This is a genomic window from Mycobacterium sp. NGS29 (assembly GCF_059812965.1).
This window is the reverse complement of record NZ_JCALDR010000006.1, coordinates 1-56,515: the sequence shown is the minus strand read 5'-3', so window position 1 is coordinate 56,515 and position 56,515 is coordinate 1. Positions and strand designations below refer to the sequence as shown.

The window sequence follows — 56,515 nt, the reverse complement described above, 5'->3', positions numbered from 1 at the left end:
CCGGTCCGGCCGGCTACACCGCGGCCCTCTACACCGCCCGAGCGCAGCTCAAGCCGTTGGTCTTCGAGGGCACCTCGTTCGGCGGCGCGCTGATGACCACCACCGAGGTGGAGAATTTCCCCGGTTTCCGCGACGGCATCACCGGCCCCGAGCTGATGGACCAGATGCGCGAGCAGGCGCTGCGCTTCGGCGCCGACCTACGCATGGAAGACGTCGAGTCGGTGGCGCTGGACGGGCCGGTCAAATCCGTGGTGACCGCCGAGGGCGAGACGTTCCGGGCTCGCGCGGTCATCCTGGCGATGGGCGCCGCCGCGCGTTACCTGCAGGTTCCCGGTGAACAGGAACTGCTGGGCCGTGGCGTGAGCTCCTGCGCCACCTGTGACGGGTTCTTCTTCCGCGATCAGGACATCGCCGTGATCGGCGGTGGCGACTCGGCGATGGAGGAAGCGACTTTCCTCACCCGGTTCGCGCGCAGCGTGACCCTGGTGCACCGGCGCGAGGAGTTCCGGGCGTCCAAGATCATGCTCAACCGGGCTATGGCGAACGAGAAGATCACCGTCCTGACCAACAAGGCGGTACTCGGCGTCGAAGGCGACAGCACGGTCACCGGGTTGCGGATTCGCGACAACGTCACCGGTGCCGAAACCACGCTGCCGGTGACCGGGGTGTTCGTCGCCATCGGCCACGAGCCCCGCTCGGCGCTGGTCCGCGGCGCGGTCGACCTCGACCCGGACGGGTACGTCCTGGTCCGGGGACGCACCACCAGCACCTCGTTGGACGGTGTGTTCGCGGCCGGGGACCTGGTGGACCGCACCTACCGACAGGCCATCACCGCGGCCGGCAGCGGTTGCTCGGCCGCGATCGACGCCGAGCGCTGGCTCGCCGAACACGAATCAGCCGGACACGCCGACAGTACCGACACTCTGATTGGAGCCAAGCGATGAGCAATCCGGAGCAGTCCGCCACCATCGAGGTGTCCGACGCGACCTTCCCCACCGCGGTGCTCTCCAGCAGTAAGCCTGTGCTGGTTGACTTTTGGGCGACCTGGTGCGGCCCGTGCAAGATGGTGGCGCCGGTCCTGGAAGAAATCGCCGCCGAACGTTCGGCCGAGCTGACCGTGGCCAAACTGGACGTGGACGCCAATCCGCAGACCGCCGTCGACTTCGATGTGGTGTCCATCCCCACGCTGATTCTGTTCAAGAACGGTGAACCGGTGAAGCGGATCGTCGGCGCCAAGGGGAAGGCGGCGCTGCTGCGCGAGCTGTCCGAGGCGGTGCCCGGGCTCAGCTGAGAGTCGGATCGCCGGACGAAACGGGTCCCCGATTGGCCTGGGGTTTTCCCGATATCGGCGAGGATCTGCGACAATACCGGTTAACTGCGCTGCCTATTGGCAGTGGTGACAATTAGTTCCGGAGGACCCTTGGTATGCCGAGTCCGCGCCGCGAAGACGGCGACGCGCTGCGCTGTGGTGACCGCGGCGCCGCTGTCACCGAAATCCGGGCCGCGCTGGCCGCACTGGGAATGCTGGACAATTTTGACGAAGATCTGAACACCGGCAGCCACGTCGCGGTCGACGTCTTCGACGGCGAGTTGGACCACGCAGTGCGGGCATTCCAGCAGCACCGCGGGCTGCTGGTGGACGGTGTTGTCGGCGAGGCCACCTACCGGGCGTTGAAGGAAGCTTCCTACCGTCTCGGCGCCCGCACGCTGTATCACCAATTCGGGGCTCCGCTCTATGGTGACGATGTCGCGACCCTGCAGGCGCGTCTGCAGGACCTCGGCTTCTACACCGGTCTGGTGGACGGCCACTTCGGTCTGCAGACCCACAATGCGCTGATGTCCTACCAACGGGAATACGGCATGTCCGCCGACGGCATCTGCGGCCCAGAAACGTTGCGGTCCCTGTACTTTCTCAGTTCCCGGGTCAGCGGCGGTTCGCCACACGCGATCCGGGAAGAGGAACTCGTCCGACGGTCCGGACCCAAGCTGTCCGGCAAGCGGATCATCATCGACCCGGGCCGCGGCGGCAACGACCACGGCCTGATCAGCTACGGTCCGGACGGTCCGATCAGCGAAGCAGACGTGTTGTGGGACTTGGCAAGTCGGCTCGAAGGCCGGATGACCGCGATCGGCATGGAGACGTTCCGCTCCAGACCACACGACCACAGCCCGTCGGACGCCGAGCGTGCGGCCATCGCGAATTCCGTTGGGGCAGACCTGATGATCAGTCTGCGGTGTGAAACCCAAACCAGCCCGTCGGCCACCGGCGTGGCATCGTTCCACTTCGGCAACTCGCATGGATCGGTGTCCACCATCGGCCGCAACCTGGCCGACTTCATCCAGCGAGAAGTGGTTGCCCGCACCGGCTTACGGGACTGTCGCGTCCACGGCCGAACCTGGGATCTGTTGCGGCTCACCAGAATGCCCACCGTTCAGGTCGATGTCGGTTACATCACCAACCCCAACGACCGTCAGATGCTGGTTGCCGCGCAGACGCGCGACGCCATCGCCGAAGGCATTCTGGCCGCGGTGAAACGGCTCTATCTGCTGGGTAAGAACGATCGGCCCACCGGCACCTTCACCTTCGCCGAATTGCTGGCCCACGAACTCAGCGTCGAGCGTGAGCGGGCCAGCAGAAGCACCGGCTCCTAACCGATTTCACCGTCCGGCGCCTGCAAGGTGTTGCCGGCTGTCGCCGCCCCGACCGGCTCCTGCAGCTGGGCGTTCTCCAGCAAGCGTTCCAGCGCGGCCTCGACTTCGGCCTTCCAGCCCAGTCCTTTGTCGAGTTCGAGGCGCAGCCGCGGGAAGTACGGATGGGGCGCCACCACCACGAATCCTTCGTCCAGCAAAAAGTCCGCATCGATGATGCAGTGTTCGACCGAGCAGTCCCCCAGCGCTTCAACGACCGGCTGCAGGTCGGCCTGCACCGGCTCCTGCAACTCGGTGGCTGCTTGGGTACGGCCGAAAGCCTCCAGCGCGCGCACCCCGCGGCGTACCAACTCGTCGACCACCCGGCCGATCAAATTGTGCGGCAGGTCCGCCACCACGCCCGGGTCGGCCTGCCCCCGCTCGATACCCATCGAGGTCAACAACACCGCGTCCGCCGACACCGGCGCGGTCGGGAACCGGTGGGCACGGGGAACGGCCCGCGGCGGCGCGTATAGCACGTAGCCGACACACGCCGGCTCGGCCTGGCTGCGTTCGTCCAGGATCTCGGTCGCGACCTGCCCGCACGAACCCCACTCGAGCATCACCATGGACAGCCACGCTTCTTTTTCGAATTCCGGGTCCGCCAGCTGGTCATCGGTGCCGAGGGTCGCCGGATCGACCTCCCAGAACACGCACCGACGCGCGTGCTTGGGGAGCTGCTCGAATGCTTCGAGCCGCAGCGCAGTAATCCGAGCTGACACTAGTCTCCTAGCCTCCGTGCGGCGCTCGAACCCGATAGCCCTCGGCGTGCCGCCCGGCGTCTGTGCGACGTGGCAACGGCGGCGTGGCTGGCCCCGCTCTCCCCGGCCTGATGTGCACCGGCAACCCTTCCAGGATAGGAGAGTCGACGGGTATCCGGCCAGTGCGCGCCCGACGGCTGCGTTGTCCGGCCGGCGCCACCCCCCGTGCGGTCGCGACCAACCCGGGTTGACCCGTCGATTGTCGAAAAGGCTTGACGCACAGCGTGTTTGCGCCGGTCCGCGGGCTGCGGACCCGCGCCCGACCAGTGCACTGTCACAGTGACGTAATTACACAAGATGACTGGTCGTGCCCGGTCAGGCCGGTTTCGAGGTCATCAGGTCGATGATCCGCTGCAAGTCGTCCACCGAACCGAACTCAACCACGATCTTGCCTTTGCGCTTGCCCAGCGCGACGGTGACCCGGGTGTCGAATGCGTTCGACAGTCGTTCGGCGACGTCTTGCAGTCCCGGCATCTGGATCGGCTTGCGCCGTGGCGGCGGCGGCGCACTGCCGTCTGCCCGGTTCGCCAGGGTCACCGCCTCCTCGGTGGCCCGCACCGACAAACCCTCCGCGACGATCCGGCTCGCCAATTCCTCCTGGGCCTCCGGCCCGGCTTCCAGCGACAGCAGCGCCCGGGCATGTCCGGCGGACAACACCCCTGCCGCTACCCTGCGCTGCACCGGGATCGGCAGTTTGAGCAGCCGGATCATGTTCGTGATCAGCGGGCGTGAGCGGCCGATGCGGGCGGCCAGTTCGTCGTGGGTGACGCCGAACTCGTCGAGCAGTTGCTGGTATGCCGCCGCTTCTTCCAACGGGTTGAGCTGCACCCGGTGGATGTTCTCGAGCAGGGCGTCGCGCAGCAGGTTATCGTCGCCCGTCTCGCGCACGATAGCGGGGATAGTGGCCAGGCCGGCTGCCTGCGCCGCGCGCCATCTGCGCTCCCCCATCACGATCTGATAGCGCGCACCGCCGGGCGTTCCGGGAACCGCACGCACCACGATCGGCTGCAGCAGCCCGAACTCGCGGATGGAGTGCACCAGCTCCGAGAGCGCTTCGTCGTCGAACACCTGGCGTGGCTGGCGTGGGTTGGGCTCGATGTCCGACGGTGCGATTTCGCGGTACACCGCACCCATCGCGGCGGCGTCCGGCAACGGCCCGCCGATCACCACATCGGCGGCTGCCGAACCCATCCGCGGACCCAGCGTTGCGGGTCCGGCGTCGCCCTCGGCCGGGCCGGTGGGGATCAGTGAAGCCAGCCCGCGGCCCAGACCGCCCTTCCTGCGTGACGGAGTCGTCATTGGTTATGCCCTCCCGGCTGGTGGTCGGTCGCGTTGCGCGAGTTCGCGGCTGGCGTCGAGATAGCTCATGGCCCCACGCGAACCGGGATCGTAATCGATGATGGTCATGCTGTAGCCCGGCGCTTCGGATACTTTCACGCTGCGCGGGATGACGGTGCGCAGCACCTTGTCACCGAAGTACCGGCGTACCTCTTCGGCTACCTGGTCGGCCAGCTTGGTCCGGCCGTCGTACATGGTCAGAATGACGGTGGTGACGTCGAGTTGCGGGTTGAGGTGCGCCTTGACCATCTCGATGTTGCGCATCAGCTGCGATACGCCCTCAAGCGCGTAGTACTCACATTGGATGGGAATCAGCACCTCCGGCGCGGCGACCAGAGCGTTGATGGTGAGCAGTCCGAGGGAGGGCGGACAGTCCACGAAGACGTAGTCGAAGTCGAAGCTGTCCAGCTCGGCCAGTGCGTTGCGTAACCGGTTCTCGCGCGCCACCATGCTGACCAGTTCAATTTCGGCGCCGGCCAGGTCGATGGTGGCCGGCACGCAATAGAGGCGTTCGCTGTGCGGGCTGCGGCGCAACGCCTCGCGTAGTGGCACCTCACCGATCAGCACTTCGTAGGACGAGGGTGTCCCCGACTGGCGATCGGTGATGCCCAGCGCGGTGCTGGCGTTGCCTTGTGGGTCGAGGTCGATCACGAGCGTCTTGAGGCCCTGCACGGCGAGGGCCGCGGCGAGGTTCACGGCGGTCGTCGTCTTACCGACTCCCCCCTTTTGATTGGCGATGGTGAAGACCCGGCGCTGGCGCGGTCGCGGGAGGGCGTCGTGCGTGGTGTGCAGCACCCGCATGGCGCGCTCGGCAGCGGCGCCGATCGGGGTGTCGAACTCGGTTGATGTTTCACGTGAAACATTCACGGTGGGATTGTGCGCTACCGGCGGCCGCGGCGCCACCCGGTCGGCAGGCACCGGGGCGTCGGGGCGGGGCGGGATCGCGTCACTCGGGCGCCCGGTGTTGCGACCGAACCTCATGTCGTGCCTCCGCGCGACCGTCGCGCCGGTGTCCCCCGCCGAGCCACCACCGCGGTCGCCGGCCGTTCCAACAGGTTCGCACCACATGTCACTACCCTGACATCGACGGCCCCCGCCGCCGCCATCACACGCCGGTGTTCGCGGACCTCGTCGGGAGCGCGCTCCCCCTTGATCGCCACCATCTGTCCGTCGAGCTTCAGCAACGGCATACTCCACTTCGTCAGTTTGTCCAGTCCGGCTACGGCTCGGGACACCGCGGCGTCACTATCTCTCACGATGTCGCGGACGGCGCGCTCTTCCGCGCGGCCGCGAATCACTTCGACCGGTAAATCGAGATCATCCACGACTTCCCCGAGAAACTCACTGCGGCGTAACAGTGGTTCGAGCAGCACCACACGCAGGTCTGGACGAGCGAGTGCCAGCGGGATGCCCGGCAGGCCTGCACCGCTGCCGATGTCGACTACCCGGGAACGCTCCTCCAGCAGCTCGCCGATCACGGCTGAATTCACGATATGGCGCTCCCACACCCGGTCGACTTCCTTCGGACCGAGCAACCCTCGCTCGACCCCAGCGGTCCGCAGCAGCTCGGCGTAGCGCCGCGCCAGGTCGATTCGCGGGCCGAAGAGGTGTTCCGCCGCCCGGACGGCTTGGGCTTCTGGTTCATCCGGCTGCGCGCGCCCGTGCGGATCGACATGTTTCACGTGAAACATTCCTCCGGTCTCCGCCTCCGCCTCGCCCGTGCCGGCGCCGAACTACACCTCTGTAACTCCGGTGGTCACGGGCCGGTCACTTTCCGGTCACGCGCATCAGTCGCGCAACACGACAACGCGGCGCGAGGGCTCTACACCCTCACTCTCGCTGTGCACGCCCTCCACCGCGGCAACGGCATCGTGGACGATCTTGCGCTCGAACGGCGTCATCGGCGAGAGGGCTTCGCGCTCGCCCGTCTCGGCAACCCGTCGAGCCACCTTGTCGCCCAGGGCAGCCAGTTCCTCCCGGCGTCGACGACGCCAGCTCGCGATGTCGAGCATCAGCCGGCTGCGTACCCCGGTCTTCTGGTGTACCGCCAGTCGGGTCAGTTCCTGCAGCGCATCGAGCACCTCGCCGCCGCGACCCACCAACTTGTTCAGGTCGTTGCTGCCGTCGATGCTGACAACCGCGCGGTTGCCTTCGACGTCCAGGTCGATGTCGCCGTCGAAGTCCAGCAAGTCCAGCAGCTCTTCCAGATAGTCGCCGGCGATCTCACCTTCGGCGACCAGACGGTCTTCGAGATCGTCACCGTCCACGGCCGGAGCCGAACCGTCCGGGTCGCTCTCCTGGGTGTCGATATCGACTTCGGTGGTGTCCGCATCGGTCATAGCAATGTCTCCCCTCATCCACGGGTTGGGTAGTCGCGGTGCTCGCACCGCGGGGTGGTTCTCGAGCGTCCCGGCAGGCCGAACCGGCCGGTGCCGGGCGCTCGCTAACGTTTGCGTTTCTTCGGTCGCGCCCCCGGACGCGGCGTGCGTCCCGGGCGTTGGCCCGCCGAATTGGGTTTGTTCGCCTGAGCCGTCGAGGTCTGATCTTCTTCGCCGCTCGCTGCGCCGTCCGCTGCACCCGGGGACTCGGACCGATTCTCCGGTCCTTGGGATGCCCTACTCGTGCGGACCGGCTTGGCTCCCGGGGCCGGGGCGTTGGCAGCCCGCCGCTCAATGGCTTCCTGCTTTTTAGCTTCGTCCTCTTTCTCGATCATGCCGAACACGTAATGCTGCTGACCGAAGGTCCAGATGTTGTTGGCGAACCAGTACAGGATGATCGCCAGCGGCAGGAACGGACCGCCGACCACAACGCCGAGCGGGAACACGTACAGAGCCAGCTTGTTCATCATGGCGGTCTGGGGATTCGCCGCCGCCTCGGCGCTTTGTCGCGCCACCGAAGCCCGGCTGTTGAAGTAGGTGGCTACGCCGGCCAGGATCATCACCGGCGCACCTACCGCGATCACTGCCGGGCGGCTGAAGTGTTCGAAGGCTCCCAGGCCGCCCTGCTGGGTCATGGAGGCGCCGATCGGCGCACCGAACAGGTTGGCCTTGAGGAAGTTCTGCACGTCGAGCGCGGTGAAGACGTAGTTGCCGATCAACCGGTTCTGCTCGGGGGACATGCTCTGCAAACCGATGCCGCCGGTGGTCCGGTTGAACGAGCGCAACACGTGATACAGCCCAAGGAACACCGGCAGCTGGGCCAGCATCGGCAAGCAACCCAGGATGGGATTGAAGCCGTGCTCGCGTTGCAGCTTCTGCATCTCGATCGCCATCTTCTGGCGGTCCTTGCCGTACTTCTTCTGCAGGGCCTTGATCTGCGGTTGCAGCTCCTGCATTTGCCGCGTGGTCCGAATCTGCTTGACGAACGGCTTGTACAGCAGCGCACGCAATGTGAAGACCAGGAACATCACCGACAACGCCCAGGCGAAGAAGTTGTCCGGCCCCAGCACGAAAGCGAACGCTTTGTACCAGACCCACATAATCCACGACACCGGGTAGTAGACGAAGTCGAGGCTGAACCAATCAAACAAAAGTGTCACTCCCCCGTTGCGGTGCCGCGCGGTCGACGGCGGCGTCATCGAAGTCAGCCCGGCGCTCAGGGATCGGGTCCCATCCGCCCCGGTGCCAGGGTCCACACTTGGCGAGTCTGGCCACCGCCAGCCAGCTCCCGCGGAGCATGCCGTATTCGGCCAATGCCGCCACGGCGTACTGACTGCACGTCGGGATGAACCGGCACGTGGCCGGCCGCAGTGGCGACACCATGTGCCGGTAAAGCTGGATCACAGAGATCGTGGCACGCACCACGGGGTTGCCGATACTTGGTGTGCTCACCGCTCGGTTCCCGCCAATTCGAAAGCCCGGCGCAGGCCGCGGCGCAGTTGCTGCTCCAGCCAGGCCGACGACACGTGCCGGCTGCTGGGCAGGGCGCGGATCACCACCTGATCCAGCGGATGCAGACTCTCCAGCATCGGCCGCGCCACATGGCGCAGCCGCCGCGCCACCCGGTGCCGCTCGACTGCGGTGCCCACTCGCTTGGCCACGATCAGGCCGACTCTCGGAGCTTGGCATCGGGTTGGGTCGCCCAACGACTCGCTGCCTCTGCGCACATGGACGACGACGTCGGGCTGCACTGTGCGCATCCCGTACTTCACCGTCGCGTCAAACTCCGTCGACCGCCTCATGCGGTTGCGTGGAGAAAGCACCTGCTGGCAAACCCGATCTTGCGATCAGGCAGTAAGAGCGCGGCGACCCTTGCTGCGCCGGTTAGCGACGATGGCCCGCCCGGCACGGGTGCGCATCCGCAGCCGGAAACCATGTACGCGGGCTCGACGCCGATTGTTCGGCTGGAAGGTCCGCTTGCCCTTGGCCACGGCGTTCTCCTCGCTGTGTTTGGCATAACCATCCGCCCGCAGATGCTTTGCAGCCCGTTGGTCGGAGAGTGTCTCGCTAGCTGGCCGGCGCGGTCCCCGGGCATTGGGTCCGGGTCGCAGCCGTATCGCCGACTTTCGGGCGACTGTTTGAGGGTACTGATGCGGGTTCGCCTGGTCAAACCTCGCTCGCCCCAGCAGACCCAGCACCACCGGCATATCACCGCCGGTGGTGACGCGGCGTTCAGCGCCGAAAGATCCAGAACATCAAGAACGCCAGCGGAATACAACAGAACTGTTGGCAGCCGCAACGAAAACTGTTAGCTTCGCGGGGTGTCGTTTCCAAGCTGGGGCGAACTTGGAACGGCGTCGACAAAAAGTTTGGAGTCGACCATGAAGCGAGGATGGCGGATCGACTAGCTGACCGGACAGTCTTCATGATTGTCTTCCAGCACGGAGATCGCGGACCGTGGTTTATGCTGCGGCACGTAATCGACCGTCCTTTCCACACCTGTGGATAACTATGTGGACAGCTGTTCGTCGCCACCCCCCTCGACCGTCGGATCAGGAGATGCGTCGTTGACCGATGACCCGGGTTCCGGATTCGCCACAGTGTGGAACGCGGTCGTCTCCGAACTCAACGGTGACTCCGGTAACGGATCCGCTCCTGCCACTCCCCTGACACCCCAGCAACGGGCCTGGCTGAATCTGGTACGACCACTGACCATCGTCGAGGGATTCGCGCTGCTCTCGGTTCCCAGCGTGTTCGTCCAGAACGAGATCGAACGACACCTGCGGACCCAGATCACCGACGCACTCAGCCGTCGCCTCGGACAACAGATCCAACTCGGGGTCCGCATCGCCCCACCCACCGAGGACGACGGAGCGCTCGCACCCTCCGACGCGGGCCCGCCGCCCGGCACCGATGCCGACGACACCGATGCGCCCGCCGGCAACGCACAGAGTTGGCCCTCGTATTTCACCGAACGCCCGCACACCACCGACACCGCGGCCGCCGGCGGAACCAGCCTCAACCGGCGCTACACGTTCGACACCTTTGTCATCGGTTCGTCCAACCGATTCGCCCACGCCGCCACCCTGGCCATTGCCGAAGCGCCCGCGCGCGCCTACAACCCACTGTTCATCTGGGGTGAGTCCGGCCTGGGCAAGACCCACCTGCTGCACGCCGCCGGTAACTACGCGCAGCGGTTGTTCCCCGGCATGCGGGTCAAGTATGTCTCCACCGAGGAGTTCACCAACGACTTCATCAACTCGCTGCGCGACGACCGCAAGGTGTCGTTCAAACGCAGCTACCGGGATGTCGATGTGTTGCTCGTCGATGACATCCAGTTCATCGAAGGCAAGGACGGGATCCAGGAAGAGTTCTTCCACACCTTCAACACCCTGCACAACGCCAACAAGCAGATCGTCATCTCCTCCGACCGGCCCCCCAAACAGTTGGCCACCCTCGAAGACCGGCTGCGCACCCGGTTCGAGTGGGGACTGATCACCGATGTGCAACCCCCCGACCTGGAAACACGCATCGCGATCCTGCGCAAGAAAGCGCAAGTGGAGCGGCTGGCCGTGCCCGACGACGTCCTCGAACTGATCGCCAGCAGCATCGAACGCAATATCCGCGAACTCGAGGGAGCCCTGATCCGGGTCACCGCGTTCGCGTCGCTGAACAAGACACCCATCGACAAGGCCCTGGCCGAGATCGTGCTGCGCGACCTGATCGCCGACGCGAGCGGCATGCAGATCAGCGCGGCCACCATCATGGCGGCCACCGCTGAATACTTCGACACCACCGTCGAAGAACTACGCGGGCCCGGCAAGGCGCGCCCGCTGGCGCAATCGCGCCAGATCGCCATGTACCTGTGCCGCGAACTCACCGATCTCTCGCTGCCCAAGATCGGGCAGGCTTTCGGCCGCGATCACACCACGGTGATGTACGCGGAGAAGAAGATCCGCGGCGAGATGGCCCAGCGCCGCGAGATCTTCGACAACGTCAAAGAACTCACCACCCGGATCCGGCAGCGCTCCAAGCGCTGAGTTCTTGCGTCACCCCCGCGCAAATTTGGTGAAAAACTTTCTTCCCTCGAGTCACAGCTGCAACAGCCTGATGATGTGCGCAGGCTGTGCACAAACCCTGCGAGTTCGGCGTGCATCAGTGCGTCCTGAGTGCACAACCGTGGCTCATCCCCAGCCGTCCACCGCGTCCCGCACAGGCAGCGACCCGGTCATCCCCAGCCCCGTCTGGCCGCTAGCTGCGCGAAGCCCGGGTTGTCCCCAGATTCCACACGCCCTAATACTGTTATTGAAATCTCTTCATCATTTCTTCCTTGAAGTACACCCTTGGGGACAAGCCTCGTCCGGGGGCGTTGCGCGGCGGCCCGAGCTTGGTTTGCGGGGGTGCGCGATGAGCTTTCAAGTTCGCCCCAGAAGCTCTACGGTTGTTCTTCGACTGCTGTTGCGGTCGCCAGGGCGGATACCTGCCGCCGGCGGTCGTCACGGGGAGTCCCCAACGCCGGCGGGGGAGCTGGCCCACGGATTTGAGTTCACAGGTGTGAAGGGACGCAATGGACGCGGCTACAACACGTGCGGTCACCGATTTGAAGTTTCGGCTGGTCCGGGAGTCCTTCGCCGAAGCGGTGTCGTGGGTGGCGAGAAACCTGCCGTCACGGCCGACGGTGCCGGTGCTGTCCGGGGTGTTGCTGACCGGATCCGAGGATGGGCTCACCATCTCCGGATTCGACTACGAGGTCTCCGCCGAAGTACAGGTCGCTGCTGAAATCGCCTCCCCGGGAAGCGTTTTGGTGTCCGGGAAACTGTTGTCCGAAATCACCCGGGCGCTGCCCAACAAGCCGGTGGATTTCTACGTCGACGGCAACCGGGTCGCCTTGACCTGCGGTAGCGCTCGGTTTTCGTTGCCGACGATGGCGGTGGAGGATTACCCGACCCTGCCGACCCTGCCTGAGGAGACCGGGACGCTGCCGGCCGAGTTGTTCGCCGAGGCGATCGGCCAGGTCGCCATCGCTGCCGGCCGGGATGACACGCTGCCCATGCTCACCGGCATCCGGGTCGAGATCTCCGGTGAATCGGTGGTTTTGGCCGCAACCGACCGGTTTCGGCTGGCGGTCCGCGAGTTGACGTGGTCGGCGCTGTCCCCCGACATCGAGGCCTCGGTGCTGGTGCCGGCCAAGACTCTGGCCGAAGCCGCCAAGGCCGGCGCCGACGGTTCGGAAGTCCGGCTGTCGCTGGGTTCGGGATCCGGTGTCGGCAAAGAAGGCCTGCTCGGTATCAGCGGCAACGGCAAACGCAGTACCACCCGGTTGCTGGACGCCGAATTCCCGAAATTCCGGCAACTGCTACCGGCTGAACACAGCGCGGTGGCCACCATCAACGTCGCCGAGTTGACCGAAGCGATCAAGCTGGTGGCGCTGGTCGCCGAGCGCGGCGCACAGATCCGGATGGAATTCGCCGACGACATGCTGCGGCTGTCGGCCGGCGCCGACGACGTCGGACGTGCCGAGGAGGATCTGGCCGTCGACTACGCCGGGGAACCGCTGACCATCGCCTTCAACCCGACCTACCTGACCGACGGGCTGGGTTCGCTGCACTCCGAGCGGGTGTCGTTCGGGTTCACCACTCCGGGCAAACCGGCCTTGCTGCGTCCGGCCTCGGCCGACGATGCGGTGCCCAGCGGCAGTGGTCCGTTCCCCGCGGTACCGACGGATTACGTGTATCTGTTGATGCCGGTGCGGCTGCCGGGCTGATCGCCGGGACGCACACGTGTACGTCCGGCATCTGGGCTTGCGTGATTTCCGGTCCTGGGCACGGTTGGATCTCGAACTGGCGCCGGGGCGCACGGTATTCGTCGGTCGTAACGGCTTCGGGAAGACCAATGTGCTTGAGGCGCTGTGGTATTCGACCACGCTGGGATCCCATCGGGTCGGCACGGATGCGCCGCTGATCCGCGCGGGCGCCGAACGCGCCGTGGTATCCACCATCGTGGTGAACGAGGGTCGCGAATGCGCGGTGGACCTCGAGATCGTCGCGGGCCGCGCCAATAAGGCGCGGCTGAACCGGTCGCCGGTGCGCAGCACGCGCGAGATCGTCGGGGTGTTGCGGGCGGTGTTGTTCGCTCCCGAGGACCTGGCACTGGTGCGCGGCGACCCGGCGGACCGGCGCCGCTATCTCGACGAGTTGGCCACCGTGCGGCGGCCGATGATCGCGGGGGTGCGCGCCGACTACGACAAGGTGCTGCGGCAACGTAGCGCCTTGTTGAAATCGTTGTCCGGGGCCCGGTTTCGCGGTGATCGGGGTGCGCTGGATTCGCTGGAGGTGTGGGACGGCCGGCTGGCCGAAATCGGTGCCCAACTGATGGCGGCCCGGATCGATCTGGTGAATGAACTGACATCGCAGGTGCAGAAGGCCTATCAACTGTTGGCGCCCGAATCACGTTCGGCGGCAATCGGTTACCGCGCCAGCACGGATACGGTGGCGCCGCAGGCGGAGAGCGACTCATTGGAGTCGGTGCTGTTGGCCGCCCTGACCGCCCGCCGCGGCGCCGAACTGGAGCGGGGGGTGTGTCTGGTCGGCCCACACCGCGACGACCTGGAATTGCGGCTGGGCGAGCATCCCGCCAAAGGCTTTGCCAGCCATGGGGAATCCTGGTCTTTCGCGGTCGCGTTGCGGCTGGCCGCCTACGAACTGCTGCGCGCCGATGGCAGCGACCCGGTGTTGTTGCTCGACGACGTGTTCGCCGAACTGGACACCAAGCGGCGCCGGGCCTTGGCGACGGTGGCGGAGTCGGCCGAGCAGGTGCTGGTGACCGCGGCCGTACCTGAGGACATTCCCGCGGGCTGGGAGGCCGGCCGTGTGCACATCGAGTTACACGACAGCGACGCCGGTCCGGTCTCGGAGGTCACAGCATGAGCGATCAGGACGATGTCAACCAGCGCGGCCTGGACCTGGTTCGGCGAACGCTGGAAGAGGCGCGTGCGGCGGCCCGGGCGCGGGGACAGGACGCCGGCCGGGGCCGGGCGGCTCCCGTCGAGCCGCGCCGCCGGGTGGCCGGTTCACGGCGCCGATGGTCGGGACCGGGACCCGACGCGCGCGATCCCCAACCGTTGGGCCGGCTGACCAGCGAGCTCGCCAAGCAGCGAGGCTGGACCGCGCAGGTGGCCGAGGGAACCGTGTTCGGCCAGTGGAATTCGGTCGTCGGACATCAGATCGCCGACCATGCGAATCCGACGTCGTTGACCGACGGCGTGCTCAGTGTGACGGCGGAGTCGACGGCCTGGGCCACCCAACTGCGGCTGATGCAGGCCCAGCTGCTGGCCAAGATCGCGGCCGCTGTCGGCAACGGTGTGGTGACCTCGCTGAAGATCACCGGTCCGGCCACCCCGTCGTGGCGGAAAGGACGCCGCAGTTCCCCGGGCCGGGGACCCCGCGACACGTACGGATAAGCACCGTCCGGCGCTCGGGGGCGCTTTAAACGCCACCGTCTCAGAGCCGCCAGAAATTAGCGGACTGATATCTGGAACGTCAGGACGCGCCCACAACGACGAAACTGAGCGCACGGCGCAATCAGATGGGTAGAAACGCGGCCGCAAGATCGGTGCTGACAGTGCATCACGGTAGAGTGATAGACGACTTGCCGACGGTAACCAATATCGTCGCTGCGATCCCCAAGGAGAGCGTTCCGCACGTGGCTGCCCAGAAGAAGAAGGCACAAGACGAATACGGCGCTTCGGCGATCACCGTTCTGGAAGGGCTCGAGGCCGTCCGCAAACGCCCGGGCATGTATATCGGCTCCACCGGGGAGCGTGGTCTGCACCATCTCGTCTGGGAGGTGGTGGACAACTCCGTCGACGAGGCCATGGCCGGCTACGCCACCCAGGTCGATGTGAAGCTGCTCGACGACGGCAGCGTCGAGGTGGCCGACAACGGTCGCGGTATCCCGGTCGCCATGCACGCCACCGGTGCCCCGACCGTCGACGTCGTCATGACCCAGCTGCATGCCGGCGGCAAGTTCGGTGGAGAGAACAGCGGCTACAACGTCAGCGGCGGTCTGCACGGCGTCGGCGTCTCGGTGGTCAACGCACTGTCCACCCGGCTGGAAGTCGACATCAAGCGCGACGGTCACCAGTGGTCGCAGTATTACGAGCGGGCCGTGCCCGGCACCCTCAAACAGGGCGAAGCAACCCGCAAGACCGGTACCACCATCAGGTTCTGGGCCGACCCGGACATCTTCGAAACCACCCAGTACGACTTCGAGACAGTGGCCCGCCGTCTGCAGGAGATGGCATTCCTGAACAAGGGCCTGACGATCAACCTCACCGATGAGCGGGTGGAACAGGACGAAGTGGTCGACGAGGTGGTCAGCGACCACGCCGAAGCCCCCAAGTCCGCCGAGGAGAAAGCCGCCGAATCCAAGAGGCCGCACAAGGTCAAGCACCGCACCTTCCATTACCCCGGCGGGTTGGTGGATTTCGTCAAGCACATCAACCGCACCAAGAGCCCGATCCAGCAGAGCGTGATCGACTTCGACGGCAAAGGCACCGGCCACGAGGTCGAAATCGCCATGCAGTGGAACGGCGGCTATTCCGAATCGGTGCACACCTTCGCCAACACCATCAACACCCACGAGGGCGGCACGCACGAAGAGGGTTTCCGCAGCGCGCTGACGTCGGTGGTGAACAAGTACGCCAAAGACAAGAAGCTGCTGAAGGACAAAGACCCCAACCTCACCGGTGACGACATCCGCGAAGGCCTGGCCGCCGTCATCTCGGTGAAGGTCGCCGAGCCGCAGTTCGAGGGTCAGACCAAGACCAAGCTGGGCAACACCGAGGTCAAGTCGTTCGTGCAGAAGGTGTGTAACGAGCAGCTCACGCACTGGTTCGAGTCCAACCCGTCAGAAGCCAAAACCGTGGTGAACAAGGCGGTCTCCTCGGCGCAGGCCCGAATCGCGGCGCGCAAGGCCCGCGAGCTGGTGCGCCGCAAGAGCGCCACCGACCTCGGGGGGTTGCCCGGGAAGCTGGCCGACTGCCGCTCCACGGACCCGCGCAAGTCGGAACTGTATGTGGTGGAAGGTGACTCGGCCGGCGGCTCGGCCAAGAGCGGCCGGGACTCGATGTTTCAGGCGATCCTGCCGTTGCGCGGCAAGATCATCAACGTCGAGAAGGCCCGCATCGACCGGGTGTTGAAGAACACCGAAGTTCAGGCCATCATCACCGCGCTCGGCACCGGTATCCACGACGAGTTCGACATCGCCAAGCTGCGGTACCACAAGATCGTGCTGATGGCCGACGCTGACGTTGACGGACAACACATTTCGACGTTGTTGTTGACGCTGCTGTTCCGGTTCATGAGGCCGCTGCTCGAACACGGCCATGTGTTCCTCGCGCAGCCGCCGCTCTACAAACTGAAGTGGCAGCGCAGCGAACCCGAATTCGCTTACTCCGACCGGGAACGCGACGGCCTGCTGGAGGCCGGCCAGAAGGCCGGGAAGAAGATCAACAAAGAAGACGGCATTCAGCGCTACAAGGGTCTGGGCGAGATGGACGCTAAGGAGTTGTGGGAAACCACGATGGATCCCTCGGTGCGGGTATTGCGCCAGGTCACCCTCGATGACGCCGCCGCCGCCGACGAGTTGTTCTCCATCCTGATGGGCGAGGACGTCGAGGCCCGGCGCAGCTTCATCACCCGTAACGCCAAAGACGTTCGCTTCCTTGACGTTTGATCCCCAGTCCGCCTTCGATACAACGAGGAATAGATGACTGACACGACGCTGCCGCCCGGCGACGACTCGGTGGACCGGATCGAACCGGTCGACATCCAGCAGGAGATGCAGCGCAGCTACATCGACTACGCGATGAGCGTGATCGTCGGCCGCGCGCTGCCCGAAGTGCGCGACGGCCTCAAGCCGGTGCACCGCCGGGTGCTCTACGCGATGTATGACTCCGGATTCCGTCCCGACCGCAGCCACGCCAAATCGGCTCGCTCGGTGGCCGAGACGATGGGTAACTACCACCCGCACGGCGACGCCTCGATCTACGACACGTTGGTGCGGATGGCGCAGCCGTGGTCGCTGCGGTACCCGTTGGTCGACGGGCAGGGCAACTTCGGATCGCCGGGCAACGATCCGCCGGCGGCAATGAGGTATTGCGTCACCGGGGACACGTTGATCGGACTGCCCGAGGGCCGCTCCATCCCCATCGCAGAGGTGGTTCCGGGCGCTGAAGCCAACAGCGACAACGCCATTGACCTGAAAGTGCTTGACCGGCACGGCCTGCCGGTCTCTGCAGACAGGTTGTTCCATTCGGGTGAACACCCCACGTTCCGGGTCCGCACGAACGGCGGTCACGAGTTAACCGGCACGGCCAATCACCCGCTGCTGTGCCTGGTGAACATCGGACCGGTGCCCACGTTGTTGTGGAAGCTCATCGAAGAGATTGCGCCGGGTGACTGTGTGGTCCTCAGCACCGAGGGTGGGGGTCGTGAACCCAGCACGCCGACGATGGGCTGCCTATCCCCCACGGTCGACGAGGTGCCGGGACTTGCCGAATTCCTGCAGGCCGACGTAGATGACGCGGATGCCGCGGCCATTGCATCCGAACTCACCGACGGCCGTTTCCACTACGCACGAGTCGCATCCGTTACCGACGCCGGCGTGCAACCGGTCTACAGCCTGCGGGTCGACACCGAAGACCACGCGTTCCTGACCAACGGCTTCATCAGTCACAACACCGAAGCACGGCTGACCCCCCTGGCCATGGAGATGCTGCGCGAAATCGACGAGGAGACAGTCGATTTCATCCCGAACTACGACGGCCGGGTGCAGGAACCCACGGTGCTGCCCAGCCGGTTCCCCAACCTGCTGGCCAACGGCTCGGGCGGCATCGCGGTGGGCATGGCCACCAACATCCCGCCGCACAACCTGCGCGAACTCGCCGAAGCGGTGTTCTGGTGCCTGGACAACCACGACGCCGACGAAGAGGCGACGCTGGACGCGGTCATGGAGCGCGTCAAGGGACCGGACTTTCCCACCTCCGGTCTGATCGTCGGATCACAGGGAATCTCTGACGCGTACAAGACCGGCCGCGGTTCGGTCAAAATGCGCGGAGTCGTTGAGGTAGAAGAGGATTCGCGCGGCCGGACCTCGCTGGTGATTACCGAGCTGCCTTATCAGGTCAACCACGACAACTTCATCACCTCGATCGCCGAGCAGGTCCGCGACGGCCGGCTGGCCGGAATCTCCAACATCGAGGACCAGTCCAGCGACCGCGTCGGGCTGCGCATCGTCATCGAACTCAAGCGCGATGCGGTGGCCAAGGTGGTGCTCAACAACCTCTACAAGCACACCCAGCTGCAGACCAGCTTCGGTGCCAACATGCTGTCGATCGTCGACGGGGTGCCGCGCACCCTGCGGCTGGACCAGATGATCCGCTACTACGTCGCGCACCAGCTCGACGTGATCGTCCGGCGCACCACCTACCGACTGCGAAAAGCCAACGAGCGGGCCCACATTCTGCGCGGTCTGGTCAAAGCCCTCGACGCTCTGGACGAGGTCATCGCGCTGATCCGGGCATCGGAAACCGTGGACGTCGCCCGCACCGGGTTGATCGAACTGCTCGACATCGACGAGATCCAGGCGCAGGCGATCCTGGACATGCAGCTGCGCCGGCTTGCCGCCCTGGAACGTCAACGCATCGTCGACGACCTGGCCAAGATCGAAGCCGAAATCGCTGACCTGGAAGACATTCTCGCCAAACCGGAACGGCAGCGCGGCATCGTGCGCGACGAACTCGGCGAGATCGTGGACAAGCACGGCGACGACCGTCGTACCCGGATCATCGCCGCCGACGGTGAGGTCAGCGACGAAGATCTGATCGCCCGCGAGGACGTCGTCGTCACCATCACCGAAACCGGTTACGCCAAGCGCACCAAGACCGATCTGTACCGCAGCCAGAAACGCGGTGGCAAAGGCGTGCAGGGTGCCGGGCTCAAGCAGGACGACATCGTGCGGCACTTTTTCGTCTGCTCCACCCACGACTGGATCCTGTTCTTCACCACCCAGGGGCGGGTGTACCGGGCCAAGGCCTATGAGTTACCGGAGGCGTTGCGGACCGCGCGCGGTCAGCACGTCGCCAACCTGCTGGCCTTCCAGCCCGAAGAACGCATCGCCCAGGTCATCCAGATCAAGAGCTACGAGGACGCGCCGTACCTGGTGCTGGCCACCCGTAACGGGCTGGTGAAGAAATCCAAACTGACCGACTTCGACTCCAACCGGTCCGGCGGGATCGTGGCGGTCAACCTGCGCGACGGCGACGAGCTCGTCGGCGCGGTGCTGTGCTCCTCGGATGACGACCTGCTGCTGGTGTCGGCCAACGGCCAATCCATCCGGTTCTCGGCGACCGACGAGGCGCTGCGGCCGATGGGCCGCGCCACCTCAGGGGTGCAGGGTATGCGGTTCAACGCCGACGACCGGCTGCTCTCGCTGAACGTCGTGCACGAAGGCACCTACCTGTTGGTCGCCACCTCGGGCGGCTACGCCAAGCGGACCGGCATCGAGGAGTATCCGGTACAGGGGCGCGGCGGCAAGGGTGTGCTGACGGTCATGTACGACCGGCGGCGCGGCCGACTGGTCGGGGCGCTGATCGTCGACGACGAGAGCGAGCTCTACGCGATCACCTCCGGCGGCGGTGTCATCCGCACCACCGCCCGGCAGGTCCGTAAGGCCGGACGGCAGACCAAGGGCGTCCGGCTGATGAACCTGGGTGAGGGCGACACGCTGTTGGCCATCGCCCGCAACGCCGAAGCCGGCGTCGAGGCCGAGGTCGAGGGCGAAGAGGGGCCGGTCAGCTAGCCGGGCATAGACTCGGCTACTTGAGCACACATGTGAGGAGTCGGGGTGAGTTCACCGAACGAGCCGGGCGGCGCCCCCAGTCCGGGCGACCAGCCGAACGGGGATGGCTCAACCGAACGGGCCGGTGCGCACCGAGCCGCGACCGGGTCCGGCCGCATCCCGGATGCGGGCGACGCGCCGCCGTGGCAGCGCGGAGCGGCGCGGACGTCATCGCAGTCGGGACCGCGTCCAGCGGCAGACCCACCCACCGAAGTGCGGCCGCCCAGCAGCTCCGAAGCGCGGCTGAATCGTTTCATCTCCGGCGGGTCGGGTCCGACCACCGGCTCACCGCCGGAGGCGCCAGCTGTGCGTAGCGACAACACCCCTGCAGAGGCATATGCCAGCGAACTGCCCGATCTGTCCGGGCCGATTCCGCGGGCCACCCCGCGCAAGTCCACTCCCGAGCGGAGCTCGGACACCTCGTCGGGAACAACCCGGTCCAGCAGCGAAGGCCGCGAATCGCGGGAGTCGCGGGTGGCGGTCGGGTCCCGGCGGGCCCGCGGGCCGGTGCGGGCCAGCATGCAGATCCGTCGCATCGACCCGTGGAGCACATTGAAGGTGTCGCTGCTGCTGTCGGTGGCGCTGTTCTTCGTCTGGATGATCGCGGTCGCGTTCCTGTACCTGGTGCTCGGCGGCATGGGCGTGTGGGCCAAGCTGAACAGCAACGTCGGCGATCTGCTGAACAACACCAGCGGCAGCAGCGGTGAGCTCGTCTCCAGCGGCACCATCTTCGGCGGCGCCGTCCTGATCGGTTTGGTCAACATCGTGCTGATGACCGCGATGTCCACCATCGCCGCGTTCGTTTACAACCTCACCACCGATCTGATCGGTGGTATCGAAGTGACGCTGGCGGATCGGGACTAGCTGGCCTGTTTTGGGTGTCGGGTGGCCGGTGCGGTAATCTCGTCGCTCGGCCGTATGCGCAGTACGGGCCTATAGCTCAGGCGGTTAGAGCGCTTCGCTGATAACGAAGAGGTCGGAGGTTCGAGTCCTCCTAGGCCCACGACCATGGGTTCGTCAAGACGTCGGGTGAAGTTCGCGCTGGCGGCGGCCGCCGCGGCCGGCGCGGCTGCCGTGTTCCGTGCGCGGCGCGACGTCGAAGTCTGGCACGTGGCGCCCGATCCGACCTCTGATGACGCACCCGATCACCACGAGGGGCCTTAGCTCAGTTGGTAGAGCACCGCCTTTGCAAGGCGGGTGTCAGGGGTTCGATTCCCCTAGGCTCCACACACTGGCCGTGACCATCGCCGGCCATGCGAGGCAGGCGTCAGCGGTTGAGCGGACTGTAGAACACCAGCCCGTTGCCCTTGTTGTCGTAGACCACGGCACGCCGCTCGTGCGCGTCGTCGTGGGGGCCCTGCACGATGCCACCGCCGGCAGCTTCCACCGCCTTGGCCGCGGCGTCGACGTCAGCGGTCTTGATCCCGACGACAACCTGGCCCGGAATCGGATGGTCCACCGCGGTCGCCAACGCCAGCGTCACCGAGCCACCGTCCAGCGCCGCGAAGTGGGCTCCGTCGCGAAACTTCAACGCCATCCCCAGCGTCTCGGTGTAGAACCGGATCGACTCGTCGAGATCGTCGGTCGCCAAGATGATCATTCGTACGTCGTGCCCGGTCATCGGTGACTCCCTGCGCGCGCGGAGGTGAAACCCACCTGCCTAGGGACGCTGTTGCACATCGACGCTGGGCGGCAACGGCGACGGATCCGGACGCGTCGAGCGGCGCACGATGCTGAACGCGACCCCACCGGCGGCCAGCACCGCCACCCCGGCGGCACCCGCGATCACCCAGGGCTTCTTGCTGCGGCGCTGGGTGCGGCGGGCATCCTGCAGCAACTGCGGCAGGTTGGCGACCACTTCCTGGGCGGCGGCCAGCTCCTGGCCGATCGTCTCCTGGGCGGCGGCGAGCTCGCGGGCCAGGCGGCCCTCCCGGTAGCGGCGCCGGAGCTCCGTGGCCGTCGAGCGCGCACCTTGGGCTCCGAGGCCGACGACGCCGCGGGTGACGTCGACCGGTCCCACCGTCGAGTAGGTCAGGCCCCGGGTGAGTCGCTCGCGCGGAGTCAACCGGGCATCCACCGTCACACTCATCTGCCGCCTTTCGCCGTGCCGCTCGGATCCTACGAGTCCTATCAGGTACCACGCCGTCGAGCTAGTACCTGACCTCAAACGGATGCAGGTGCACCGGCTGCGGGCCGGATGCGGTGTGGTGGCAGACTGTGATCCCGTGACCAACCCGATTCAGACCGCCACCGCCACGCTGCACACCAACCGGGGAGACGTCAAGGTCGCCCTGTTCGGCAACCACGCGCCCAAGACCGTCGCCAACTTCGTCGGGCTTGCGCAGGGCACCAAGGAGTACTCGACGCAGAACGCCTCCGGCGGCCCGTCGGGCCCGTTCTACGACGGCGCGGTCTTCCACCGGGTGATCAAGGGCTTCATGATCCAGGGCGGCGACCCGACCGGCACCGGCCGTGGCGGTCCGGGCTACAAGTTTGCCGACGAGTTCCACCCCGAGTTGCAGTTCGACCGGCCGTACCTGCTGGCGATGGCCAACGCCGGGCCGGGCACCAACGGCTCACAGTTCTTCATCACGGTGGGCCCGACCCCGCACCTGAACCGTCGCCACACGATTTACGGCGAGGTCATCGACCCCGAGTCGCAGCGCGTCGTCGACACCATCGCCACCACGGCGACCGACGGCAACGACCGCCCGCTGGAACCGGTCGTCATCGAATCCATCACCATTTCCTGACCAGTCCCCCGCCGAGCAGACGCAAAAGCCCCTAATTTCGTGCCGAAATGGGGGCTTTTGCGTCTGCTCGGCACTAAGGGTGACCCGCCCAGCCGGCGTCGGTGAGGGCGTCGAGCACGTCCAAAGGGTCGGTGCCCAGGTCCCAGCGCGACAGCACAATCAGTCCCCCGCCGACCGTCTCGATCTCCAGCAGCCGCACCCGCCGCCTGTGTCGGCGGAATTCGGTAATCCGGATGATGTCGATCGCGTCGCGGCGCAACAGCTGCGTGCGCAACCAGCCGCGCAACACCAGCGCTTCGTCGGTGATAGCCAGCTTGGGACGGGCCCGCCACGACGCGCCGGCAAACACGAGCAGACCCAGCGCGGCAATCCCGGCGATGAAGCGCCCGGGCGGGTCTGTGACCAGCGTCACAGCGGCGATAGCCAACATCATGCCGCCGACGCCGCAAGCTGCGATTCCGGCGGTGGGCGGCGACCATTCAGTTTGCTGCATGCGTTATCGGAGCCCTCTCACCACCATGGATACGATTAATCCACAGCAGCTATCAACAGTGGGGATGAATCACACGCGTGTGATTGGGTAACGGCGGGGTTGCTAGCTCGCTAACAAGACCGACATATCACCCCGCCATTACCCCTGAGTCAACGCTCAGTGCCAGCGCATCGTGAGCAACAGCCCGGTGATCATGAAAGCGAACGCGATGGCGTAGTTCCACGGACCGAGTTCGGCCATCCAGTGCAGCGCGGCCGGAGCCTGCGGACCGTAAGCCGCCAACTGGAACACCATCAACCAAACCAGCCCCACCAGCATGAGCCCGATGAACAGCGCGACGAACCAGACGCTGGACGGCCCCACCTTCACCTTCACCGGCGTACGGCTCACCGCGCTGACGGTGAAGTCGTTCTTCTTGCGGACCTTGGACTTGGGCATTTACTACCTCTGGTGTCAAACGAGCAGGGCAGGTGCAACGATGCGGAACAGGTGCAACGATTACGGTTGCAGCGCGGAGCTTGGGTACGACCTTAACTCAAGGCGATCCGCGACCACCCACCGCGAACCGCGATCAGGAGCCGGAGACACACCGTTGACCGAACAGGGATCCGATCAGCGCCGCTCGCTGTGGCACTTCGGTGTCCCGGTGGTGTGTCTGCTGGCCGGGCTGCTGCTGGCCGCGACGCACGGGGTGTCCGGGGGTGCGGAAATCCGTCGTAGCGACGCGCCGCGGCTGGTGGACCTGGTCCGTGAAACCCGGTCCTCGGTGAGTCAACTGGACGCCGAACGCGAAGCGCTGAGCCGCAAGCTCGACGCCGCACACGGCCGGTCGTCGGACACCGCACTACGCGCGATGTTGCAACGGGCCGCCGAACTGGCCGGCGAGGCCGACATGAACCCGGTGCGCGGCCCCGCCCTGGTAGTGGTCCTCAACGACGCGCAGCGCGATGCCAACGGCCGGTTCCCGCGGGACGCCACCCCGGACGACCTCGTCGTGCACCAGCAGGACATCGACGGGGTGCTCAATGCGATGTGGAGTGCCGGCGCGGAAGCCATCCAGATGCAGGACCAACGCATCATCGCCACGTCGGTGGTCCGCTGCGTGGGCAACACCCTGCTGCTCAACGGTCGCACCTACAGCCCGCCCTATTCCATCACCGCCATCGGCAACGCCGCCGCCATGCAGGCGGCGCTGGCCGCCGCTCCACTGGTGACCCTCTACAAGCAGTACGTGGTCCGGTTCGGACTCGGGTACCGCGAGGAAGTCAAGGCCGACGTCCAGATCGCCGGCCATTCCGAGCCGGTGCGGCTGCACTATGCGCAGCCGATGGGCCCGATCGGCTACTGACAACAGCACCGCACCTGGGCGGTAACCTGTCACGGTGCAGATCCTGGTCGTCGACAACTACGACAGCTTTGTGTTCAACCTGGTCCAGTATCTGGGCCAGCTGGGCGTCGAGGCCGCCGTGTGGCGCAACGACGACGCGCGCCTGGCCGATGCGAACGCCGTCGCCACCCAGTTCGACGGTGTGCTGCTCAGCCCGGGGCCGGGGACACCCGAGCGCGCGGGCGCCTCGATCAGCCTGGTCCGCGCGTGCGCCGAGTCCAGCACGCCCCTGCTCGGGGTGTGCCTGGGGCACCAGGCCATCGGGGTGGCGTTCGGTGCCACCGTCGACCGCGCACCCGAGTTGCTGCATGGCAAGACCAGCAGTGTGCTGCACACCAATGCCGGTGTGCTGCAAGGACTTCCGGATCCGTTCACGGCCACCCGGTATCACTCGCTGACCATCCTGCCGGAGTCGCTGCCAGCCGAGTTGGAGGCCATCGCGCACACCCGCAGCGGGGTGATCATGGCAGTGCGGCACACCGGTCTGCCCATCCACGGCGTCCAGTTCCACCCGGAGTCGATCCTGACCGAAGGCGGTCACCGGATGCTGGCGAACTGGCTCGCCTACTGCGGCTGGGTGCGCGACGACACGTTGGTACGTCGCTTGGAGAACGAAGTCTCTACCGCGGTGCGGCCGCACTTCCCGGTCGAACCGTCCACCCGGCCGGCCGGAGTCACTGACCGAACTTCAGCGTGATCACGCCGTCCCGATTGACGCCGCTGCCGGCCGACGGGCTCTGAACCACGATCTTGTTGTGCAGCGGACCACCGGCGTCGACGTCGGGCCCCTTGTCCAGCACCCCGGTCCACCCCAGTGCACGCAACCGAGGCTCGGCATCCGTCCAGAACATGCCGGACAGATCCGGCATCACGAACTGATTGCCCTTGGATACCTGCAGTTCGATCACCGAGTCGACGGGGACCGTGGTGCCTGCCGGCGGATTGGTGGAGATGACGTCGCCGGCGGTGCGCGTGCTGTCCACCAACGCCTGACTGAACTTCGAAAAGCCGTACACGCTGAGGTTCTTCTGCGCCATCTCCAACGTCTGGCCCGCGACGTCGGGGATCTGCTTGGTCTCTGGACCCGAACCGATGATGATCGTGATCACGTTGGTGATCGCCGACGTCTGATTCGCCGGCGGGTTGGTCCCGATGACCTTGCCGGCCTGCTCCGCAGCGGACGGCGCCTTGGCTTCCTTGAACTTGCTGAAACCCGCGGCGGTGAGCTTCTTGACCGCTTCGGCGTAGGTCAGCGACGACACGTCGGGCAGCTCGCGCTGCTCGGGACCGGTGGAGACGTTGATGGTGATTTCGTCGCCCGCGCCCACCGAGGCGTTAGCGATCGGGTCGGTGCCTATGACGTGGTCGGGCAGGATCGTCGAGTCGGGTTTCTGCTGGGTGCGCGTCTTGAAACCCTTGTTCTGCAGCGCGGCGATCGCGTCCGCCGACGCTTGGCCGCGCACGTCGGGAACCTGGACGTTGCGGGGATTGCCACCGAAAGTGTTGATCGCGATGGTGACCACGATCGTGAGCACCGCCAGTACCGCCACCGCGGCCACCCAGCGACCCACCGACCCCGCACCCCGGTTGTCGGATTCGTCGAAGTTCTGCCGGGGCAGCGGGTCGGTCCGCGGTCCGGTGTGGCTGGGACCTGAGTAGGACATATATGCCTTGCGCTCGGCGCCGGTCAGCACCTTGGGAGCTTCAGGGGCCTCGCCGTTGTGCACCCGGACCAGGTCGGCCCGCATCTCGGCGGCCGTCTGATACCGGTTCTCCGGGTTCTTGGCCAAGGCTTTGAGCACGACGGCGTCGAGGTCGGCGGAAACTCCTTCGTGCCGTTCCGAGGGCGGCACCGGATCTTCGCGGACGTGCTGGTAGGCCACCGAGACCGGTGAGTCACCGGTGAAAGGTGGCTCCCCGGTGAGCATTTCGTAGAGCACACAGCCCAGCGAATACACATCGGAGCGGGCGTCCACCGGGTCGCCGCGGGCCTGCTCGGGCGACAGGTACTGCGCGGTCCCTATCACCGCGGCGGTCTGGGTGACGCTGTTGCCGCCGTCGGCGATTGCCCGGGCGATGCCGAAGTCCATCACCTTCACCGCGTTGTTGGCGGAACTGATCATGATGTTCGCCGGCTTGACGTCGCGGTGGATGATGCCGTTCTGGTGGCTGAAGTTCAGCGCCTGGCAGGCGTCGGCGATCACCTCGATGGCCCGCTTGGGCGTCATCGGGCCTTCGGTGTGCACGATGTCGCGCAGGGTCACGCCGTCGACGTACTCCATCACGATGTACGGCAACGGTCCGGCCGGTGTCTCTGCCTCGCCGGTGTCGTACACCGCGACGATCGCCGGATGGTTGAGCGCGGCGGCATTCTGCGCTTCACGCCGGAACCGCAGGTAGAAGCTGGGGTCGCGAGCGAGGTCGGCGCGCAACACTTTGACCGCGACGTCGCGGTGCAACCGCAGGTCGCGGGCGAGGTGAACCTCGGACATACCTCCGAAGCCGAGGATGTCGCCCAGTTCGTAACGGTCGGACAGATGCTGAGGGGTTGTCATCCTGGGGTCCCGAATTGAGCCGGCATCCCAGGGATACCCGTTTCCCCACTGTCAGTCCAATGACTGACCGACGCGCTTCCGGTGTTGTTCACCGTCGGCGGCACCTGTTGCTGCTGTGCGGTGTCGTTCTTCGAAATGACGATCAGCACCGCGATGATGATCGCCAGCGCGCCGAGTACCCCGGCCGCCCACAGCAGCGCCCGCTGGCCGGAGGAGAACGTCCGCCGGGCCGGCGGCGGCCGGCGACCCGAGGCGGCCTGCGAGCGGCGTGGCGCGGCGGTGCGGCTGGTGGAGGACGCGGGCGCGATCCGCGCCGGGGCGGCCGACGGGACCGCCGCCGGGGCGGCCCGGCCGGCCGGTGGAGACGCGCTGGGTCGGGGTGGTCGCCGGCCGGCTCGCACCGCGGCCACCGCGTCGGCGAACGGTCCCCCGCTGCGGTAGCGCTGGCTGGGATTCTTCACCAGGGTGATCTCGATCAGCTCGCGCACATTGGGCGGCAGATCATTGGGCAACGGCGGCGGCGGCTCCTTGATGTGCTTCATCGCCACGGTCAGCGCACCGTCCCCGGTGAACGGCCTTTTGCCCGAAACCACTTCGTAGCCAACAACTCCCAGCGCGTAGACGTCACTGGCCGGTGTCGCGTCGTGGCCCAGGGCCTGCTCGGGCGCGATGTACTGGGCGGTGCCCATCACCATGCCGGTCTGGGTGACCGGTGCGGCGTCGACGGCCTTGGCGATACCGAAGTCGGTGATCTTCACCTGACCGGTAGGGGTGATCAGGATGTTGCCCGGCTTGACGTCACGGTGCACCAGACCGTTGGTGTGCGCGATCTGCAGCGCGCGGCCGGTCTGCTCAAGCATGTCCAGGGCGTGCCGCAGCGAGAGGCGGCCGGTGCGTTTGAGCACCGAGTTCAACGGTTCACCGTTGACCAGCTCCATGACCAGGTAGGCGGTGCGGCCTTCGCCGTCCAGCTGGCTTTCGCCGTAGTCGTGCACCTGGGCGATACCGGGATGGTTGAGCATCGCAGTGGTGCGGGCCTCGGAGCGGAACCGTTCGATGAACTCCGGGTCCTGTGAGAATTCCTGCTTGAGCACCTTCACGGCGACGCGCCGACCCAGGCGGCTGTCCACCGCTTCCCAAACCTGGCCCATGCCGCCGGTGGCGATGAGCCGCTGCAGGCGGTAACGACCCGACAGCGTCACCCCGACGCGCGGACTCATGGTCCCCCCTGCAACGCAGCTTCGATCACTGCCCGTCCGATCGGCGCGGCGACCGCGCCGCCGGTCGCGGACAGGCGATCACCCCCGTTTTCCACCAGCACCGCCACGGCAATCTTTGGCGCCTGCGCGGGCGCGAAGGCGATGTACCACGCGTGCGGTGGCGTGTTCCGCGGGTCGGAGCCGTGCTCCGCGGTGCCCGTCTTCGATGCGATCTGCACGCCGGGGATGGCCCCTTTCTGCTGTGCGACTTTCTCGGCGCCGACCATCAGCTCTGCCAGCTTAGCGGCGACCTGCGGCGAAACTGCGCGGCGCTGCTGATATGGCGCAGTGCTGCTGATGTTGGCCAGGTCGGGTCCCTTGAGGCTTTCTACCAGGTAGGGCCGCATCAAAATGCCGCCGTTGGCGATCGCCGCGGCAACCTCGGCGTTCTGCAACGGTGTGAGCGCGACGTCCTTCTGCCCGATGCTGGTCATGCCCAGCGCGGCACCATCGGCGATGGGGCCCACGGTCGATTCGGCCACCTGCAGCGGGATCGGCGCCGGGGTGTCGTCCAGGCCGAACGCCCGGGACACGCTGCGCATCGCCTCGGCGCCGGTGAGCAGTCCGAGCTGGACGAAGGCGGTGTTGCAGGACTTGGCGAACGCCTCGTTCAGCGGCACGGTCTGACCTGGCCCACACGGGGTGCCGTCGTAGTTCTCCAACGTGGCGGTGCTGTTGGGCAACGGAATTTTGGCCGCTGCCGTCAGCGGCGCGGTCTCACTGGTGCCGGCGGCCAGGGCCGCGGCGGTGGTGATCACCTTGAACGTGGAACCGGGCGGGTATGTCTCCGAGATCGCCCGGTTGACCAGCGGATTGTCGGCGCTGTCCCGGAGGCGCTGCCAGGCTTGCGCCTGGATGTCGGGATTGTGCGACGCCAGCAGGTTCGGGTCGTAAGACGGTGCGGACACCAGGGCCAGGATCTTGCCAGTCGAGGGTTCCAGCGCGACGACGGCGCCCTTGCACGGGGAGCCGCTGCAGCCTTGCCGCATCGCGTCCCAGGCGGCCTGCTGCACACGCGGGTTGATGGTGGTGTCCACGTTGCCGCCGCGCGGGTCGCGACCGGTGAAGAAGTCAGCCAACCGCCGGCCGAACAACCGTTCGTCGGACCCGTTGAGCAGCGGATCCTCGGCCCGTTCGAGGCCGGCGCTGGAATAGCGCAGCGAGTAGAAGCCGGTGACGGGCGCGTACACCTCGGGGTTGGGGTACACCCGCAGGAAACGGAACCGGCTGTCGGTGGCGACCGAATACGCCAGCAATTGGCCGCCCGCGATGATCTGGCCCCGCTGGCGCGAGTATTCGTCGAGCAGCACACGCTGATTGCGCGGGTCGGCCCGCAACCCGTCGGCGGTGAAGACCTGCGTCATCGTGGCGTTGAGCAACAACAGCACGATCAGCGCCATCACGGTCACCGAAATCCGGCGCAGCGAGGTGTTCATACGCGCTCGATGACCTCGGTGCTGGCCGCCGCGATCGGCGACTTCTTGCGGGGACGGGTGCGCACCGGACGCCGGGCGCCGTCGGAGATGCGGGCCAAGATGGCCAGCAGCACATAGTTGGCCAGCAGCGACGACCCGCCGTAGGACATCCAGGGCGTGGTCAATCCGGTCAACGGAATCAGCTTGGTGACCCCGCCGACCACGATGAACAGCTGAATCGCCAGCGTCGAGGCCAGACCGGCGGCCAGCAGCTTGCCGAAGCTGTCACGAGTGGCGATCGCGGTGCGCATGCCGCGGATGATGACGATGGTGAAGAGCATCAAAATGCTGGCCAGGCCCACCAGACCCAACTCCTCGCCGAACGCGGCGATGATGAAGTCGGTGGACGCCGCGGGCACGGTGTCGGGCTGGCCGTTGCCCAGACCGGTGCCGAAGATCCCACCGGTGGCGAAACTGAACAGCGCCTGCACCATCTGGTAGCCGTCCCCGTCGGGATCGGCGAACGGGTCCAGCCAGGTCTGGACCCGCACCTGGACGTGGCTGAACGAGTAGTAGGCGACCACACTGCCGAGCGCGAACAACACCAGCCCGAGCACCACCCAGCTGAACCGTTGCGTCGCCAGGTAGACGAGCACCAGAAAAGACGAGTACAGCAGCAGCGAGGTGCCCAGATCCTTTTCGAAGACCATCACGCCCACCGAGATCGCCCACGCGGCCAGCAGTGGGGCCAGGTCGCGGGGGCGCGGCAGGTTCATCCCCATCACGTGCTTGCCGGCGCTGGTGAACAGGCTGCGTTTGGCGACCAATACCGCGGCGAAGAAGATCAACAGCAAAATCTTGGAGAACTCGGCGGGCTGGATGGAGAAGCCGGGCAGCCGGATCCAGATCTTGGCACCGTTCTGCTCGGACAGCGACTTGGGCAGCAGCGCGGGAATGACCAGGAAGACCAGACCCGTCAGGCCGCAGATGTAGCCGTAGCGGGCCAGTTGGCGGTAGTCCTTGAGAAGCGCCACCACCAGCGCGAACGCCACGACACCGAGCAGGGTCCACAGCATCTGCTGATTGGCGCTGGGGTGACCGTGCCGGCCCACCTCTTTATCCACCAGGTCCAGGCGGTGGATCATCACCAGACCCAGGCCGTTGAGCAGCGCGACCACCGGCAGTAGCAGCGGATCGGTGAACGGCGCGAAACGCCGGAGAACCAGGTGGGCGAAGATGAACAGCGTCAGGAAGCCCAACCCGTAGCTGACCAGGTCCCAGTGCACGCCGCGCTCCTGGTTGGTCTCCACGATCACCAACGCGGCGACGGTGATCACCGTGGCGAACACCAGCAGCAGCAACTCGGAGTTGCGCCGGGTCGGCAGCGGAGGAGTCACCGCAACCGGTGCGGGCAATTCCGTTGTGGTCATGCCGCTGCCCGGCAGTCCACGCCTGGTGTTTGAGAGGGTTGCTGGGTTTCCGTTGCCGGCGGAGACGGCGGGGCGGGCGCTACCGGGGTGGTGCTGGACGAAGGCAGCGAGCTCTGCGCCGGCGTGGTCGGAGTCGTCGACGGGGCCGTGGAGCTGGTGGCCGGCGGCGTCGAGCCGTTGCCGGGTTCGGGGGTGCCCCTGCTGTTGGTGGACGGGGCTGTTGGCTCTGTCGACGACGTGCGCTGCTGCGGGCACTCCGGCATCAGCTGCTTGGACAGGTCGCGCAGCTTCTGGCGAGCACCGTCCAGCGAGTCGGCCAGAATCCCGTCCTGCACCGATTTCCGGGCAGACGGATAGAGGTACTCCAGCTTCACCGGCCGGCACTGCTGTCCGGCGGGAGCCTCGGAGATCTCGTTGCCTTTCAAGCAGCTCGACGAGTGCGTGTCGTGCAGGGAGATACCCAGCAGCGATCCCTGGACCCCCCGCATGATGACCACCGTGCCGTTGTCATTGGCGACGTAGTAGTTGTTGCCGATGATGAGCTTGGCGATGAACACGCCGGCCAGCAGCACCAGCACCGCCAGCACGGCGGCCAGAATGATCCGGCGCCGCGGCCAGCGCGGCTTGCTCGGCGGTTCTGCTTGCGGCGCAACGCGTTTGGTGACCTCTTTGCGGGGTCGGATCGCTGATGCGCGGCCGGCCGCGGTGTTGGGGAGCGTCAGCTGGTCCTCGTCGCTGTCGCCGGACACCGCGCCGGCCAGGATCGGCTGGGTCTGGCCGAACTCGTCGTCCACGACGTCGGCGACCACCACCGTGACGTTGTCGGGCCCCCCGCCGCGCAGCGCGAGTTCGATCAACCGGTAAGCGCTTTCGGCGACATCGGCGATCTGCAGTGCTTCGGCGATGGTCTCGTTGCTGACCGGGTCGGACAGACCGTCCGAGCACAGCAGGTAGCGGTCACCGGCGCGGGCTTCGCGCATCGTCAGGGTCGGCTCCACCTCGTGACCGGTCAGCGCCCGCATGATCAGCGACCGTTGCGGGTGGCTGTGGGCCTCCTCAGCGGTGATGCGTCCTTCGTCGACCAGGGTCTGCACGAACGTGTCGTCTTTGGTGATCTGCGTCAGTTCGCCGTCCCGGAACAGGTAGCCGCGCGAGTCACCGATGTGGGCCAGTCCGAGACGGTCCCCGGCGAACAGGATCGCGGTGAGGGTGGTCCCCATCCCTTCCAGATCGGGTTCCATCTCGACCTGCGCGGCGATCGCGGAGTTGCCCTCGCGAACCGCGGCGTCGAGCTTGGCCAGCAGATCGCCGCCGGGCTCGTCGTAGTCCAGTGGCGCCAGCGCGCCGATCACCAGTTGCGACGCCACCTCGCCGGCGGCGTGCCCGCCCATGCCGTCGGCCAGGGCCAACAACCGTGCACCGGCATACACCGAGTCCTCGTTGTTGGACCGCACCAGGCCGCGATCGCTGCGGGCCGCATAGCGCAATACCAGCGTCACGGGCGCAGCTCGATCGCCGTCTTGCCGATCCGAACCGGCGTACCTATGGGAACTCGTACCGCAGTCGTCACCTTCGCCCTGTCAAGGTAAGTGCCGTTCGTCGACCCTAAATCTTCCACATACCATTCCGAACCGCGTTGAGACAGCCTGGCGTGCCGCGTCGACGCGTAGTCGTCAGTCAACACCAGGGTCGAATCGTCCGCGCGTCCGATCAACACCGGCTGTCCGCTGAGGGTGATCCGGGCACCGGTCAGCGCGCCCTCCGTCACGACCAGGTAGCGCGCGGAGTCGCGCCGATGCCGCGGGGACAGCAGACTGCCCCGCAACGCCAGCCCGCGCCGCACCATGACCGCTCCGGTGGGGGCGTAGATATCGGTGCGCAGGATCCGCAGCACCGACCAGATGAACAGCCATAACAACATCAGGAAGCCGGCACGCGACAGCTGCAGTACCAACCCCTGCATCTGACGGTCCTTTCCGTGCCGGCATTGCCCACCCCCTGCCCGCGAGACCGAGCACCTCAGCAAAGACACGATACTGGGACGGTGGTCGCCGTGGGGAGAGGCTCGACAGCGTGAGCGTGTGGCTCAGTGGATGCGGACGATGATCTCGGAGTGACCGAGCCGGATCACGTCGCCGTCAGCTAGTTGCCACTCCTGCACCGGTGCGTTGTTGACGGTGGTGCCGTTGGTCGAATTCAGGTCCGAGAGCAATGCGACCTGACCGTCCCAGCGGATCTCCAGGTGCCGGCGGGAAACCCCGGTGTCGGGCAGCCGGAACTGGGCGTCCTGGCCGCGCCCGACGATGTTGGAGCCGTCGCGAAGCTGATAGGTGCGGCCGCTGCCGTCATCGAGCTGCAGGGTGACCTGCGCTGCGGCGGAGCCGTACCCGCCCTGCCCGTAGCCGCCGTAGCCACCGCCCTGCCCGTAGTCCGAAGCCGGCGGCTGCCCGTAGTCGGAGGCCGGCTGCTGGCCCTGAGCGCCGTAGTCGTAGTCCCGGCCGGCGGGGTCGCCGTAACCGCCCTGTTGAGGCGCGAATCCGGCCGGCGAGGCTTCGGCGTACTGGGTGTAGGCCCCGGCGTCGTAATCCTGTCGGCCGTAGCCGCCGCCCTGTTGATAGCCCTGGTCCTGGTAGCCGCCCCCCTCGGGGTAGGCCGAGCGCTGCGGCTCCGGCGGAGCCGGCGGGGCGCCGTAGCCGGCGTCCTGGCGGGCGGGCTCGCGGCCGTAGTCACCGTAATCGCCGTAGCCGCCGCCCGGCGGCTGACCGTACCCACCCTGCTGGTAGCCCTGGTCCTGGCCGTAGCCGCCCTGACCGCCGTAGCCGCCACCGGGTGGACCTTGGGGCGTAGCGGGTGGCGCAGCTTCGTGGGTGGGCGCGTAGCCGCTCTGGCCCGGCTCGCCGTACCCGCCGTGCCCCTGGTCCGGGTAGCCGCCCTGGTCGCCGTAGCCACCCTGCTGGCCGTAACCGCCTTGCTGGCCGTAGCCGCCCTGGTCGCCGTAGCCGCCTTGCTGGCCGTAGCCACCTTGCTGGCCGTAACCGCCCTGGTCGCCGTAACCGCCCTGCTGGCCGTAGCCGCCCTGGTCGCCGTATCCACCCTGCTGGCCGTAGCCGCCCTGGTCCGGGTAACCACCCTGCTGGCCGTACCCGCCCTGCGGCGGGTATCCCTGCTGCGGTGGGTAACCGCCCTGTTCCGGCGGGTAACCGCGCTGGTCGTCCTGCCGTCCGTAGCGGTCGTCGTAGTACTCGTCGGGCCGCCCCTGACCGCGGTAGCCTGGGTTGTCAGTCATCGGTCGTACTCCTGGTTCTGCGCCAAACGCATCATCTGATTGTGGCGGGGCGGAATCGGTATCCGTCGGGCGGGGCTCGACGTCGGGGTTGACAGCCCCGCGGGCGCGGAACTGGCCTGTATGCAGGTTCGCGGAATGCTCGAACCGGACGACCACATCACCATACGTTTGCCACCCCTGTTCCTGGATAAAGTCCGCCAAGTACCGAGCAAAAGCGCTCGACGTGAGATCCGGATCGGCGTTCAACTTCTCCGAGTCGTGCACACTGAGGGTAATGATGTATTCGTTGGGTGCCAAAAGGCGATTTCCCTGCAGTGACCGGACGCCGTCGCTCGCTTCGCGCCGCAGCAGCGCCTCCACCTCTTGCGGCACAATCGATCCGCCGAAGACCCGAGCAAACGCATCACCGACGGTCGCCTCGAGTTTGCGCTCGATGCGCTGAACTAGCCCGCGTTGGCCACCCATCGTTGCGCGCTCGCTTCACTCTGTGCCAGGGATCGTCGGCGGAGGGCAAACGACTCGGCCGAGTGCCGTCATCGTATCGGGATACCGCCATGCTGCGGCACCGTGAGATTCCTGGGAATCACATCGATACTGATCAGAGACCTTATTACCGCGCGACGCCGGTCGAGCCCGCCGAGCGGTTGGGGCGCGCGGCTACTAGAGTGATATGGTCCTCCGGTTGTTCGGGCGAGTGGCGGAATGGCAGACGCGCTGGCTTCAGGTGCCAGTGTCCTTCGGGACGTGGGGGTTCAAGTCCCCCTTCGCCCACAGTGAGCGGTTCCGCGAACTGCGGCGCGCGAGGCCACGGACGTAGAGTCCGTGGCCTCTGTGTTTGTCGGGTCCCCTGACCTCGTCGTCAGTATTCATCCGCAACCGCCTGGGCGATCAGCCGGATCCGATCGGAGTCATTCGCCGGATCGGTGATCGTGGCGACCGGGACCATCGTCTTGGTGCCGACCTGGAACTGCGGGCCGATCACCACCGTAAAGATGCCCGCCTCGCCGTCGCCGCTGACGGCGTGCCCGCCGACGTCGAAATGCTCAGGCTCGTAGGTGAGCCCGTCGGGCTCCGCGTAGTCCAATGAAAGGTAGACGTTCGGCCCGCCGTCGACGCCGAAGGCGCAGTCATGGGTGCTGAACTCTGCAATGTCCCAGGAAATGCCGTGCGCCGGGCGCAGTCGCGCCGGTGCCCGGCACGGGTCGGCGCCGGTGATCACGGTGCGGGGCACCGAACTCGTCGCCAGGGAAGGCTTGCGGGCGAATTCGTGCAGGCCCACCTGCATGAGCTTGCGCCCAATGGCGCAGCCGTCGATTCGCGGTGGCGCCATCACCATGGCGGTCAGGCGCACACTGCCGGGATAGGTGGCTGCCCACTCACAGCCCGCCGACACCATCTGGTCGCGCGGGGGCATGTTGGGTCCGGCGAATGCGTCGGCGACGGTGACATCGGTGCCGTCGATCGTTTCGTGCTTGGCCCAGGCCGCCGGCTGAGGCAGCACCACCGGCCCGACCGCCAACGAGATGGTCGCCGTGATGTTGTCGCTGTCTTGGCCGATGCGGGAGCGGCACAGGATCGCCGAGGTAGGTGCCTCGATGGTGAGTGCCTTGCCCGCCACCGTGCGCGCCCCGCCGTACAGGGCGCAGATATCGACGCCACGGATCTGCTGGATCGTGCGCAGCCGCTCAAGGTCGGCGTCGTTGGTAGGCGCGACCACGCTGGTATCCGGTGGCCCGGAGTCGGTGGCTTTCGGCGCAGGCTGATCGTGCGTGCATGCGACCACAGCGGCGGCAACGGCGAGCAGGCCGAGGCCGAAACGACAGCGATCCCTCACCGGCACGACACCCTTCATCGGCACGACAGTAGTGCTGCCGACGATGTCACCCGAGTACCCGTGAGTGGCATCGCGTGGTCGCTCACCCCGGCGCAAGCACCGCCCCTTCTGGCGGCCGCCCCACCCATGCCGCCTACATTCTCATCGACGACTATCGAGGGAGCCCTGAGTTGAACATCGATCCCGCCGCCACCGCGTGGCTGCTGGCCAGCACGGCGCTGGTGCTGCTGATGACGCCCGGGTTGGCAATCTTCTACGGCGGCATGGTGCGCACCACCGGCGTGCTGAACATGATCATGATGAGCTTCATCTCGATCCCGCTGGTCACCGTGGCATGGCTGCTCGTCGGGTACAGCCTGGCGTTCTCCGACGGCGGCGCCGGCGGATTCCTGGGCGGTCTGTCGCACGCCGGGATGAGTGGGATCGGTCCGCAGACGCTGCACGGCCAGGTTCCCGAACTGCTGTTCGCGACCTTCCAGCTGACTTTCGCGATCATCACCGCGGCCCTGGTCAGCGGCGCCATCGCCGACCGCGCCAAATTCAGCGCCTGGCTGATCTTCGTCCCGCTATGGGTGATCGCGGTGTATTCCGTTGTCGCGCACTGGGTTTGGGGGCCAGCGGGCTGGCTGTCCAAATTGGGCGCGCTGGACTTCGCCGGCGGTCTGGTAGTCGAGATCGTCTCCGGCACCTCGGCCCTGGCGCTGGCCCTGGTGCTGGGCCCGCGCATCGGCTTCAAGACCGAGGCCATGCGTCCGCACAACCTGCCGTTCGTGCTGCTGGGAGCGGGACTGCTGTGGTTCGGCTGGTTCGGGTTCAACGCCGGTTCGGCCCTGACCGCCGACGGGTTCGCTTCCGCGGTCTTCCTCAACACCCTGGTCGCCGGTTGCCTGGGCATGCTGGGCTGGCTGACGGTCGAACAGCTCCGCGACGGCAAGCCCACCACCTTCGGCGCCGCATCGGGAGTGGTGGCCGGGCTGGTGGCGATCACGCCGTCGTGCGGCTACGTGAACACCCTGGGTGCCGCGGTCGTCGGAATGGCGGCCGGAATCGTGTGCGCGTTCGCCATCACGGTGAAGTTCAAACTCAACTACGACGACTCGCTCGACGTCGTCGGCGTGCACTTCGTCGGCGGCGTGGTCGGGGTGCTGCTGATCGGTCTGCTGGCGACCGCGGTGATGACCAAGGGTCCGAATGGACTGTTCTACGCCGGCGGGGTGGGCCAGCTCGGCAAACAGGCGCTGGCCATGGTGGCCGTCGGTGCCTACGCGTTCACGGTCAGCTATCTGCTGGCCAAGGTGATCGACCTCGTCATCGGCTTCCGCATCAGCCGGGAGGACGAGGTGAATGGCGTCGACCTCAGCCAGCACGCGGAGACGGCGTACACCGAGGGCGTTCTGGGGCACCAGCAGGTGCACCGGCCGCTGTTCGGGCAGCAGGAGACCTCCCGTACCCGGTTGGAAGCGGACGAGGACGGTTGAGCGCTGAGCTGTCGGATCGTCGGCCGGAACGTCTCATCGCCGGGTTCTCCCCGATGACCCTCTCGATTACCCTGGCCTCGTGAACAGCCAGCAAGTGCCCGGCGGTGTGGTGCACCCACTCCCCGCCGACCTGCGCGAGGCGTTGACCGCCAACTCCACCGCACTGGCCCTCTGGCACGACATCACCCCGCTGGCACGCAACGAGTTCATCTGCTGGGTCGAGGACGCCAAGCAGCAAAAGACACGCGAGCGCCGCATCCGCAGGACTCAAGAGGAACTGGAAGAAGGCAAGCGGCGGCCCTGCTGCTGGCCGGGCTGCAAGCACCGCGAGCGCAACGGCAGATAGCCGATCGGTTTAGCACCGGGCTACCGGGTCAACTTGCTCGATGGCGGGGAGACCACTGGTGGGTGTGATGTCGTGTGGGGGTTGACGGGTGACCGGTCCGATGTGGATGGCCTGGCCACCCGAAGCGCACTCGGCATTGTTGTCCGCCGGGCCGGGTCCCGGCCCGTTACTGGCCGCCGCAGGGGCATGGCAGGCGCTCAGCGCGGAGTACGCTGCGGCCGCTGCCGAACTCACCGGCGTCCTGGGTGCGGTGCAGGCGGGGTCGTGGCAGGGTCCGTCGGCTGCGGATTACGGCGCTGCGCACGGCCCGTACCTGGCCTGGCTCGCGGTGGCGCAGGCCAACAGCTCCGCCGCCGCGGCTGCGCAGGAGACCGTTGCCGCGGCCTACACGACGGCGCTGGCCACGATGCCGACACTGCCGGAACTGGCCGCCAACCACGTCGTGCACGGGGTGCTGGTCGCGACGAATTTCTTTGGCATCAACACGATCCCGATCGCCCTGAACGAAGCCGACTACCTGCGGATGTGGATTCAGGCAGCGACCACGATGGCTACGTACCAAACCGTGGCGACGACGGCGACCGCCGCGGTTCCGACGACCGGACCGGCCCCGATGGTGGTCAAGGCCGACTCGGCTACCGCGGCCGCCGAGCCCAGCCAACTTGCGGCCGTGGCCCCGGCCGCTGACGCGGGCTCCCAAATCGACATCGCCAACCTGATCAGCCAGCTGCTGCAGTGGTACACCGGCTATGTCCAGGACTTGTTCGAGCCGATCACCAATTTTCTGCAGGACCCGCTGGGCAACAGCGTCAAACTCGTCACCGACTTCCTCACCAATCCGTCGCAGGCGTTGGTGACATGGGGGCCGTTCCTGTCCGCCGTGGCCTACCAGGTGTTCTCCAATGTCGGGGCGGCGCTGACCTATCCGCAGCTGCTGCTCCAGCCGCTGCTGGCGATCACCCTCGGCGTGGTGGCCGGGGTGGGCCAGCAGCTGGTTGCGCTGGGACCGGCTGTCGCCGGCGCGTCGGCCGCTCCGACCCCGCTGACGGTGAGCGGGCATTCCACGGCCTTGCCGCTGGCGAGTCTGGCGCCGAGTGGGGTGACATCCGCCGCCGCGTCCACCGGGTCGGTCGGCGCGGGCGGGACTGCAGCAGCGCCTGCCTCGGCAGCACCCGCGGCCGGCACGTTGGTGCCGTATGCCGTGGCGGGCTTCGACCCGGGCGGTGGCGTCCCGCCGACCCTGCGGGAAGGGACCGGCGCGAAGGCGCCGACGCAGGGAATTCCGGCCGCGGCCGCCGGGGTTGCGGCACGCGAGAAACGGCGGGCCCGGCGACGGCGCGCCGCGACCATGCCGGAGCGGCAGTACGCCGACGAGGTGCTGGACTACGACCTCGATCCCGACGGGGAACCCGCGGTCACCGCGTCGACTCGCGGCGCGAGCGCGATGGGCTTGGGCGGCACCTACCGGGAGCCGAGGCGGATGCCGCCGGCCTGATCACCCTGCCGGCCGACGGATACGGCGGCGGGCCGACCATTCCGATGTTGCCCACCACCTGGGACGACGAGCAGTAGTCCCGCGACTCAGTGACCCGGTTGGGAGTTCACCCAGCCCACCACCTCGGCCGTGACGGGATCGGTGATGTCGTCGTATTCGGGATGCTTCTTGAGCACGGTGACCACCATGGAACAGACCGGGACGATGCGCTTGCCGTCAGCCTTGGTGGCCTGCAGCGCCTCTTCCAACAGGATGGTCGCCAGTCCCCGACCGCCGAATTCGGGATCGATTTCAGTGTGGTGGAAGACGCGCTGATCACCGCGATCGGCGAAATCGGCGAAGCCGACGGATTGGCCGGCCACGGAAATGTCATACCTGTTGTCGCCGGTCGTGACGGTGGTCTCTGCGCCGGTCTTGTCGGTGGTCACGAGCGCTCCTTCGGTTGGGGCAGCGGCCTGGGCAGCAGCCGAGTGGTGGGCATCGGCGGCGCCGGTAGGCGTATGACCGATCCCTGATATCCCTCGACGGCACCGAAGCGGTTCTCCGGGCCGTCTTGGTCCTCCTGCCACAGCCGCCGATAGGTGACGATCTCGTCGTGACTGCGCGCGACGAAGTTCCACCACATCACCAACTGTTCACAGAACGGAGTGCCACCCAGCAGCAGCACCCGGGCCGGCCGATCCACCATATTGCGCAGCCGCAGGATGGAGTTTCCCGGACCCTGGTACCCGAGGTCGGCCGCCGCGAGAGTGGTTCGGCCGAGCTGGATGTCGCCCTGGTCGCACAGCACCCCGTGTTCGAAGGCCGGATCGACGTCGAGCTCGAGCGACGCGGACGGGTCGAGATCGAGCTGCGCACCGATCAACGGAGTGAATGTGCTTACCGGCGAACGGCTTCCGGCTAGCTGGCCGAGAAAAACCCGGGCGATCGCGCCGGGCAGCGCGACTGGTTCAGGCCGGTGGTGGGCAAAGCCGCGGTCGGTGTCGCGGGCCGAATCCGGCAGGGCTATCCACAACTGCACACCGTGCAGTGACTGGCCAGGAATGGACACCTCCGAATGACAGATGCCGGCGCCCGCCGTCATCAAATTCAGTTCACCCGGCCGCACCGTGGCATGCACGCCGGCGCTGTCACGGTGTTCCACTTCCCCACTGAAAAGCCAACTCGCCGTTTGTAGTCCGGTGTGCGGGTGGGGCGGCACGTCCATGTGATGGTCCGTCGGCCCGTAATGGTCGACAAAGCACCACGCCCCGATCAGCGACCGTTGCCGTTGCGGGAGGGTGCGCTGCACGCGGATCGCGCGCGGTCCGCCCAGCGGCACCGCACGTGGGTTCAGCACTTCGACGATGTCGGCGTCAACCTCGACCGGCGAAGCGCTGCAGGCGACTTCGGCCGGAGCGGCCTCGAGATTGCTCACTTTCGCGTCTGCACTCGCGGGCTCACCTGCCCGGCGGCTGGATTGCCTTCATGGCGATCCGCATGATCGGCTCGGGAACGCGGTCCCGCAGGGACAGTGCGGTGTCGGCGGCGCGGGAACGCAGCGGGGTACCGCGTCCGAACATTTTGTTGAACGGCCCACCCGTCGGCTCGACCGTGATGTGCAGCGGCGGGGTGTCGACGGCGGCGCCCAGCGCGTTGGAGATCACCATGCGCTGGATTTCACTGGTCCCTTCAAAGATGGTGTACAGCTTCGCATCCCGATACCACTTCTCGACCGGATGATCGGTGATGTAACCCCAGCCGCCCATCGTCTGAATGGCTCGCTCGGTGGCTTTGACAGCGACCTCGCTCGCCGCAAGCTTGGACATCGAGCCCTCGCCCCGTTCGAACGACACGTTGTTGGCCGCCATCCAGGACGCCCGCCAGGTCAGCAGCCGTGCCGCATCGATCTGAGTGGCCAAGTCCGCCAACGGAAATGCGATTCCCTGATGGTCGATGATGGGCCCGCCGAAGGCCTCGCGTTCGGTCGCGTAGGCGGTCGCGTACTCCAGCGCAGCGCGGGCAATCCCGATGGCCTGGGCTGCCACCATCGGCCGGGTCTGCTCGAAGGTGCCCATGGTCGCCGAGCCGGACTTCTTGGCGCCGGCCACCACTTCGCGTGCCTTGGCGAGCTTGTGTTCCAGCTTGTCCTCGCCGCCGAGCAGATTCGCACCCGGAATCCGCACCCCGTCGAACTTCAGTTCGGCGGTGTGGGAAGCGCGGCAGCCCAATTTGTCGAGTTTGCGCACCAGCTCCAAACCGGGTGTGCCGCCCGGCACTACGAACAACGCCTGACCCCGATGGCCCAATTCCTCGTCGACGACCGCGTTGACGACGTGGACGTTGGCGATACCGCCGTTGCCGATCCACATCTTGTGACCGTCGATGACCCAGTCGTCTCCGTCGCGGCGGGCGCGGGTCCGCAGATTGCGGACGTCGCTGCCACCCTCGGGTTCGGAGATCGCCAGGGCGGCGAGCTTGATGTCGCCCGGGGTCCCGAAACATTCCGGCGCCCACTCCAGCATCTGTTCCGGCGAGGCGGCCTGGCCGATCGCCGACAGGGCCAATGCCGGCATGACGATGGCCAGACCGATTCCGGCGCATCCCCAGAACAGTTCCTCCATGAACATCGGCAGCGAGATGCCGGTGGGGTCCCCGATCAGGTCGCGGTAGAACAGCGGGCTGTAGAAGCCCCGCTGCGCAGCCTCTTCCAGAACCGGCCAGGGGAACTCTTGGCGTTGGTCGTATTCGAGGGCGACGGGCCGGATCACCTCTTCGGCGAACTCGTGGGTGCGCCGCGCCAGATCGTGCTGCGCTGCCGTCGGGGTCAGGTCGAAGGTCATAGGTTGCGCCTTTGCTCAGCTGCCTCGGCCCGAGCGGGGCCACTGTCGAATTCCCGTATACCCCGGGTGTGGCCCGACAATCCCTCGGTCAAGCCGCCGAGCGCGGGCCTACGCGGGCGGCGGGAAGATGCAACACCACGGCGCCGACGGCGAGATCGTCACTTTCCCGACGCTCCAGCAACGCCGCGTTCTCGGGCAACTGCCGGGCATTGATGTCGCCGGCGGCGATGCGGCGCAACACCTCGTGGGCCGCGGCGAGCTGTTCGCGTTTGCGGTACTGACCGCCGGGCAACTTCACGCCGGCCCACACTCCATATTCTTCGCGGTGCGCGATCGCCCGCGCGGCGCACTGGCGCTGTTGCGCCAGTGGGCACCGGCGCAGGCACTGGATGCGTGCCTCGGTGGCCGACCGCTCGTAGGCGCGTGCCTTGGCCGCGCCGTCGCCACCGTCGTCGTCGGGGTAGCCGAACCAGAGTTCCGGGTTGGTTGCACAAGGGTTTGACACGAGCCGACCTCCATTCGACGGAAAACGTAGGCAGAATCGTATACACACATACCCAGGATGGACAAGCGAAACGAGAAGAAAACGTATAAACGGAGGTGAGGTGAACGGCCTGTGTAATATCCGGCTATGCGGGGAGCGCGGCCGTGAGCCGTGAATCGGCCGGTGCGGCCATGCGCGCGTTGCGTGAGTCGCGGGACTGGTCCCTTGCGGACCTGGCCGCGGCGACCGGCGTCAGCATCATGGGACTCAGCTATCTCGAGCGCGGCGCCCGCAAACCGCACAAAAGCACTGTGCAAAAGGTGGAAAACGGCCTGGGCCTGCCACCGGGCACGTATTCGCGGCTCATCGTCGCCGCCGACCCGGACGCCGAACTCGCCCGGTTGATCGCCGCGCAGCCGTCCGAACCGGTGCCGCCGCGACGCGCCGGGGCACCGGTCGTCGACCGGCACAGCGATACCGATGTGCTGGAGGGATACGCCGAAGCACAACTGGAGACCATCAAGTCCGTCATCGATCGACTACCGCCGGTGACATCAAACGAATATGAGACGTATATTCTCTCTGTGATCGCACAATGCGTGAAAGCGGAGATGCTGGCCGCCAGCTCCTGGCGGGTCGCGGTCAACGCCAGTGCCGATTCGACGGACCGCCTGATGGAGCACCTGCAGGCACTCGAAGCAACGCGCGGCGACCTGCTGAAGCGGCTGCCCAGCAGTTTGAGTGCGCGCTTCGACCGCGCATGTGCGCGCTCGACGCTGCCCGAACCCGTGATCGCCGCACTGATCGGTGTCGCGGTCGACGACGTCTGGGACATCCGCAACCGGGGTGCGATTCCAGCGGGCGCGCTCCCCCGGGTGCGCGCATTCACCGAAACCACGGAGGCCGAAGCCGGAGTCGGCGTGGCCGGGTCCGGTCCGGACAGCGAGCAGAACCGATGAGTCCGACCGAGCTCGAGACGTTGAGCCGAGCCCACGGTCTGTTCACCGGCAGCGGCCCGCACCCGCCGATCGAAACCGGCCTCGATGCCGGTGCGGTGCCACCGAATCCTGTTGGCGGACAGCATCATTACCAGCAACGGGCGACCCGCGCCCACGCCGCCCTGAGCGCGGCCGGCCACACGGATTCGGCGCTGGCGGCGATCGTCGCCGGTGCGCACCGGGATCGGTCCGCCGCCCGTCAGCTCACTCGTGGCGTGCTCGATGAAGCTCGCGCCGATGCCCCGGTGCCGGGACTGTCGCCGCTGGCCCAGCGCGAGGCGCTGCGTCGCCGCGTGGCGCGGTTGCGCGCTCAACGCGAGCACGTCGCCGTCGCGAGGGGCCGCTCGCGACGACACGCCGCCGCGCTACGCGCGTTGCGCTACCGGGCAGCACACCGCCGCGGCGGGCGGTTGCCCGTACCGGCCGGGCGCGCCGGACTCGCGGTACGCGCCGCGCTGTCCCGGCTGGGCCGACCTTACGTCTGGGGGGCCACCGGGCCCGACCAGTTCGACTGTTCCGGCTTGGTCCAATGGGCTTACGCGCAGGCCGGCGTACACCTCGATCGCACGACCTATCAGCAGATCAACGACGGAGTGCCGGTGCCGCGGTCGCAAGTCCGGCCCGGCGACCTGGTCTTTCCGCACACCGGCCACGTACAGCTGGCGATCGGCAACAACCTGGTGGTCGAGGCGCCCTATTCCGGCGCCTCGGTCCGGATCAGCCGGCTGGGCGGCAGCGTAGCGATCCGGCGGCCATGGTGAGTACCAGCAATCGCCCAGTCGGCTGGGCCGGATGAGAAGGTTGAGGCCATGTCGGAACAAGGCGGGGCGTCGGTAGCGGCCATTCAGCAACGGCAGGCCGCGCTCGCGCGCAGACACGGGGCAATCGCCGAGGCCGACCGCGTGCTGGCAGCGGCGCTCGCCAGTGCGCATCAGGTCATGCGCGACAGCGTCCGGCGACTCGACGCGATCTCCGCCGAGATCGAACAGGCACTGCCCGGGCAGCCCGTCGATACCCCGATGGGGGCGCGCGAATTCGAGAGATTTCTGGCGGCCAAGCAACGCGAGATCGCCGAGGTTGTGACCGAGGCCCGCGAGGTCAGCCGCAGCAAAAGCGCGGTGCTGCACCGCCTGCGGGACACCTATTCCATCTGAGCCGCTGAGTGAATTGTCCGCGGCTGTGCGCGTGGGTACTGTCCAGCGGCGTGGCGACCCAGCAGGACGTCTTCGACGTGATGCGACTTGTTCAGCAACGCACCGGCGATCCGGCCGCGTGGCAGTCGGGGTTGACGCCGGGTGAAATGGGCGACGTATTGTCGCCCGCGACGCCGCCACAGCGTCTGGACGTGATCCTGGCCAAGATCCGCCACCAACATCCGGACTTGTTCAATCCGGCGCCAGCCCCGCAGGCGCCGCCGCAACGTTCCGAAGGCGAGGCCGCCAGCGCCATCAGCGCGGCCGAAACTGCTCTGGCACATCAGACTTCGGCGAGCTCGCAGTTGGATCTGCAAGTCGTCACCGCCATCCTCAACGCGCATCTGACCAACGCCGAAGGCAGGACTGCGCTGGACGCTCTCCAGCACGAGATCGAGACCGCCCTCGCGACGCGGTCCGACCTGGACACTCCGGCCGGCGCGCGGGACTTCCAGCGGTTCCTGATCAGCAAACTCCGCGATATCCGCGCGGTGGTGGCGACAGCCGGCCTCGACGACACCTCGAAGTCGGCGTTGATGGCGGCGTGGACGTCGTTGTATAACGCATCGAAGGCCGGCCCGGACGCCCCGGCGGAGCACCGGCCGGCGGCGGCCGAACCCGCGACCGGGCACGGTGGTCCGCCCGCCGCGTCGTCGTCGAGTGGGCCGGCAGCGAAGGGCAGTCCGGATCCGCTGCTCGACTCGATGTTGCTGGACGATCCGGGGCTGTTCGACGCCCCGGTCCAGCAGCCCGCGGCCGCTGCACCGCTCCCGGTCACCGGCGCCGGGGGCGCCGCCCCGACCGGGGTGAGTCCGAGCAGCGGGGCGGGCGCGCCCAGTTGGGGCGCCCCGAGCGGTTTCTCAGTGCCCAACCTGTCGGGCGGCGGAACCGGACGTGACCCGCGCGGTGCATCAGACGGGCTGTTCGACGAGGACTTCGACCCGCGTGAGCACCGACCCGATGACGACGAGACCGAGCGCGAGAAGGACGACCACGACGACCCGCAGCACGAGCCGGAGCCGGGCGAGCCGCAACCGCAGCCGTCGGGTCCGACGACGGTGAGTCTGCCCAACGGCGAGACGGTGACTGCGGCCAGTCCACAACTTGCCGCCGCCATCAAGGCCGCCGCAGCGGGTGCCCCCATTGCAGACGCGTTCCAACAGCAGGGCATGACCATCCCGCCCCCCGGGACGGCGGTCACCAATCCCCTGGATCCGGCCCAAATCGTGCCGGGTGATATCGGCATGCTCACCGATCGTCACGCGCTGGCCCTGGGGAACAGCAAGGCTCTGCTCGACGGACAAATCCAGCACATCTCCGCCGTAAGCGGACCCAGCTTTCTAGGCTGGGAGCACCCGCCGACGCCGGTGCAGGCGACGGTGCCGTCCGCAACGCAGACACCCACGCCCACCCGACCGGCGGCCGTCGCCGGCTGATCAGCGAACCGAGACGATAATCGCCGGCACGGTGCCGGCACTGAAGGAGGAGGCAGCAGATGGCCGATCGTATTCATGTGGTGCCGGCGCACCTGCGTGAAGCCGCGGCCCGGCACGAGCAGACCGCCGGCCAGCTGCGGAGCATCCCGACCACCCACGCCGCGATCCAGGAAAGCCTGGATTCGCTGGGACCCGTCTTCGGCGATCTGCGCGAGGCCGGGCGCGTGCTGCTCGAAGCCCGGCGGCGGTGCTACGAACAGCAGGCCGACGACCACGCCGATCTCGCGCAGAATCTGGTGACCTCGGCCGCGACGTGGGAGCAGCGCGAGCAAGAGTCCGCGGCCAAACTCCGCGACATCGTCGACGGCTAGGTTTCAGCAGAGTCCATGACAGACGCCAATCCGGCCTTCGACACCGTGCATCCCAGCGGGCACATTCTGGTGCGCTCGTGCCGCGGTGGCTACCTGCACAGCGTCGCGCTGAGCGAGGCGGCAATGGAGACAGATGCGCAAACTCTGGCTGAGGGGATTCTGCTGACCGCCGACGTTTCCTGCCTCAAGGCACTGTTGGAAGTGCGCGACGAGATCATCGCCGCCGGGCAGACACCCTCCGCCGCGGTGCCCACCGCCGCCGATCTCGACTCGGCAATCGAAAAACTGCTCGCCCACCAACTGCGCGCACGCGCCACGGCAGATTAGAGCAGCCAGGTCCTGGCACTGTCGGGATCCGGAGCGATATCTGCGGGTGGCTCGATGGGGTTGGCGCCGAACAACTCTCGGGCGCGTGCCAGCAGCGCACGTACCTCGTCGAGTTGCTGCTGCAACCCGGAATCGGCCATGGTTGCACGCTACCCACACCACGACAACCGCACAATTCACCGCTCGCGCAAGCCGAGGCGATCAACACCGGGCTACCGCTACGCTTAGCCGGTGGGAATCTTCGGCAGGGTGACGGCGCGCCAGCGTCTGCGCCGAGCGACCGAAGAATCCCTCACGGTCCCTACCTTCAGTGCGCCGCTCGACTGCACGCCGTGGGTGATCGGCGGCCTGTGGCCCGTCGAGCTGTCGCAGAGCGGGAACGAAACCGCAACGCTGGCAAAGTATCTCAAGTCCGACCTGCAGCGGATAGCGGCGACCGCGAACGAAGAACTCAGGGGCATCGGTCAAGCCGGCATGGTCTACACCGCGCGGCGGGCCGCCGAGGCCCGCGTGATCGAGGAGGCCCGCGCCCTGGCAGTGCGGCGAGTCGAATCGACGTTGCGGCAACTTCGTCAGAGCACGGTGCAGCAAGCCCCGGTCCAGCCGCCACCCGAGGTCCGGCCGGCGCCCCGGCCGGACCTGGCCAAGACGCAGGTGCTGCCAGTGATACGGGACGAGCCGTTCGACATCGGCGACACCCAGGTGTTGCCGGCCGGGCAAGACGAGGTTCCGGCACAGGACGGTGACGCGACCCAGGTGTTGCTGGCCGTCGTCGACGACGGGCCGCCCGCCGAGCCCCCTCCGGATCCGGAAGCCGCACCCCCTGCGGACGCCGCCCCCGAAGACGCCGAGCCGACCACCGCGGAGCGGTTGCCGCTATTGCTGGCATTCGTCGCCCGCCAGGAACCGCGACTGAGCTGGGCTGTCGGCGAACACGAGGACGGTACGACGGTGCTGGTCACCGACCTGGCGCACGGCTGGATCCCGCCGGGCATCGCGGTGCCCGAAGGCGTGCGCCTGCTGGAACCCGGCACCCGGACCGGACGGGCCGCGGAGTTGCTGGGTAACACGATCCAGGCGGCGACCTATGCGCCGGGCGACTCGTCGAAGCTGTCCGTCGGGCTCTCCGGTGTGGCAGCGTCCGTGCAGCCGAAGGAACTGCCTCCCGTCACCGACCTGGGTTGGGAACTGGGTGTCGCCACGCACTGGCGCCAGGGCTTGCCGCGCCTGGTCAATACGCTGGCCAAGGCCGCTGCTGCCGGGGCCGACGTCGTCGACCAAGAACTGGATTTGCTGCGAGTGCACCTCGACACGACCCGCTACCAGCTGCTCGCCCAGTATCCCGACGTCGATCCTGAACAACTGCTCAATTGCATGCTGCTCGCCGCCACCGAAAGCAGCGCCACCGGCGACGTGACGTCGGCGAACTATCACTTCGCCTGGTTCCAGAAACTGGCGGATCGAGCGCCCGGCAGACCGGCTCAATCGTGAATTGACGCTGGTCGGGGCCCTCGACATACTGTCCTGGTGTCGGGGTCGGGTCGTCGCGGCGAACTCAGCGACCTCAGCGTCAGCGGTGATCGCAGTGCCGCCGAAGACGAGGCACTCGTCGAAGCGGTACTTCGTGAACTGAGCGAAGCAGCCGACCGGTGGGAAGCACTCGTCGCACAGGCCGAGACCGTCACGTACAGCGTGGACTTGGGCGACGTGTCGGCGGTGGCCAACTCGGACGGGCGGCTGCTGCAGCTGACGCTGCACCCGGACGTGATGGTCGGCTACACGCACACCGAATTGGCCGACAGGATGAACCTCGCCATCGCAGCGCTGCGAGAAGAGGCTGAAGCCGAGAACCGGGCACGGTACGGCGACAGCCTGCAGTGATGTCGGCGTCGGCACGCAGACATGCGCCGACCGCCGGAAGGAGAACGATCAGTGCCACTCAATCTGTCCAACCGGGACCAGAACTCGGGGCATCTGTTCTATAACCGGCGACTGCGCGCGGCGATCACCAGATTCTCCGTGCGCATGAAGCATGACGACCGCAAACAACAAGCGGCGGTGGCGTTGTCGATCGTGCTTGTCCTGATCGGTGTGGGCTGGATGGCGTTGCTGCACGTCATGAAGCCGGCCGGTCTTATCGCCCAGTCGGCTGTGGTCGGCAACCGGGACACCGGCGCGATCTTCGCCAAGATCAACGGGCGTCTCTACCCCGCGCTCAATCTCACGTCGGCGCGACTGGCCGTCGGCAATGCCGCGGCGCCCACCTGGGTGACAGCCGCCGAGATTGCGAAATACCCGACCGGACCGATGATCGGTATCCCGGGTGTGCCGGACAGCCTCCCGGCCACCGGCGGCGCCGGCTCGGCATGGGCCGTCTGTGACACCGCTCAGACAGGTGGCGCAGGGCGGGGCAGCGCAACCCCGCCGGTGGTGACCGCCGTCGCGGGCCCGCTATCCGCTGCGGGACGGGCCGCCGCGATGAGCCCGACCCACGCCATCCTGGTAACCCACAAGAGCACGACCTACGTGATCTGGGGTGGCCGGCGCTCGCGAATCGACGCGACCGACCGGTCGGTGACCTTCAACCTCGGTCTGGATCCCGGCGTGACCTATCCCATTGAGATCTCCAACGCCCTGTTCGATGCGTTGCCGTCGACGGAACCGCTTGTGGTGCCGTCGATTCCGGAGGCCGGCTCCCCGTCGCGATGGGTGGCCGGCGCCAAGGTCGGCAGCGTGCTGGAGTCCCGCGACGCTGCCGGTGCCGTTACGGGTTTCTATGTCTTGCTGCCCGGCGGCGTACAGAAGATCACCGCATTCGTCGCAGACCTGTTGCGCACCGCGGATTCTCAGGGTTCGACCGCACCGACGCTGATCGCCCCGGACAAACTGATACACATCCCGGTCGTCGATATCCTCAACGTCGACTACTACCCGTCGGGCAAGTTCAATTTCGTTGACACCACGGCGAATCCGGTCACCTGCGTGGGCTGGGAGAAGCAGCAGAACGACCCGCAGGCACGCATCACCGCCGTCAACGGTCGTGGTCTGCCGGTCCCGATCAGCATGGACTCCCGCCTGGTGCACCTCGTGCGCGACGACCGCAACCCCGATTCCGCTGAGGCGCATCAGACATTGATATTGCCCGGCGCCGCGAACTTCGTGGCCACCACCAGTGGGGCCGCGACGTCGGACAGCCGGGAAAGCCTGTATTGGCTTTCGCCGCAAGGGGTTCGGTACGGCATCCAGTCGGACCAGCGGACGTTGCAGGCACTGGGGCTGGACCCGAAACTTGCGGTGCAAGCGCCCTGGCCGATGGTGCGCACCTTTGCGCCCGGACCGGCCATCAGTCGTGAAGCGGCCCTTGTCGCCCGGGACGCCTTGCCGGCGGGTGGGGTGGTCGCACCCATTCCCGACTCGTCCGAGACGGGAGGTTAGCCATGTCCAAACGAGGATTCGTCCGCGGGAAGCGCACGCCACCACCCAACATCCCGCCGGTGCGGGTCGCGGTCGCGGCGCCGCTGGCCTTACCCGAGCGCGAGCCACGCAACATTCTGTTGATGATCGCCCTGCCCGCGGTGTTGGTCGGCATCGTCGGCACCCTGGTGGTGATGTACGCATCCGGGGTGCGGTCCTTGCAGTCGGGATTCTTTCCGATGGTCGGGCTGGTCGGATTCGGCGCGCTGATGTTCGGCGGACGCTTCGGCCGCGGACGTCGAATCAGTTGGGGGGAACAGGAAAAGCAACGGCGCAGCTATCTGCGCCAGCTCGATGAAGACCGCGAGGAGGTGCAGCGCGCAGCCGGTGAGCAGCGGCGCGGTCAGCTCTTCGTGCACGCGGACCCGCAGCGGTTCGACACCGTCATCGGGGGTCCGCGCATGTGGGAGCGACGACCGACTGATCCGGATTTCCTCGATGTCCGGCTCGGCGTCGGAGTGCAGCAGGCCAGCGAATCCGCGGTCTCGCTGCAGTGGCCCGATGTTCCGATCGGCGAGGAGCTGGAACCGGTAACCGGCGGTGCGCTCCGGGATTTCATCCTGGAACAGAGCAAGATCCGCGGCATCGGCAAGGTACTGAACCTGCGGTCCAAGCCGGGGTTCAGCTTCATCGCCGACGATCCCGGTGAACTGCACAGCCTGCTGCGCGCGATGTTGTGTTCGCTGGCGGTCTACCACAGCCCCCACGACGTCAAATTGATGGTAGTGACCCGGCAGCCCGAAGCCTGGCACTGGTTGGTCTGGCTGCCGCACAATCAGCACGACGAGATGTTCGACGCATGCGGCCTGCGCCGGCTGGTGTTCACATCTCCAACGGAATTGGAAGAAGCGCTCGATGCCGAGTTGCATCGCAAAGGTCGGGGGCCGTGGACACCGCCGGTCGGCAGTAACCCGACGTCCATGCCGTCGCCGATCGAGTCGGCAACCGGTCAGGCGCTGGGTCCGCACTGGGTGATCGTGGACGACAACGTCGGAACCCCGGAGCAGTGGGAAGGGGTCACCGGACAGAAAGGCATGGCAGGCATCACCGTACTGCGGCTGGCGACCCGGGTCGGGGTCGGTGTGGGCTTTGCCGAAGCAGAACAGCGCTTCTCGTTGCACCAGGGCAGGCTGATGCACCGTGAAACGTTCTACGCCGTAGCCGACATGCTCGCCGACAGCACCGCCAACCGGTATGCGCGGGCACTGGCCCGCTGGTCGCCGATGAGTCCCGGGGAGCTGTCCGAGACCGACAGTCAGGGCGGAGAGTTGTTGCGGGCGTTGGGTATCGGCGACCCGCGCGAGCTCGATGTGGACAGACTGTGGGGTGAGAGTCGGGGCCGTGGCGATCCGAAGTGGGCCATGGTGCCGGTTGGCGTCAAACAGGGCGGTGAGTTGCAGTATGTGATATTGCGGGCCAAGGACTTCGGGGGCTACGGCTTTCACTCCGTGGTGATCGGCACCTCCGGTTCGGGGAAGTCGGAGTACTTCCTGTCGTTGTGCAGTGGTATCGCGCTGACCCACTCGCCAGAGGCTTTCGTCGTCATCTTCGTCGATATGAAGTTCGAGTCGGCAGCTCAAGACCTGCAGGGGTTTCCGCACGTCGCGGGGTCCCTGTCCAACCTGGGCAAGGACGATCGGCATCTGGCCGAGCGGATGCGTAAGGCCATCAACGGTGAGATAGCCCGCCGCTACCGGCTTTTCAAGGATGCCGGAGCGCGCGACGCCAACGAGTACGAGGAGATGCGGCTTGCCGGCCGTGACCTGGAACCCGTTCCGATCCTGTTGGTGATCATCGACGAGTACCTCGAACTGTTCATCCACCACCCGGAGTGGATCGACCTGGTCATCCACATCGGGCAGGAAGGCCGCGGGTGCAACGTCTTCTTCACCCTGGGCGGGCAGCGGCTGGACCTGTCCTCGTTGAGTAAAGCCAAGAGCAACATCGCCTTCCGGGTGGCGCTGCGCGCCGAGACCGCCGAGGACTCCCGCGACGTGATCGGCAGTGACGCCGCGCTGCATCTCCCGTCGCAGGAGAACGGTTACGGCCTGCTCAAGGTGGGGCCCCGGGATCTCGAACAGTTTCGGTGTTTCTACGTATCAGCGCCGTTCGTGGTGCCCAAACGGGCCACGAACGTCAATCCCACTGTGGCCATGAGTTTCTCGCAGCCACGCGCCTACACCTCGACCTACCAGCCGCTCAGTGAGTCCGACAGTGCCGCACTGGCTGTCGCCGACGAACCCGAGGAACCCGACGAATACCTGTTCCACCCAGACGGCTTCCGCAAGAAGAAACTCGTCGACGTCATCCGCGAGTCACTGGTCTCGCATCCCGCCCGCCCGCCGCATCAAATCTGGCTGCCGCCACTGGAAGTCAGTGAGACCGTCGATACGCTGGTGGCGCGTTGGCGGGGCAGGTCGTGGGATGACGCCTACGGGCGGAACCCCGGCCTGGTCTTTCCGATCGGGATCGTGGACATTCCTGAAGAACACGACCAGCGGGTGCACGCGATCAATGCCGAGATGGACAACATCATGGTGGTCGCGACGGCGCAGCGCGGCAAGTCCACAACGCTGATGACCCTGATGACTGCCGCAGCACTGATGTACCGACCCGAACGGGTGACGTTCTTCTGCATCGGGGCATCGCTGTTTCCGGTCGAGTCCCTGCCCCACGTCGCCTCGGTGGTCAGCCCCACCGATCGCGAGGGGGTGTCGCGCACCATCGCCTCCATCGAGGGACTCATCCTTGCGCGCGAGGCCTCGTTCAAGCGGTATCAGATCGACATCTCCGAATTCCGGGAGCGCCGTTTCGGTGTCGACGCCGACGGGGGTGCGGCCCACACCGATCCCGACGACAAGTTCGGCGACGTCTTCCTCGTCATCGACAACTTCAGCGATCTCTTCGACAAAGACGCCGCGATGGGCGAACGGGCGATCGCGATAGCCCGGCAGGGCCTGTCCTACGGGGTGCACATCATGACCACCGCCACGGCGTGGCTGGTCGGTCAGAAGCAACAACTCGTCAACGTCTCCAACGCGCGTATCCAACTGCGGCTGAGCAATCCTGACGAAACCCAAATGGGTGAGGGCTTCGAACGAAAGAAAGCCGCCCGCAACACGTTGGACCGGCCGGGGTTCGGGCTGACCCGCGACGGCCACGAGTTACTGGTCGGGGTGCCCGAGGTGCTCGGAGTCAACGGGGAACGGGTGACCACGCGTGACATCGGCGCGCTGATCGCGGAGTTGACCGGTGCCGGACGGGTGGAGAGCCTGGCGCGGCTGCCGGACGCGATCCCTCTGGCCGAGATCGCCGAGGCGTTCAGCGGTGCCGCCGCAGCAGCCGATCCGTTCAACATCCCGTTCGGAATCGGCGAGACCGCGCTGCGACCTGCGGTGCTGCCGGCCCGCGTGGTTCCGAACATGCTGGTGGTCGGACGCCAACTGTGCGGCAAGACAACGACTTTGGCGGCGATCGGACAGATGATCGTCACCCGGTGCACGCCGGAGCAGGCCCAGATCACCATCATCGACCCCAAGACGTCGCTGATCGGCAAGATCCAGGGTGACCATGTGCGGGCGTACGCTTACACGCCCGAGGACATCGATGCGGTGCTCAGCGATCTGGCGCAGTCGCTGCGTGACCGGCTGCCACCCTCAGGGCTGAGTCAGCAGGAGTTGCTGAGCCGCCGGACCTGGGACGGGCCGCACCACTTCGTATTGATCGACGACGAGCAGGAGTTGCGTCCGCACGGTGTCATCGGCAAGGCCGCCGCCACCGCACCGCTGTGGGGGTTGATCGAACGGGCCCGCGAAATCGGTCTGCACGTCATCGCGTCGCGCCTGCCCGGCAACTGGGCGGGAGTGTCGGTAACCAGTCCCTTCCTGCAGAAGATGACCGGCTCCCGCGCGCCCACGCTGTTCATGGACAACGACCCGGCGGCGGTGAAGGTGTTCGGCAGAACCGCTGCCCAGCAACTCCCGCCCGGACGTGGCCTGCTGGTCACCACCGACGGCGTGATGGAGGGAGTGCTGGTCGGCGATCCCCAGAGGTGAATCGACAGGGGCGGGTCGTCACCCTAGACTCAGCCCAACTTGACGCCGGAAGCGAGCTTGAGGAGGCAGAAATGGGTGGTGGCCTGTTCGGAATGGTGCCGGGAGCGGTCGACCTCTCGGCAGCTACCGAGGCCGGGATCAGCGAGGAAATGGCGGCTACGACGGCCGCAGGGTCCGCCGCGCTCACCGGCGTGTTGCCGATGGCGGCAGACGCCGACTCGATCGAGTTCGCGGCCGCCCTCAACGCTGCTGGGGCCGCCTACCTCGCGACGGCCGCCGAACACGTCGGCCAACGCACCGCGTTCTCCGGCGCCCAGGGTCTGTCTTCTACCACCGCCGTCGCCGCCGAAGGGTTCAGCGCGGGCGCCGTCGGGCTCTGAGCACATGGCCGACCCCCGGTGGACAGGGCCGCCTGAAGTCGTAGCGGCGATCTTCGAAGCGGGCTCTCCGGCGTCCGTGCTGGCCAACAACGTGGTGTGGGTCACCGAGACAGCCAACAACGAAATCTCCGCAGGGCTTTCGGAGATCAACGGCCTCATCACCGCCGCCCAATGGCAGGGCGTGGGGTCGGTTGCCTCCACGGTCGCCGCGACCGGCCTCAACGCGGGTCTGCAGACACTGGTGGGTTGGACCGCCGAAAAGATCAGCGTCACCCAGGCCGCCGTCGAGGCGTTCATGCTGGCGCGGTCCTCGGTCATCCCGTCGGTGGTTTCCCAGACCAACCGCGACGAGTGGACCGTGCTCAACGCCACCAATTTCTTCGGACAGAACACGCCGGGGATCGTTGAGCGGGACGGGGAATATTTCGGTGAGCACTGGCCGCACAACTGCAGCGTCGGCTGGACCTACTCCGCGGCGCTCACCGCATTGATCGCGACGTTAGCCGTACCCCCGCCGGTCGCCCCGATGGGAGCTTCTCCGGCCGCCCCGGCGACCGCGGCGCAAGCGGTGGCCCAGGCCGCCGCCCAGACCGGTATGCAGAATGCCGTGCAGGCCTCGACGCAGGTCGCGCAGGCCGCCGGGCAGACGTCGGCCCCCGCCCAAGCCACTGAGCAGCTCAGTTCGCTCATGCAGGAACCGATGCAGATGGTGTCCGGCGTGACCGGGCCGCTCAAGGAGATGGCGCAGGCGCCGATGCAGATGATGCAGGGGCTCACCAGCATGCCGCAGAGCCTGATGCAGGGCTTCGGGGGCATGTTCCCCACGGCCGGGGCGCCGAACCCCGCAGCGCTGACCGCCGAACCCGTGCTCGGCGCCGGCGCCTCGGCTGGTGGGGTCGCTACGGTGGGCGGTGCCGGTGGCGGGTTCCCCGGGGCCGGCCTGACCAGCTACACCCGTCCGACCAGCAGTTTCGAGCCAGAAGGTGGCAAACCCAGCAGCCTGCGCGCCGGGATGCTGAACGCCGCTGAGGTACGCGGTCCGACTGCATCGACCGGTGGCGCTCCGGTGCCGATGACGCCGGCCGGCATGCTTGCGCGCGGAAATGCCGCCGAGAAGGAAGACGTGGCCCGCGCTCGCGTCGTGGTCGGCGACCGTACCTAGCTGGGCGCGCTCATCGC

General features: G+C 66.9%; 56 protein-coding genes and 3 tRNA genes (1 of these 59 cut by a window edge). 33 read left to right on the top strand and 26 right to left on the bottom strand.

Annotated features, from left to right (window positions below):
- The 3 genes from trxB to AC5Y5Z_RS10425 all read left to right on the top strand — a co-directional run.
- Positions 1–944, top strand: the 3' portion of a protein-coding gene (gene trxB, locus AC5Y5Z_RS10435; protein ID WP_463826267.1) for a thioredoxin-disulfide reductase. The gene continues 46 nt to the left of window position 1, outside the view; the window shows 944 of its 990 coding nt (coding positions 47–990); the start codon falls outside the window, past its left edge; its stop codon occupies positions 942–944.
- Positions 941–1,291: a thioredoxin gene (gene trxA, locus AC5Y5Z_RS10430; protein WP_463826268.1), complete on the top strand. Its 351-nt coding sequence runs from the start codon at positions 941–943 to the stop codon at positions 1,289–1,291. Before trxB ends, trxA begins: the two co-directional genes overlap by 4 nt.
- Before the next feature lie 134 nt (positions 1,292–1,425).
- A complete protein-coding gene (locus tag AC5Y5Z_RS10425) occupies positions 1,426–2,652 on the top strand; it encodes an N-acetylmuramoyl-L-alanine amidase (RefSeq protein WP_463826269.1) in 1,227 nt (408 codons plus the stop codon).
- On the opposite strand, the gene AC5Y5Z_RS10420 is transcribed toward AC5Y5Z_RS10425, so the two are convergent.
- The 9 genes from AC5Y5Z_RS10420 to rpmH all read right to left on the bottom strand — a co-directional run bounded on the left by AC5Y5Z_RS10420 (position 2,649) and on the right by rpmH (position 9,156).
- A complete protein-coding gene (locus tag AC5Y5Z_RS10420) occupies positions 2,649–3,410 on the bottom strand; it encodes an acetyltransferase (protein WP_463826270.1) in 762 nt (253 codons plus the stop codon). The two genes, AC5Y5Z_RS10425 and AC5Y5Z_RS10420, sit on opposite strands and share 4 nt — an antisense overlap.
- A 354-nt stretch (positions 3,411–3,764) precedes the next feature.
- Positions 3,765–4,748 carry a ParB/RepB/Spo0J family partition protein gene (locus AC5Y5Z_RS10415; protein ID WP_499925017.1) on the bottom strand — a complete coding sequence of 328 codons (984 nt, stop codon included), beginning with the start codon at positions 4,746–4,748 and terminating at the stop codon, positions 3,765–3,767.
- A gap of 3 nt (positions 4,749–4,751) precedes the next feature.
- Positions 4,752–5,768 carry a ParA family protein gene (locus AC5Y5Z_RS10410; protein WP_463826272.1) on the bottom strand — a complete coding sequence of 339 codons (1,017 nt, stop codon included), beginning with the start codon at positions 5,766–5,768 and terminating at the stop codon, positions 4,752–4,754.
- A complete protein-coding gene (rsmG, locus tag AC5Y5Z_RS10405; RefSeq protein WP_463826273.1) occupies positions 5,765–6,478 on the bottom strand; it encodes a 16S rRNA (guanine(527)-N(7))-methyltransferase RsmG in 714 nt (237 codons plus the stop codon). The genes AC5Y5Z_RS10410 and rsmG overlap by 4 nt, the downstream gene beginning before the upstream one ends.
- 96 nt (positions 6,479–6,574) lie before the next feature.
- Positions 6,575–7,126 (bottom strand): Jag family protein, encoded by a 552-nt coding sequence (locus AC5Y5Z_RS10400; protein ID WP_463826274.1) that lies wholly within the window; start codon positions 7,124–7,126, stop codon positions 6,575–6,577.
- A gap of 104 nt (positions 7,127–7,230) precedes the next feature.
- Positions 7,231–8,325 (bottom strand): membrane protein insertase YidC, encoded by a 1,095-nt coding sequence (gene yidC / locus AC5Y5Z_RS10395; protein ID WP_463826430.1) that lies wholly within the window; start codon positions 8,323–8,325, stop codon positions 7,231–7,233.
- Complete coding sequence (gene yidD / locus AC5Y5Z_RS10390) at positions 8,309–8,617, bottom strand: membrane protein insertion efficiency factor YidD (RefSeq protein WP_463826275.1); 309 nt, start codon at positions 8,615–8,617, stop codon at positions 8,309–8,311. Before yidD ends, yidC begins: the two co-directional genes overlap by 17 nt.
- On the bottom strand, positions 8,614–8,988 hold the full coding sequence (gene rnpA / locus AC5Y5Z_RS10385; protein WP_463826276.1) for a ribonuclease P protein component: 375 nt from the start codon (positions 8,986–8,988) through the stop codon (positions 8,614–8,616). The genes yidD and rnpA overlap by 4 nt, the downstream gene beginning before the upstream one ends.
- A 24-nt stretch (positions 8,989–9,012) precedes the next feature.
- A complete protein-coding gene (rpmH, locus tag AC5Y5Z_RS10380; protein WP_003898363.1) occupies positions 9,013–9,156 on the bottom strand; it encodes a 50S ribosomal protein L34 in 144 nt (47 codons plus the stop codon).
- Positions 9,157–9,732: 576 nt separating this feature from the next.
- Here rpmH and dnaA point away from each other — a divergent pair.
- From dnaA to AC5Y5Z_RS10330, 10 genes are all read left to right on the top strand, one after another.
- A complete protein-coding gene (gene dnaA / locus AC5Y5Z_RS10375) occupies positions 9,733–11,205 on the top strand; it encodes a chromosomal replication initiator protein DnaA (protein ID WP_499925012.1) in 1,473 nt (490 codons plus the stop codon).
- 527 nt (positions 11,206–11,732) lie between these two features.
- On the top strand, positions 11,733–12,929 hold the full coding sequence (gene dnaN, locus AC5Y5Z_RS10370) for a DNA polymerase III subunit beta (protein WP_463826278.1): 1,197 nt from the start codon (positions 11,733–11,735) through the stop codon (positions 12,927–12,929).
- Between the two features lie 16 nt (positions 12,930–12,945).
- A complete protein-coding gene (gene recF / locus AC5Y5Z_RS10365) occupies positions 12,946–14,091 on the top strand; it encodes a DNA replication/repair protein RecF (RefSeq protein WP_499925010.1) in 1,146 nt (381 codons plus the stop codon).
- The gene (locus tag AC5Y5Z_RS10360; protein ID WP_499925008.1) at positions 14,088–14,624 is read left to right on the top strand and encodes a DUF721 family protein; all 537 of its coding nucleotides are present in this window, start codon (positions 14,088–14,090) and stop codon (positions 14,622–14,624) included. Before recF ends, AC5Y5Z_RS10360 begins: the two co-directional genes overlap by 4 nt.
- A 242-nt stretch (positions 14,625–14,866) precedes the next feature.
- A complete protein-coding gene (gyrB, locus tag AC5Y5Z_RS10355; RefSeq protein ID WP_463826281.1) occupies positions 14,867–16,900 on the top strand; it encodes a DNA topoisomerase (ATP-hydrolyzing) subunit B in 2,034 nt (677 codons plus the stop codon).
- A gap of 33 nt (positions 16,901–16,933) precedes the next feature.
- Entirely contained in the window at positions 16,934–20,026 is a 3,093-nt protein-coding gene (gyrA, locus tag AC5Y5Z_RS10350; RefSeq protein ID WP_499925006.1) for an intein-containing DNA gyrase subunit A, read from the top strand.
- A 45-nt stretch (positions 20,027–20,071) separates the two neighbouring features.
- On the top strand, positions 20,072–20,929 hold the full coding sequence (locus tag AC5Y5Z_RS10345; protein ID WP_463826283.1) for a DUF3566 domain-containing protein: 858 nt from the start codon (positions 20,072–20,074) through the stop codon (positions 20,927–20,929).
- Positions 20,930–20,994: 65 nt separating this feature from the next.
- Positions 20,995–21,068: transfer RNA gene (locus AC5Y5Z_RS10340), tRNA-Ile, on the top strand.
- A gap of 5 nt (positions 21,069–21,073) precedes the next feature.
- Positions 21,074–21,229: a hypothetical protein gene (locus tag AC5Y5Z_RS10335; protein ID WP_473138697.1), complete on the top strand. Its 156-nt coding sequence runs from the start codon at positions 21,074–21,076 to the stop codon at positions 21,227–21,229.
- Positions 21,220–21,292: transfer RNA gene (locus AC5Y5Z_RS10330), tRNA-Ala, on the top strand. The genes AC5Y5Z_RS10335 and AC5Y5Z_RS10330 overlap by 10 nt, the downstream gene beginning before the upstream one ends.
- A 40-nt stretch (positions 21,293–21,332) precedes the next feature.
- Here AC5Y5Z_RS10330 and AC5Y5Z_RS10325 read toward each other — a convergent pair.
- Both AC5Y5Z_RS10325 and cwsA read right to left on the bottom strand, forming a co-directional pair.
- Positions 21,333–21,686 (bottom strand): VOC family protein, encoded by a 354-nt coding sequence (locus AC5Y5Z_RS10325; protein ID WP_473138698.1) that lies wholly within the window; start codon positions 21,684–21,686, stop codon positions 21,333–21,335.
- 39 nt (positions 21,687–21,725) lie between these two features.
- Entirely contained in the window at positions 21,726–22,154 is a 429-nt protein-coding gene (gene cwsA, locus AC5Y5Z_RS10320) for a cell wall synthesis protein CwsA (protein WP_463826285.1), read from the bottom strand.
- Positions 22,155–22,272: 118 nt separating this feature from the next.
- Between cwsA and AC5Y5Z_RS10315 the strand changes: the two genes are divergently transcribed.
- Positions 22,273–22,818 (top strand): peptidylprolyl isomerase, encoded by a 546-nt coding sequence (locus AC5Y5Z_RS10315; protein ID WP_463826431.1) that lies wholly within the window; start codon positions 22,273–22,275, stop codon positions 22,816–22,818.
- A 73-nt stretch (positions 22,819–22,891) separates the two neighbouring features.
- On the opposite strand, the gene AC5Y5Z_RS10310 is transcribed toward AC5Y5Z_RS10315, so the two are convergent.
- Both AC5Y5Z_RS10310 and crgA read right to left on the bottom strand, forming a co-directional pair.
- A complete protein-coding gene (locus AC5Y5Z_RS10310) occupies positions 22,892–23,311 on the bottom strand; it encodes a PH domain-containing protein (RefSeq protein WP_499925003.1) in 420 nt (139 codons plus the stop codon).
- A 156-nt stretch (positions 23,312–23,467) separates the two neighbouring features.
- A complete protein-coding gene (gene crgA, locus AC5Y5Z_RS10305) occupies positions 23,468–23,749 on the bottom strand; it encodes a cell division protein CrgA (RefSeq protein ID WP_418013974.1) in 282 nt (93 codons plus the stop codon).
- 154 nt (positions 23,750–23,903) lie between these two features.
- Here crgA and AC5Y5Z_RS10300 point away from each other — a divergent pair, with 154 nt between their 5' ends.
- Positions 23,904–24,659 carry a DUF881 domain-containing protein gene (locus AC5Y5Z_RS10300; protein ID WP_473138701.1) on the top strand — a complete coding sequence of 252 codons (756 nt, stop codon included), beginning with the start codon at positions 23,904–23,906 and terminating at the stop codon, positions 24,657–24,659.
- Positions 24,660–24,693: 34 nt separating this feature from the next.
- A complete protein-coding gene (locus tag AC5Y5Z_RS10295; RefSeq protein ID WP_463826288.1) occupies positions 24,694–25,395 on the top strand; it encodes an aminodeoxychorismate/anthranilate synthase component II in 702 nt (233 codons plus the stop codon).
- On the opposite strand, the gene pknB is transcribed toward AC5Y5Z_RS10295, so the two are convergent.
- The 7 genes from pknB to AC5Y5Z_RS10260 form a co-directional block, all read right to left on the bottom strand.
- Complete coding sequence (pknB, locus tag AC5Y5Z_RS10290; protein ID WP_463826289.1) at positions 25,373–27,253, bottom strand: Stk1 family PASTA domain-containing Ser/Thr kinase; 1,881 nt, start codon at positions 27,251–27,253, stop codon at positions 25,373–25,375. The genes AC5Y5Z_RS10295 and pknB overlap by 23 nt on opposite strands.
- Positions 27,250–28,473: a serine/threonine-protein kinase gene (locus AC5Y5Z_RS10285; protein WP_473138703.1), complete on the bottom strand. Its 1,224-nt coding sequence runs from the start codon at positions 28,471–28,473 to the stop codon at positions 27,250–27,252. The genes pknB and AC5Y5Z_RS10285 overlap by 4 nt, the downstream gene beginning before the upstream one ends.
- Entirely contained in the window at positions 28,470–29,948 is a 1,479-nt protein-coding gene (gene pbpA, locus AC5Y5Z_RS10280) for a D,D-transpeptidase PbpA (RefSeq protein ID WP_463826291.1), read from the bottom strand. The genes AC5Y5Z_RS10285 and pbpA overlap by 4 nt, the downstream gene beginning before the upstream one ends.
- Positions 29,945–31,357 carry an FtsW/RodA/SpoVE family cell cycle protein gene (locus AC5Y5Z_RS10275; protein ID WP_463826292.1) on the bottom strand — a complete coding sequence of 471 codons (1,413 nt, stop codon included), beginning with the start codon at positions 31,355–31,357 and terminating at the stop codon, positions 29,945–29,947. Before AC5Y5Z_RS10275 ends, pbpA begins: the two co-directional genes overlap by 4 nt.
- Positions 31,354–32,856, bottom strand: a complete 1,503-nt coding sequence (locus AC5Y5Z_RS10270) for a PP2C family protein-serine/threonine phosphatase (protein WP_499924999.1) — start codon at positions 32,854–32,856, stop codon at positions 31,354–31,356. Before AC5Y5Z_RS10270 ends, AC5Y5Z_RS10275 begins: the two co-directional genes overlap by 4 nt.
- Complete coding sequence (locus AC5Y5Z_RS10265; protein ID WP_499924997.1) at positions 32,853–33,320, bottom strand: FHA domain-containing protein FhaB/FipA; 468 nt, start codon at positions 33,318–33,320, stop codon at positions 32,853–32,855. The genes AC5Y5Z_RS10270 and AC5Y5Z_RS10265 overlap by 4 nt, the downstream gene beginning before the upstream one ends.
- Positions 33,321–33,443: 123 nt before the next feature.
- On the bottom strand, positions 33,444–35,108 hold the full coding sequence (locus AC5Y5Z_RS10260) for an FHA domain-containing protein (RefSeq protein WP_499924996.1): 1,665 nt from the start codon (positions 35,106–35,108) through the stop codon (positions 33,444–33,446).
- Between the two features lie 223 nt (positions 35,109–35,331).
- Between AC5Y5Z_RS10260 and AC5Y5Z_RS10255 the strand changes: the two genes are divergently transcribed.
- A tRNA-Leu gene (locus tag AC5Y5Z_RS10255) sits at positions 35,332–35,414 on the top strand.
- Positions 35,415–35,502: 88 nt separating this feature from the next.
- On the opposite strand, the gene AC5Y5Z_RS10250 is transcribed toward AC5Y5Z_RS10255, so the two are convergent.
- Complete coding sequence (locus tag AC5Y5Z_RS10250) at positions 35,503–36,495, bottom strand: hypothetical protein (protein ID WP_499924994.1); 993 nt, start codon at positions 36,493–36,495, stop codon at positions 35,503–35,505.
- A 212-nt stretch (positions 36,496–36,707) separates the two neighbouring features.
- Here AC5Y5Z_RS10250 and AC5Y5Z_RS10245 point away from each other — a divergent pair, with 212 nt between their 5' ends.
- The 4 genes from AC5Y5Z_RS10245 to AC5Y5Z_RS10230 all read left to right on the top strand — a co-directional run bounded on the left by AC5Y5Z_RS10245 (position 36,708) and on the right by AC5Y5Z_RS10230 (position 39,873).
- Complete coding sequence (locus AC5Y5Z_RS10245; protein ID WP_463826432.1) at positions 36,708–37,955, top strand: ammonium transporter; 1,248 nt, start codon at positions 36,708–36,710, stop codon at positions 37,953–37,955.
- Between the two features lie 79 nt (positions 37,956–38,034).
- Entirely contained in the window at positions 38,035–38,301 is a 267-nt protein-coding gene (locus AC5Y5Z_RS10240) for a YdeI/OmpD-associated family protein (protein WP_463826313.1), read from the top strand.
- 100 nt (positions 38,302–38,401) lie between these two features.
- On the top strand, positions 38,402–39,796 hold the full coding sequence (locus AC5Y5Z_RS10235; protein ID WP_499925245.1) for a PPE family protein: 1,395 nt from the start codon (positions 38,402–38,404) through the stop codon (positions 39,794–39,796).
- A complete protein-coding gene (locus AC5Y5Z_RS10230) occupies positions 39,793–39,873 on the top strand; it encodes a PPW family C-terminal domain-containing PPE protein (RefSeq protein WP_499925244.1) in 81 nt (26 codons plus the stop codon). Before AC5Y5Z_RS10235 ends, AC5Y5Z_RS10230 begins: the two co-directional genes overlap by 4 nt.
- A gap of 9 nt (positions 39,874–39,882) precedes the next feature.
- Here AC5Y5Z_RS10230 and AC5Y5Z_RS10225 read toward each other — a convergent pair whose 3' ends face one another.
- From AC5Y5Z_RS10225 to AC5Y5Z_RS10210, 4 genes are all read right to left on the bottom strand, one after another.
- Positions 39,883–40,224, bottom strand: coding sequence for a GNAT family N-acetyltransferase (locus AC5Y5Z_RS10225; RefSeq protein ID WP_463826315.1), 342 nt, complete (start codon positions 40,222–40,224; stop codon positions 39,883–39,885).
- Positions 40,221–41,213 carry a pirin family protein gene (locus AC5Y5Z_RS10220; protein ID WP_463826316.1) on the bottom strand — a complete coding sequence of 331 codons (993 nt, stop codon included), beginning with the start codon at positions 41,211–41,213 and terminating at the stop codon, positions 40,221–40,223. Before AC5Y5Z_RS10220 ends, AC5Y5Z_RS10225 begins: the two co-directional genes overlap by 4 nt.
- A gap of 22 nt (positions 41,214–41,235) precedes the next feature.
- Positions 41,236–42,618, bottom strand: coding sequence for an acyl-CoA dehydrogenase family protein (locus AC5Y5Z_RS10215; RefSeq protein ID WP_463826317.1), 1,383 nt, complete (start codon positions 42,616–42,618; stop codon positions 41,236–41,238).
- Between the two features lie 88 nt (positions 42,619–42,706).
- On the bottom strand, positions 42,707–43,123 hold the full coding sequence (locus tag AC5Y5Z_RS10210) for a WhiB family transcriptional regulator (protein ID WP_473138711.1): 417 nt from the start codon (positions 43,121–43,123) through the stop codon (positions 42,707–42,709).
- A 143-nt stretch (positions 43,124–43,266) separates the two neighbouring features.
- On the opposite strand from AC5Y5Z_RS10210, the gene AC5Y5Z_RS10205 reads away from it, so the two are divergent.
- Genes AC5Y5Z_RS10205 through AC5Y5Z_RS10180 form a run of 6 tightly spaced genes read left to right on the top strand, consistent with a single transcriptional unit; the run spans position 43,267 to position 47,427 of the window.
- Positions 43,267–44,061, top strand: coding sequence for a helix-turn-helix domain-containing protein (locus tag AC5Y5Z_RS10205; protein WP_473138712.1), 795 nt, complete (start codon positions 43,267–43,269; stop codon positions 44,059–44,061).
- Positions 44,058–44,861, top strand: coding sequence for a C40 family peptidase (locus AC5Y5Z_RS10200; protein ID WP_499924989.1), 804 nt, complete (start codon positions 44,058–44,060; stop codon positions 44,859–44,861). Before AC5Y5Z_RS10205 ends, AC5Y5Z_RS10200 begins: the two co-directional genes overlap by 4 nt.
- A 48-nt stretch (positions 44,862–44,909) precedes the next feature.
- Positions 44,910–45,254 carry a DUF4226 domain-containing protein gene (locus tag AC5Y5Z_RS10195; RefSeq protein ID WP_473138714.1) on the top strand — a complete coding sequence of 115 codons (345 nt, stop codon included), beginning with the start codon at positions 44,910–44,912 and terminating at the stop codon, positions 45,252–45,254.
- Between the two features lie 50 nt (positions 45,255–45,304).
- On the top strand, positions 45,305–46,729 hold the full coding sequence (locus tag AC5Y5Z_RS10190; protein ID WP_499924987.1) for a DUF4226 domain-containing protein: 1,425 nt from the start codon (positions 45,305–45,307) through the stop codon (positions 46,727–46,729).
- Positions 46,730–46,788: 59 nt separating this feature from the next.
- Complete coding sequence (locus AC5Y5Z_RS10185) at positions 46,789–47,100, top strand: ESX-1 secretion-associated protein (protein WP_473138716.1); 312 nt, start codon at positions 46,789–46,791, stop codon at positions 47,098–47,100.
- 15 nt (positions 47,101–47,115) lie between these two features.
- Positions 47,116–47,427: a DUF2694 family protein gene (locus AC5Y5Z_RS10180; protein ID WP_499924985.1), complete on the top strand. Its 312-nt coding sequence runs from the start codon at positions 47,116–47,118 to the stop codon at positions 47,425–47,427.
- Here AC5Y5Z_RS10180 and AC5Y5Z_RS10175 read toward each other — a convergent pair.
- Positions 47,424–47,567, bottom strand: coding sequence for a hypothetical protein (locus AC5Y5Z_RS10175; protein WP_499924983.1), 144 nt, complete (start codon positions 47,565–47,567; stop codon positions 47,424–47,426). The genes AC5Y5Z_RS10180 and AC5Y5Z_RS10175 overlap by 4 nt on opposite strands.
- Before the next feature lie 91 nt (positions 47,568–47,658).
- On the opposite strand from AC5Y5Z_RS10175, the gene AC5Y5Z_RS10170 reads away from it, so the two are divergent.
- The 6 genes from AC5Y5Z_RS10170 (at position 47,659) to AC5Y5Z_RS10145 (ending at position 56,498) form a co-directional block, all read left to right on the top strand.
- Complete coding sequence (locus AC5Y5Z_RS10170; protein ID WP_499924981.1) at positions 47,659–48,918, top strand: DUF5631 domain-containing protein; 1,260 nt, start codon at positions 47,659–47,661, stop codon at positions 48,916–48,918.
- Between the two features lie 33 nt (positions 48,919–48,951).
- Complete coding sequence (locus AC5Y5Z_RS10165; RefSeq protein ID WP_473138929.1) at positions 48,952–49,308, top strand: DUF2710 family protein; 357 nt, start codon at positions 48,952–48,954, stop codon at positions 49,306–49,308.
- Between the two features lie 51 nt (positions 49,309–49,359).
- On the top strand, positions 49,360–50,862 hold the full coding sequence (gene eccB, locus AC5Y5Z_RS10160) for a type VII secretion protein EccB (RefSeq protein WP_499924979.1): 1,503 nt from the start codon (positions 49,360–49,362) through the stop codon (positions 50,860–50,862).
- Positions 50,863–50,864: 2 nt separating this feature from the next.
- A complete protein-coding gene (gene eccCa / locus AC5Y5Z_RS10155; protein WP_499924977.1) occupies positions 50,865–54,956 on the top strand; it encodes a type VII secretion protein EccCa in 4,092 nt (1,363 codons plus the stop codon).
- 71 nt (positions 54,957–55,027) lie between these two features.
- Complete coding sequence (locus AC5Y5Z_RS10150) at positions 55,028–55,336, top strand: PE domain-containing protein (protein WP_499924976.1); 309 nt, start codon at positions 55,028–55,030, stop codon at positions 55,334–55,336.
- Positions 55,337–55,340: 4 nt separating this feature from the next.
- Positions 55,341–56,498, top strand: a complete 1,158-nt coding sequence (locus AC5Y5Z_RS10145) for a PPE domain-containing protein (RefSeq protein ID WP_499924975.1) — start codon at positions 55,341–55,343, stop codon at positions 56,496–56,498.
- Positions 56,499–56,515 lie beyond the last annotated feature (17 nt).

What these genes read in the sequence shown, in the direction of transcription:
- AC5Y5Z_RS10180 (WP_499924985.1), top strand. Translation starts at nt 47,116, where the DNA reads ATGACAGACGCCAATCCGGCCTTCGACACCGTGCATCCCAGCGGGCAC.
- gyrA (WP_499925006.1), top strand. Translation starts at nt 16,934, where the DNA reads ATGACTGACACGACGCTGCCGCCCGGCGACGACTCGGTGGACCGGATC.
- AC5Y5Z_RS10260 (WP_499924996.1), bottom strand. Translation starts at nt 35,108, where the DNA reads ATGGGTGGCCAACGCGGGCTAGTTCAGCGCATCGAGCGCAAACTCGAG.
- AC5Y5Z_RS10325 (WP_473138698.1), bottom strand. Translation starts at nt 21,686, where the DNA reads ATGACCGGGCACGACGTACGAATGATCATCTTGGCGACCGACGATCTC.
- AC5Y5Z_RS10265 (WP_499924997.1), bottom strand. Translation starts at nt 33,320, where the DNA reads ATGCAGGGGTTGGTACTGCAGCTGTCGCGTGCCGGCTTCCTGATGTTG.
- dnaN (WP_463826278.1), top strand. Translation starts at nt 11,733, where the DNA reads ATGGACGCGGCTACAACACGTGCGGTCACCGATTTGAAGTTTCGGCTG.
- AC5Y5Z_RS10360 (WP_499925008.1), top strand. Translation starts at nt 14,088, where the DNA reads ATGAGCGATCAGGACGATGTCAACCAGCGCGGCCTGGACCTGGTTCGG.
- AC5Y5Z_RS10335 (WP_473138697.1), top strand. Translation starts at nt 21,074, where the DNA reads ATGGGTTCGTCAAGACGTCGGGTGAAGTTCGCGCTGGCGGCGGCCGCC.
- AC5Y5Z_RS10310 (WP_499925003.1), bottom strand. Translation starts at nt 23,311, where the DNA reads ATGCAGCAAACTGAATGGTCGCCGCCCACCGCCGGAATCGCAGCTTGC.
- AC5Y5Z_RS10425 (WP_463826269.1), top strand. Translation starts at nt 1,426, where the DNA reads ATGCCGAGTCCGCGCCGCGAAGACGGCGACGCGCTGCGCTGTGGTGAC.
- AC5Y5Z_RS10410 (WP_463826272.1), bottom strand. Translation starts at nt 5,768, where the DNA reads ATGAGGTTCGGTCGCAACACCGGGCGCCCGAGTGACGCGATCCCGCCC.
- rsmG (WP_463826273.1), bottom strand. Translation starts at nt 6,478, where the DNA reads ATGTTTCACGTGAAACATGTCGATCCGCACGGGCGCGCGCAGCCGGAT.
- AC5Y5Z_RS10400 (WP_463826274.1), bottom strand. Translation starts at nt 7,126, where the DNA reads ATGACCGATGCGGACACCACCGAAGTCGATATCGACACCCAGGAGAGC.
- AC5Y5Z_RS10215 (WP_463826317.1), bottom strand. Translation starts at nt 42,618, where the DNA reads ATGACCTTCGACCTGACCCCGACGGCAGCGCAGCACGATCTGGCGCGG.
- AC5Y5Z_RS10415 (WP_499925017.1), bottom strand. Translation starts at nt 4,748, where the DNA reads ATGACGACTCCGTCACGCAGGAAGGGCGGTCTGGGCCGCGGGCTGGCT.
- AC5Y5Z_RS10150 (WP_499924976.1), top strand. Translation starts at nt 55,028, where the DNA reads ATGGGTGGTGGCCTGTTCGGAATGGTGCCGGGAGCGGTCGACCTCTCG.
- AC5Y5Z_RS10195 (WP_473138714.1), top strand. Translation starts at nt 44,910, where the DNA reads ATGTCGGAACAAGGCGGGGCGTCGGTAGCGGCCATTCAGCAACGGCAG.
- AC5Y5Z_RS10275 (WP_463826292.1), bottom strand. Translation starts at nt 31,357, where the DNA reads ATGACCACAACGGAATTGCCCGCACCGGTTGCGGTGACTCCTCCGCTG.
- AC5Y5Z_RS10285 (WP_473138703.1), bottom strand. Translation starts at nt 28,473, where the DNA reads ATGAGTCCGCGCGTCGGGGTGACGCTGTCGGGTCGTTACCGCCTGCAG.
- crgA (WP_418013974.1), bottom strand. Translation starts at nt 23,749, where the DNA reads ATGCCCAAGTCCAAGGTCCGCAAGAAGAACGACTTCACCGTCAGCGCG.
- AC5Y5Z_RS10185 (WP_473138716.1), top strand. Translation starts at nt 46,789, where the DNA reads ATGGCCGATCGTATTCATGTGGTGCCGGCGCACCTGCGTGAAGCCGCG.
- trxA (WP_463826268.1), top strand. Translation starts at nt 941, where the DNA reads ATGAGCAATCCGGAGCAGTCCGCCACCATCGAGGTGTCCGACGCGACC.
- AC5Y5Z_RS10175 (WP_499924983.1), bottom strand. Translation starts at nt 47,567, where the DNA reads ATGGCCGATTCCGGGTTGCAGCAGCAACTCGACGAGGTACGTGCGCTG.
- AC5Y5Z_RS10145 (WP_499924975.1), top strand. Translation starts at nt 55,341, where the DNA reads ATGGCCGACCCCCGGTGGACAGGGCCGCCTGAAGTCGTAGCGGCGATC.
- AC5Y5Z_RS10250 (WP_499924994.1), bottom strand. Translation starts at nt 36,495, where the DNA reads ATGAAGGGTGTCGTGCCGGTGAGGGATCGCTGTCGTTTCGGCCTCGGC.
- pbpA (WP_463826291.1), bottom strand. Translation starts at nt 29,948, where the DNA reads ATGAACACCTCGCTGCGCCGGATTTCGGTGACCGTGATGGCGCTGATC.
- eccCa (WP_499924977.1), top strand. Translation starts at nt 50,865, where the DNA reads ATGTCCAAACGAGGATTCGTCCGCGGGAAGCGCACGCCACCACCCAAC.
- AC5Y5Z_RS10245 (WP_463826432.1), top strand. Translation starts at nt 36,708, where the DNA reads ATGACGCCCGGGTTGGCAATCTTCTACGGCGGCATGGTGCGCACCACC.
- AC5Y5Z_RS10200 (WP_499924989.1), top strand. Translation starts at nt 44,058, where the DNA reads ATGAGTCCGACCGAGCTCGAGACGTTGAGCCGAGCCCACGGTCTGTTC.
- pknB (WP_463826289.1), bottom strand. Translation starts at nt 27,253, where the DNA reads ATGACAACCCCTCAGCATCTGTCCGACCGTTACGAACTGGGCGACATC.
- cwsA (WP_463826285.1), bottom strand. Translation starts at nt 22,154, where the DNA reads ATGAGTGTGACGGTGGATGCCCGGTTGACTCCGCGCGAGCGACTCACC.
- AC5Y5Z_RS10235 (WP_499925245.1), top strand. Translation starts at nt 38,402, where the DNA reads ATGTGGATGGCCTGGCCACCCGAAGCGCACTCGGCATTGTTGTCCGCC.